The following is a 55,551-nucleotide window of genomic DNA, read 5'->3' as shown; positions in this document are numbered from 1 at the left end:
AAGCAGGCAGGAAAATGGTCATATATTCGCGCACCGCCGCCTTTAACTAAGGGTGGAGCGCAGCAAAGGATGGAACCATGAATATTGCAGCTCCACTCACCACCACCAATCCCGCTTCGGCCTATGCGCAGAAGGTCTTCGTCCTGCAGGGCGGCGGTGCGCTCGGCTCCTATCAGGCGGGCGCCTTCGAAGCATTGAGGGAAGCCAATATCGAGCCGGACTGGATCGCGGGGATCTCGATCGGTGCCATCAACGCCTCGATCATGGCGGGCAACGTGCCGGGCCAGCGGCTGGAAAAACTGCGCTCCTTCTGGAACAAGGTCAGCGTGCAATTGCCGGTCGACGTGCTGATGGAGCGCCAACGCGAGACCAGTCGTTTTTACCGCACGGTCAGCAGTTGGTGGGTATCGACCTTCGGCGTGCCCGGTTTCTTTTCGCCCTGGCAGATCCCATCCTGGTTCCAGCCGCGCGGCTCGGCGGGTGCGACCAGTATCTACGACACCGGACAATTGCGTCAGACCCTGCTCGACCATGTCGATTTCGACCGCATCAATCATGGCCCAGTGCGACTGAGCCTCGGCGCCGTCAATGTCAGAACCGGCAATTTCGCTTTCTTCGACAACAAGGACATCAAGATCAAGCCCGAGCACGTCATGGCGAGCGGCGCACTGCCACCCGGCTTTCCGGCGATCAAGATCGGCAATGAATATTACTGGGACGGCGGTCTGGTCTCGAACACGCCGCTGAGTTACGTGCTGAGGAACGCCGCCGAAGTCGACACGGTCGTCTTCCAGGTCGATCTCTTCAGCGCTACCGGCCTGTTGCCGCAGGACCTCGAAGAAGTGGAGGAGCGGCGCAAGGATATCAGCTATTCCAGCCGTACCCGGCTCAACACCGACCTCTTTCTCGAACGCCACCGTCTGCGCCGTACCATATCGGAGCTTTATGCGCGCCTGCCGGAAGAGGCAAAGGCTGATCCAGAGATCCAGAAGCTGAAGCAACATTGCTGCGATCACAGCGTCACGATCATCCACCTGATCTACCGCAACAAGCAGTTCCGCGCCCATTCGAAGGACTACGAATTTTCGGCGCTGTCGATGCACGAGCATTGGCAAGCCGGCCTGCACGACGCCCGCAAGGCCCTGATCTCGGAAGATTGGCGCGTGCCGCCCGGCGCCGAGGACGGGCTCAAGGTCTACGACCTGGATCAAAAGATGCGGACGCGCAAGCACGCCGTCTGAGCGACTGACCGGCATGCAAAAGCCCGGCCGAGACGACCGGGCTTTTGGCAATCGTTCGCTTGAGGCAGCTTAGTTCGTCGCCGCGGGAGCGTTCGCGTCAGGCAGCGGCTGAGGCGTGTCGGCCAGCGTGCGCAGATAGGCGATGACATTGGCACGATCTTCTTCCTTCGGCAGGCCGGCAAAGCCCATCGCCGTCCCGGCGATGAATTTCTTCGGCGCTTCGAGGAAGTGGTAGAGATGATCGTAGGTCCACTTTTCGCTGCTGCCCTTGGAAAAATCCTTCATGGCGGAGGAATAGGCAAAACCTTCATGCGAGGCGATCGGACGATCGACCACACCCCAGAGATCCGGACCGACCTTGTTCGGCCCGCCCTTGGTGCCGTCATGACAGGCCTGACACTTCTTGAAGATCGATTCACCGGCCTTCGCGTCGGCCTTTTGCAGCAATTGCGCGATCGGCGTTTCCTGCTTGGCGGCGGCTCCCTTGCCGCCGGCGCCGGCAGACGTTTCTTCAGCGGCGATAATTGCGAAGCCCGGCTTTTCTGGCGTTTCTGAATGGAAAATAAATCCCGACGCGAGCGACACGGACTTCAGCACAAAAAGTGTGGCCAGAAGTGCCCCGACACCCATGTTCACGTAGGATGAATTCATCTGCTATGCTCCCCTCGCCTCCGGCAGCGGCTGCCGGCCCATCTTGAATTCGCGCGAAACCTATGTCTTTTGGCAGTTTCTTGCAACTCTCTAAACGGTCTCCACCGTGAGACTTTTTGACACTTTTCCGGCAGGAATAGAAGGCCCAACAATGACAGATCCCAACTTAGACAAGACGCTGGTGCTCATTCCGGCCCGGATGGCCTCCACCCGCCTGCCGGGCAAGCCGCTCGCCGATATTTGCGGCCTGCCCATGATCGTACAGGTTGCCAAACGGGCGCGCGAGGCGGCGATCGGTCGCATCGTCGTCGCCGTCGACCACGAGGACACCTTTGCCGCCGTTGCGAATGCCGGCTTCGAAGTCGTCATGACGCGCAAGGATCACCAATCCGGCTCGGACCGGATCTATGAGGCCCTGCAGGCCGTGGATCCCGAGGGTCATGCCGAGATCATCGTCAACGTCCAGGGCGATCTGCCGACCGTCGATCCCGAAACCATCCGCGCGTCGCTGCGCCCGCTGGAAGACCCGGCCGTCGATATCGCCACGCTGACCGTCGAGATCAAAGACGAGGAAGAAAAGAAGCTGCCGAGTGTCGTCAAGGTTGTCGGCTCGCCCGTTTCGGACAGCCGTCTGCGCGCACTTTACTTCACTCGCGCCACCGCTCCCTACGGCAACGGGCCGCTTTATCATCACATTGGCCTCTACACCTATCGCCGCGCCGCGCTGGAAAAATTCGTCAGCCTCGGCCCTTCGACGCTGGAAAAGCGCGAATCACTGGAGCAATTGCGAGCGCTGGAAGCCGGCATGCGCATCGATGTCGAGATCGTTGACACAATACCGCTCGGTGTCGATACTCCCGCCGACCTCGAAAAGGCCCGCCGTATCCTTTCCGGCGCCTCTCTCTGACGGAATTTCCCCAAAGGCAGTCCAATGATCACCAAGACCAACAAGATCTCTTTCCAGGGCGACTACGGCGCCAATTCCGACATGGCCTCCCGTGACATGTTCCCGACGATGGAGCCGCTGCCTTGCCAGACCTTCGAGGACGCCTTCACCGCCGTCGACAATGGCGAAGCCGATCTCGGCATGATCCCGATCGAAAACACGATCGCCGGCCGGGTCGCCGATATCCATCATCTGCTGCCGGAATCGCGGCTGCATATCGTCGGCGAATATTTCATGCCGATCCACTTCCAGCTCATGGTGCTACCGGGTGTGAAGAAGGAAGAAATCCGGACGGTGCACAGCCACATCCATGCGCTTGGCCAGTGCCGCAAGATCGTGCGCGCCAATGGCTGGAAGCCGATCATCGCCGGCGATACGGCGGGGGCGGCCAAGCTCGTGCAGGAAACCGGCGACCGCACCATGGCCGCCCTTGCACCGCGACTGGCGGCCGACCTCTATGGGCTGGAAATCGTTGCGGAAAATGTCGAGGATACCGAGAGCAACGTCACGCGCTTCGTCATCCTGTCGCGTGACGAAAACTGGGCGCAGCGCAGCTCGACCGAGGAAAAGATCGTCACCACCTTCGTCTTCAACGTGCGCAACATTCCGGCTGCGCTCTACAAGGCCTTGGGCGGCTTTGCCACCAACGGCATCAACATGACCAAGCTCGAAAGCTATCAGCTCGGCGGCCGTTTTGTAGCGACGCAGTTCTATGCCGATATCGAGGGCCATCCGTCCGATGCCCATGTGCGCCGCGCGCTGGAGGAATTGCGGTTCTTCTCCGAGAAGGTCCGTATTCTGGGCGTTTACAAGGGGCATCCGATGCGGGGCGATCTCTAAGTCTGATCCTTTAAGTTTAATGGCGTCGGAGGCCGCCTCGTCCTTCGAGGCTTCGCTCTTCGAGCTCCGCACCTCAGGATGAGGCGGGGGAGAATTTCGCTATTGACCCAAAGGGTTAGCCCTCATGGTGAGGTGCGAAGGCCGCCGGGCTGCAGCCTCGAACCGCGAGGGCGGGTGATGGTATCGTATAACTTCCAACCGCTAGCTACTCCGCAGCCTTGGTAACGACCTCAATGCGATGCCCGTCCGGATCGACGACAAAGGCGGCGAAATAATTCGGCCCGTAATGAGGTCGAAGACCAGGCGCGCCATTGTCCGTGCCGCCATGAGCCAATGCGGCCTTATGGAAGAGGACGACAGCCTCGCGGCCCGGTGCGGCAAAGGCAAGATGGAAGCCTGGGCCTGGCGCATGAGCCGCCGCGCCGCGCAGTTTGATGGCGAACTTATCGCCCCCACCCGGCGGGCCGTATCCGATCGCCTGGTTGGGATCGCCGGGGTTCAAGTCTTCCCAAACCCTGACATAGCCGAGCGGTGCGAAGGCGGCGTCGTAAAAGGTGGCGGCTCTCTCGATATCTGAGACGCCGAATGAAATATGATGCAGCAATTGTTCCTCGCATTGCTCTGAATTTATCGATCAGTCTCTTCTGCGAATGCACCTCACCATGACGTGGACCATGTTCCGTGGCGGAGCATACAGGATCAGCCCTCATGGTGAGGTGCGAAAGCCCAAAGGGCTGCAGCCTCGAACCACGAGGGCGGGTGACCTGGTCACAATTCACTTATCCGGCTCACAAACCCTGAGACGATGACCGTCGGGATCGAGCACGACGAAGGTCGGGCCGAAATCCATGGTCGTCAGTTCCTGCGCAATCGGCAGGCCGCGGGCTTTCCAGTCCTGGTAATGTTCCGCGACCGCGCCTTCGCCTTCGACCATGAAGGCGAGTTCACCGCGATTGCCGATGGCCGAGGGCTGCGGCTCGACGTTGCTGCGGCGCCAGAGGCCGAGGGTGAAACCATTGTCGAGCGGGAAGGCAGCGAAATTCGGCGCGGCAACGGCGGGCTCGCGGCCGAGCAGGTCGCGATAGAAAGGCACGCTTTCGGCCGGGTCCTTAACGTAGAAGATGATGAGATTCGGGCTTGTCATTTGGATATTCCTCTCAATTTAGGGGGATATAAGGGCATGAAAGATGCAGTCCGGCAGGCGAGGCGGAGCCTGCCGGGTGATGGATTTGTCAGCGGATTGGATGTTTATGGGGATGCGCTTTTAGAGCGTATCGCGATCTGCCAGAGTCGCTTTCTCGGGCTTTAAACTCTTGATTTTACGAATGTCTTTATCGCCGAAATCGCTTCGGCCTTAGTGCATCCGTTCTTCCTCACGGTATGGCGCGTGGCCGTCCAGAAAGCCCAGATCGCGCTTGACCAAATCAGACGCTCCCTCGAGATCGAGGTGATTTCGGCTGCCGGCAAAATAGCCCAGTGCAACCCGCAAGAAGCGGGCGGGCCATGTCGGCACAGAGAAATCTTTGCCTTTGCGCGCCTTGATGACGCCGCGATGCGTTTGTTTCGTGACGATGAAAGCGTGGCTTGCCATGATCGGTCCTCCTTCCTGCTTGGGATGGTGCCCATCATAGTCGTACCTACTGACAGTTTCTGGCAGTAGCGTTGCTCTTGAGGATCAATCGTGGAGCATGCCCTCCCGGGCATTCCATTCCCTCGCCAGCGTAACACGGCGTCGCGGGTAGCGTGCGTCTAGCACTGCGAAATCGACGATGCGGTCGGCGCGGAAATGGCGAAAATCCTGGCGCAGCTCGCACCAGGCCATGATGATGCGCGCATTATCGAAATAGCCGAGCGCGAAGGGCCAGATGCGCCGGGTCGAGATAGCGCCGTTGACGTCGCCATAGGTCAATTGCACCATGCGTTCGCCGCGGATAGCCTTGCGCATCAGGGAAAGATCAGCCTTATCCTCCGTTATGCGGCGCGTTGCGACGACCACCGCCGCCTGATCGACCGCCTCGCGCATTTCAGCGGGCAGCACCGCAGCGATCTTGGCAAGAGCATCGGCGCCCGCGGCTGCCAATCGCGAATCGGTTGCGCGTGCGACCCATCTCGATCCCAGCACCAGTGCCTCGATCTCATCCTGCGAAAACATCATCGGCGGCAGCATGAAGCCGGGCTTCAGAACATAGCCGATGCCAGGCTCGCCTTCGATCATGGCACCCTGCGTCTGCAGGCTGGCGATATCGCGATAGAGCGTGCGCAGGCTGACGCCAGTCTCCTCGGCGAGGGTCGCGCCGCTGACCGGACGTCGGTAGCGCCTGAGCGTCTGCAATAGGGTCAGCAGCCGTTCCGAGCGCGCCATGACGAGCGCCTATCGCTTCCATTCCACCCAGTCGCGCATCAGGCGATGGGCGATGGCGCCCTTGGGTGGCGAGGTGTTACCGGAGGCCGAGACGCGATCGAGCATGGCAAGCGTCTCTTCCGGTGTGAACCAGCGGCAGTCATCGAGCTCGGCGGTGTCCATATGGATCTCCCTCGACTTCGCCTCGGCATAGCAGCCGATCATCAGGGAGTGCGGCATCGGCCAGGGTTGCGAGGCATGGTAGCGCACACGGCCAATGCGGATGCCGGACTCCTCATGCGTCTCGCGACGCACGGCATTTTCGATGGTTTCGCCCGGTTCGACAAAACCGGCGAGACAGGAATACATGCCGGGTGCGAAATGATGGCTGCGGCCGAGCAGGCAGAGATTTTTCTCCTCGTCGATCGTCAGCATGATGACGACCGGATCGGTGCGCGGAAAGATCATGTGTTCGCAGGCCGTGCAGACGCGCTTGTAGCCGCCGATTCGGCTTTCCATGACCGAGCCGCATCGGCCGCAGAACCGATTGTCGTGGTTCCAGCGGATAAGGCTCATGCCCTGCGCCGCTTCGCCGAGAATTTCACCTTCGAGCAGGAGATCGCGCCAAAGCGAGCGCATGTCGGCGGGCTTGTAGTGGCTGGCGAGATCGTCGGCATTGATGCGCACCGGCACGGCCAGTCGCGGTTCGCCGGTCTTGCGGTAACCGAGCAGCACCGCCGCTTCCCAGTCGGGATCGAGTTCCTGCAGTTCGTAGCGCGCAAACAGCGGATCGAGCACCTGGCCGTCATGTTTCAGGACCAGCCTGTCCCTGGCGAAAGCGAGGATATGCGTGCCGTCCTTGGAAAGAGCTCGCTCGACCGATTCCTCGTCGCGGTGCTCGGCGTCCCGGTTAAGCTGGTTTTCCGCAAAGGCGGTGAGGCTGCTGGCTTCCGGGTGGGGGGCATCCGTAGAGAAGATGGAATGGTTCATTGTGAAAGCGTTTCCCGCAACTTGGCTATGAAGCTGTTCATATCTTCGTCCGCATAGGGTTCCGCTTTGCCGTAGCCCCAGATCGGGCCTGGCCAGTTCGTGTCCCCTTCGAACCGCGCAATGACATGAACATGAAGCTGACGGACGATATTTCCAAGGGCCCCGATGTTGATTTTTGTCGCTCCGGTCACCGCCTTCAAGGCGGCTGCGACCTTATTCGTCTCGAAGGTCAACAGCACCTGGTCGAGCGGTGTCAGCTCGAATATTTCCGACATGCCGGGCCGACGGGGCACCAGCAACAGCCATGGCCAGCGGCGATCCTTCATCAGCCGCACGTCGCAAAGGCCGGTAATGGCGACGGAAACGCTGTCATTCGCCAGACGATCGTCGAGCGCAAAATCCTGCAATGGGTTGTCCTCCAGTGTTTTATCAAATGTTTAGCAGTTTTTTTTGACCTTGGCTTGCTTTTGATGCCGATATTGCCGATATGTGCATCTGGGAGGTTGGTGGTGGACGAGCCACTCGCCAACCGGGTCAGGTCCGGAAGGAAGCAGCCCTAACGAGCCCGGCACGGGTCATCGTGCCAGCCTCCCACCCTTTCCGAAAGCAAGGCCCGGCTTTCTGCGGGCGACAAGCAGGGCGATGAGCGACACCGAGCGACAAGCAAAAGATGCCGCTTCGACCGGCACCGGTTACCGGGTTCTGGCTCGCAAATACCGGCCCAAGGACTTTACGGACCTTATGGTCGGCCAGGAGCCGATGGTTCGCACGCTGACCAATGCGTTCGAGACCGGCCGCATTGCCCAGGCCTATATGCTGACCGGCGTACGCGGCGTCGGCAAGACGACGACGGCCCGCATCCTGGCACGCGCCCTCAACTACAAGACCGCCGAGATCGACCGCCCGACCATCGACCTGCGCGAGCCCGGCCTGCATTGCCAGGCGATCATGGAAGGCCGGCATGTCGATGTCATCGAGATGGACGCCGCCTCGCATACCGGCATCGACGATATCCGCGAGATCATCGAGCAGGTGCGCTATCGCCCCGTTTCGGCGCGCTACAAGGTCTATATCATCGACGAAGTGCACATGCTGTCCACGGCCGCCTTCAACGGGCTGCTGAAGACCCTGGAAGAGCCGCCGGAGCATGTGAAGTTCATCTTCGCCACCACCGAAATCCGCAAGGTGCCGATCACGGTGCTGTCGCGCTGCCAGCGCTTCGATCTGCGCCGCATCAGCGCTTCCGACCTCGTCGGTCTGTTCACCACCATCGCCGCGAAAGAAGGCATCGAGGCGGAGCCGGAAGCGCTCGCCATGATCGCCCGTGCCGCCGAAGGCTCGGCCCGCGATGGGCTGTCGCTGCTCGATCAGGCGATCGCCCATGGCAGCGGCGTGGTTGCAGCGGATGCAGTTCGCTCGATGCTGGGGCTCGCCGACCGCGCCCGCATCGTCGATCTCTTCCACCATGTCATCAAGGGCGATGTCGCCGCCGCATTGGCGGAATTCAACAGCCAGTACGAAGCCGGCGCCAATCCTGTCGTCGTGCTGACCGATCTTGCCGATTTCACCCATCTCGTCACCCGCCTGAAATATGTGCCCGATGCCGCCGACGATCCGTCGTTGAGCGAGGTCGAGCGCACCAAGGCGGCTGATTTCGCCCAGGGCGTGGCGGTTACCACGCTCTCTCGCTTCTGGCAGATGCTGCTGAAGGGCATACCGGAGACCGAAAGCGCAGCCCGCACGGCCGGTGCCGCCGAAATGGTGCTGATCCGCCTTGCGCATGCCGCCCATCTGCCGGCGCCGGAAGACGCAGCGCGGCGGCTTGCCGAATTTTCGGATGGCAATGGCGGTGGAACGCGTCCATCGCCCGTGCCATCTGCCGGCAACGGCATGGGAACGCCTGTCTCCTATCAGGGCAATGTCATGGCGCGCGCGGTGGAAACCGCACCATCACGGCCCGCGCTGGTGCCGCCTGCACCGGTCGCCATGCTGCGGTCGGTTCCGAATACGCAGCCACAGGCAAGTCCCGTGATCGGCCGTATCGAGCCAAAACCCGCCGAAGCGCCGAAGCCACTGGTTCCCGTCAATTCGATGGCCGATATCGCCGAGCTCGCCGGCCAGAAGCGCGATCCGAAAGTAAAGGCGCTGGTGCGCAGCTTCGTTCGCCCGGTGCGGCTGGAGCCCGGTCGGCTCGATGTCAGCCTGGCGCCGGGTGCGCCGGGGACGCTGCTGAACGAGCTTGCCGTCAAGCTGAAGGAATGGACCGGCATCCATTGGATCGTCAGCCTCAGCCGCGACGAAGGCGAACCGACCCTGGTGGAGGCCGAGGCGAACGAGCAGCGGCAACGGGTCGCCGATGCCCGCCAGGACCCCGATGTGGCGGCGATCCTATCGCAATTTCCGGGCGCCAGGATCATCGACGTTCGCGTGCGCGCGCCCGACCCTGAGGAAGAAGAACAAACTGCCGCCCCGGCGACTGCCGAATCCGTCGACGGCGACATCCTGCCGGGCGATGATATCGAATTCTAAGGGTATGATACCAAATCGAAGAGCCGTAGGATAAAAGCGTAAAGCGGTTTTCGACATAGATTGTAGCCAAAAATAACAAGACAAAGAGACGGAAGAGAAGGACCAGCAACGATGCGCGACATCATGGGCATGATGGGCAAAGTGAAGGAAATGCAGGCCAAGATGGAGAAGATGCAGGCGGAAATCGCCGACATCCGGGCCGAAGGCAAAGCCGGCGGCGGCCTCATCACCGTCACTGTGAACGGCAAGAGCCAGATGCTGGGCATCAAGATCGATCCGTCGCTCTTCAAGGAAGAAGACGTTGAAATCCTCGAGGACCTGATCGTCGCTGCAAACAAGGACGCCCAGGAAAAGGCCGAGGCGCTGGCCGCTGAAAAGACCCGCGAACTGACCGCCGGTCTGCCGATCCCGCCCGGGTTCAAGCTGCCTTTCTGAGAAGCGCTTGCTTCAACGCGTGGTCAACGCGCAATCGTCTTGCGGATGAGCTCGCGACCGATCGGTTTCGCCGGCTCGTTCCGCAATACCAGCGACGTGGTCACCGCGCCGTGGCGAGCAATGGAATCGACGATGGTTTCAAGGTCTGAGGGTGTCGGCACCAGGACCTTGAGCAGGAAACAATCCTCGCCGGTCAGCCGCAGGACCTCGATGATCTGCGGCATCTCCGAAAATTGCTTCAGGCAGGGGCGTATGTGCTCATGGGTCGTACGCAGCCGGACAACCGCCATCATGCCGAGGCCGACGGCAGCGGGATCGATGACGGCACGATAGCCGGCAATGACGCCACGCTCCTCAAGCCTTTTCAGGCGTTCCGACGCGGCGGGCTGTGAAAGCCCTACCCGGCGGCCAAGTTCCGATACGGAAATTCGCCCATCCTCCTGCAGGATCTCGATCATCGACAAATCGGTCGGATCCAGGTCTTTCTCGAAACTTTCCATTCTCGCACCTTGAATTCATCGGCCAGAGCAGGATTTGCCCGATAGACTCTAATGTCAATTGCCGATGCGGCGTGCGACCCTCCCTCCGTCAACACAGTACGAGAGGAAGATATGAGTGATATCATCATCCTGCCCGGCCTTGGCGGTTCGGGGGAAGGCCACTGGCAGACCCTGTGGGAACGGCGGGATCCGGAGATGCGCCACTTTCAGCCGGCGAGCTGGGACAGGCCGGAATTGGCCGATTGGCTCGCCGCGCTCGACCGGGAGATCAGTCGTTCCAAGACGCTACCAATCCTCGTCGCCCATAGCCTCGCCTGCCAGTTGGTCGCGCACTGGGCGGCGTCCTCACCTGCGAGAATTCTCGGCGCCTTCCTCGTCTCCGCGCCCGATCCCACGGGCGACGTCTATCTGACGGAAGCCCCGAGCTTCGCCAATCCGCCGCGCCAGCGACTGCCGTTTCCGTCGCTCCTCGTCGCAAGCACCGACGATCCCTTCGCTTCGTTCGACTATGCGAGAGAAAGCGCCGCCGCCTGGGGCAGCGCGTTGATCGATGCCGGTGCGCTCGGCCATATCAACGCAAATTCCGGAATTGGCGATTGGCCGGAAGGTCGGGCACTGTTCGAGCGTTTTCGCACCGGGCTCGTCTAAAGAGCATCGCGATCTCTAGGATTCGCTCCTCGCGCTTTAGGTCTTTGATTTTGCGCATGTCGTTATCGCAAAACCGCTACGCACTTTTGCGCCACATGCTTTAGGAATCATCGTCGAGAAGCGCTCTGAGCTTGTAGTGAATGGGCGCGGAGAGATAACGCGCCCGGTCCTCCGGCGACAATCGTCTACCGAAGGTAGCCATCATTTCCGGCATGGTGACCTTGGCGCCGGCATAGGGGACATAGGTCACCGGCGTCCCGGCGGTGGCCGTGCCGTTTTTGATGACGCGGCAATAGATGCCGGGACGGCCCGCTTGCATATAGCGCTTGGCGAATTTCGGATCACCCATCTTCGCCGCGAACGTCGCGCAGGGAATGCGGGCCGAGGTAACCTCCAGAACTAGATCGCCGGCTATGAATCTGTCGCCGACCGCGACCTCGCGGTTATCGAGCCCTTCGATGACGATATTTTCGCCGAACGCACCGGGTTCCAGCCTGCGACCCAACTCGCTCGACCACCAATCCAGCGTCAGCGAACCTTCGATATACACGGCCTGATCGCGTCCGCCGTGATGTTCGCCATTGCAGACGGCATCACCGATGATACCCTCGGCGTCGACCATGACCGTGCCGCCGACCGCATGCTTATTGATTCCGGTCTTGTAGCTCTTGCCGGGCAATGTTTCGGCGGCGCCGATGCAGACGGCCAGAATTTTCATAGGGCGTTCATCCCTTCCGCGATTCCGTTCCTTCAGCATATGAGCTAAAAGCCTCCCATGGCAAAGCGAGTCACCGGCCCCGAAATTGAAAAACTCATCCAGCTTCTGGCAAAAGTGCCGGGCCTCGGCCCACGCTCGGCACGGCGCGCCGCATTGCACCTGATCAAGAAGAAGGACCAGTTGCTCGGCCCGCTCTCCCATGCCATGGGCGATGCCTATGACAAGGTGAAGATTTGCTCGCGCTGCGGCAATATCGATACTGTCGACCCCTGCACCGTCTGCACCGACGACCGGCGCGATCAGTCCGTTATCATCGTCGTCGAAGATGTCGCCGACCTCTGGGCACTGGAGCGCGCCGGCGCGATGAATGCCGCCTATCACGTTCTTGGCGGCGTGCTGTCGCCGCTCGATGGCGTCGGACCCGACGATCTCAACATTCGCGGGCTGATAGAGCGCGTCAACGAGGGCGGTGTCCGGGAGATCATCATCGCCGTCAACGCCACAGTCGAGGGGCAAACCACAGCACACTATATAACTGACCAGCTCGCCGGCCTGGAGGTGAAAATCACCCGCCTCGCCCATGGCGTACCGGTCGGCGGCGAGCTCGATTATCTGGACGAAGGCACGCTGACGGCGGCGCTGCGGGCGCGGACGACGATTTGAAGGAGAGACAGAGTATGAGGAGAGTGCACACGGCGCGGTATATTTTGCGCATGCTTATCATCCTCTTTGGCCTCCTCCCCCTCCCCGCCCTCGCCGCTTCCCGGGCCGATGTCGAAGCGCAATTCGAGAGCTGGGTGCAAAAGGACCTCTGGCCGGAAGCGAAGAAGGACGGCATTTCTGAAAAGACCTTCAAGGCGGCTTTTTCCGGCGTGACACTGAATTGGAATCTGCCGGATCTTGCCCCACCAGGCTTTCCAAAGCCCAAGGAACAGCCGCAGACGCAGGCGGAATTCTCCTCGCCCGCTCCCTATTTCAACGAGGCACGGCTACAGAAACTGGCGGCGACCGGACGCAGCTTCGCTTCGCAATATGGTCCGACGCTGAAGAGGATCGAAAAGGTCTATGGCGTGCCCGGTCCGATCGTGCTGGCGATCTGGGGCCGCGAGACCGGCTTCGGAGCGGCGAAACTGCCGAATTCGGCGATCCAGGTGCTGGCGACCAAGGCCTTTATGTCGACGCGCAAGGAAATGTTCCGTACCGAGCTTATCGCAGCACTCGGCATTCTCGAGCATGGCGATGTCACGCCGGATCAGTTCATGGGCTCCTGGGCCGGCGCGCTCGGCCAACCGCAGTTCATGCCGACCAGCTACCTGAAATACGCTGTTGATTTCGACGGCGACGGCCATCGCAACATCTGGACGTCCGTGCCGGATACGCTCGCATCCATAGCCAACTATCTTGTGCAGAAGGGCTGGCAGCGCGGCCGCGGCTGGGGCTATGAAGTGACGATCCCGGAAAACGTGTCCTGCGCGCAGGAAGGGCCGGATCTTGCCAAGCCGATTTCACAATGGAACGCGCTCGGGATCACCAGGATCGCCGGCAAGGCTTTTCCGTCCGATGAGCTGCGCGCCAGCGGCATGATGCTGGTGCCGGCCGGCCGCGACGGACCGGAATTCATCGTCACGCCGAATTTCTACGTCATCAAGGAATACAATAATTCCGACCTCTACGGCCTCTATATCGGCAATCTCGCCGACCGCATCGCCTATGGCTCCGGCGCTTTCCAGGGCCAATGGGGTGATGTCGGCAAGATGCTGCGCTCCGACGTCGCCGGCATGCAGATGACCCTGGAGCACAAGGGTTACGACGTCGGCGGCACCGACGGACTGCCGGGCTACAAGACCCGGCGGTCGATCGGCCAATGGCAGGAAAAAAGCGGCCGCAAGCCCACCTGCTATCCCGACAGCTCGATGCTCGGCGTGCTGAAATAAGCGGAATTTGGCGGCAGGTGCGACCTGCGGCAGCTTTTGAGTGCTTTCCGCAAGTGGTGTGGCTTTTCCGCTCTCGTCCCTCGCCGACAGGATTGTAAGAACTTACCTGACCCAGACGCAAGGTCCGCTTTGTCCGCGCTCTCAAGAAATCGCCAGAAGCGCGAGCGGCCAGATATTCCTCAAGCGCGAGAGTCTCTTCGGTGATATGCTGACACGCCAGACGTCCCAGCGTGAAAATACAAAAGCGGGAGGATGAGATGACGACGCTGTTTGTAAGGCACGACGTTTCGGACTACGCGGCCTGGCGTAAAGTATACGATGAATTTCGGCCCGTACAGAAGGCAAACGGGGTTACAGCAGAGGCGGTCTTTCAAGCCTCCGACAATCCCAACGACGTTACCGTCATCCATGAGTTTGCCACGATTGAAGCCGCTCAAGCCTTCGGTAAGCTGGAAGAACTAAGGGCCGCGATGCGCCGGGGAGGCGTGTTGGGCGCACCGACGGTTTGGTTCACCAACAAGGCCTGAAAACCGGTTGAGGTGACTTTCGCAGGGCATGGAGAGGCTTGGCTGCGGATCGTTTGAGGCGCCAGCGATGCGGTCGGCCGTGCAGCACTGCACCGTTGCGGGCGAAATGACGACTAAAGTCAACCTTACCGGCGCGATCGCCAGCTTGGAAATCAAGTGCTGCCGCCCTTTCCGCAGCGCGCTAGTGCTATGCGCGTTTACGGTCCACGACGGTTGTGCATCTCGCCTTACTACTGACGGCGCGCACTTGCGGATCATTGCGCCAAAGAATCAAGCCATGGCGTTATGCGCTGAGTTCGGAAGGCTTCGCGGTATTTACCGCAGAATTCCGCAAATAACCGCCAAAGCCGGGTTTCGGCGCGAAGACCTTGCAATTTGACGGGAACGGGCTTATATCGGCATCAAATTCTTGATCGTGTGATGAAGAGTGGGCCGCAAGGACCCGCTCTTTTTTATTAGCTCGATCTCCCAATGCATGGACAATGCAGGAGTGAACGCTTGTCGGAAGAGACAAACGCAGACAACGCCAATGAACCGCGGCTGATCGTCGAAACCGGCCTCGACCAGCGCATCGCCGCCATCATCGAGCCCGTGCTCGTCGGCATGGGCTTCCGCCTGGTGCGCGCGCGCCTCCTCAATCAGAACGGCCTGACATTGCAGATCATGACCGAGCGCAACGACGGCACCATGACCGTCGAGGATTGCGAAGAGGTCTCGACGGCGATTTCGCCGGTGCTGGATGTGGAAGATCCGATCGATAAAGCGTATCATCTGGAAGTGTCTTCGCCCGGCATCGACCGCCCGATGGTGCGCAAGTCGGATTTCAGCCGCTGGATCGGCCATCTCATCAAGTGCGAGACCTCGATCCTGGTGGATAACCGCAAGCGGTTCCGTGGCAAGATCGCCGATGTCAGCGCCGATGGTTTTACGATCGAGCGCGACCAGGTTGCTTACGGCGAAGAGCCGAAGGTGACCATTCCGTTCGGCACGCTGGCCGACGCCAAGCTGATCCTGACGGACGATCTCATCCGCGATGCGCTGCGCGCCGACAAGCTGGCGAAAGCCGAGGCTGCGAACCAGAACGAAGCGGACGAAGAAGAATAACCGATCAACGAACCGCTCACGGGACGGGAACCCCAGGGCAGGAAGACGGAGACTAAAGACAATGGCAGTCAGTGCGAACCGGCTAGAACTTCTGCAGATCGCAGATGCAGTGGCGCGCGAAAAGGTCATCGACCGCGAGATCGTGCTTGCCGCAATGGCGGACGCGATTCAGAAGGCCGCGCGTTCGCGTTATGGCACGGAGTCGAACATCCGCGCCGACATCAACCCGAAGACCGGCGAAATCCGCCTGCAGCGCCTGCTCGAAGTCGTCGAAAAGGCCGAGGACTATTCCACGCAGATCCCGCTGGAACTGGCCCGCGACCGCAACCCCGACGCCGCCCTCGGCGACTTCATCGCCGATCCGCTGCCGCCGATGGATTTCGGCCGCATTGCCGCGCAGTCGGCCAAGCAGGTCATCGTGCAGAAGGTGCGCGAAGCCGAGCGTGACCGCCAGTTCGACGAATTCAAGGATCGCGTCGGCGAAATCGTCAACGGCACCGTCAAGCGCGTCGAATACGGCAACGTCATCGTCGACCTCGGCCGCGGCGAAGGCATCATCCGCCGCGACGAAATGATCCCGCGCGAAAACTTCCGCTATGGCGACCGCGTTCGCGCCTATGTCTACGACGTCCGCCGCGAACAGCGCGGCCCGCAGATCTTCCTGTCGCGCACGCATCCGCAGTTCATGGTCAAGCTCTTCACCATGGAAGTGCCGGAAATCTACGACGGCATCATCCAGGTGAAGTCGGTTGCCCGCGATCCGGGCTCGCGCGCCAAGATCGCCGTCATTTCGAACGACTCGTCGATCGATCCGGTCGGCGCCTGCGTTGGTATGCGTGGTTCGCGCGTCCAGGCCGTGGTTGGCGAACTGCAGGGCGAAAAGATCGACATCATTCCCTGGTCCAATGAGCCGGCGAACTTCGTCGTCAACGCGCTGCAGCCGGCTGAGGTCGCAAAGGTCGTTCTCGATGAGGACGCCGAGCGCATCGAAGTCGTGGTTCCGGACGAGCAGCTTTCGCTCGCCATCGGCCGCCGCGGCCAGAACGTCCGCCTCGCTTCGCAGCTCACCGGCTGGGACATCGACATCATGACGGAAGCCGAGGAATCGGAACGCCGTCAGAAGGAATTCAACGAGCGCACCAACCTGTTCATGGATGCACTCGACGTTGACGAAATGGTCGGCCAGGTTCTGGCTTCGGAAGGCTTTGCCGCCGTCGAGGAACTGGCTTATGTCGATCTCGACGAAATTTCGTCCATCGACGGTTTCGACGAAGAGACCGCCCAGGAAATCCAGGATCGCGCCCGCGAATATCTGGAGCGCCTGGAAGCCGAAATGGACGAGAAGCGCAAGGCGCTCGGCGTTTCCGACGAGCTGCGCCAGATCAACGGCATGACCGCACAGATGATGGTCGCCCTCGGTGAGGACGGCATCAAGACGATCGAGGACTTCGCCGGCTGCGCCGCTGACGATCTCGTCGGCTGGACCGAGCGCAAGAACGGCGAAACGAAGAAGTTCGAAGGCCTGTTCTCCAAGCTCGAAGTGTCGCGCGTCGAAGCCGAGCAGATGGTCGTGCAGGCCCGCCTGCTGGCCGGTTGGATCACGGAAGCCGATCTCGCTGCCGAGGCCGAAGAGGCATCGGAGGACGAGGCCGAGCAGGAAGCATGATAAACGCAGATGGGCCGAAGGCTCCGCCCGAAGACGACGATCTCTCGGGCGACGGCACAAATGGCCGTATGTGCATCGTAACACGCGAAAGCGGATCGCCGGACGAGCTGATCCGCTTCGTGGCCGCTCCGGATGGGACCGTGGTTCCCGATCTGAAGCGGCAACTGCCGGGACGCGGATGCTGGGTCAAACTCGACCGGGCGCTGGTGGACAAGGCAGTGGCGAAGAAAATGTTCTCCCGCGCCCTGAAGGCGGAGGTGACGGCACCGAGCGATCTCGGCGCCACCGTCGACCGCCTTCTTGCGGCGCAACTTGCCGGGATGATGCACATGGCGCGCAAGGCGGGCCAGTTCGTCAGCGGCTCGTCGAAGGTTGATGGCGCCGTTCGCAACGGCTCGGCACGTGCCGTGTTCCATGCGATGGATGCCGCTGCCGACGGCGTTCGCAAGATCGACCAGGCACGCAAGGCCTGGCATCTTGGCATGGAGACTGAAGAAGAAATACCGTCATTCCGTGTCTTCACGGAGGCGGAAATGGAAGAACTGATGGGCCAGAACGCTTTTATCCATGCCGCAGCGCTTGCAGGGCAGGCAGGTGAGGGTGTAGTGAAGCGCGCAAACCTGCTCGAACGGTACCGCAACGGCGGTCAGTCCCGGGCAACGGGCGGCGCTGGCCGGCGAAAACAATGACGCGGTCACCGGCCGATGCCGGACGCCTCATTAAGGTACATGCATTGAACGACAGGGTGTGACGGACGATTCCGTACCCTGTCCGAAGGAACGGGAACGGAATGACCGACAATAAAGACGACAAGACGCTGAGTGTTTCGGGTAAGAAGACCCTCACCCTGAAGCCTTCAGGCGTGAACCAGGGGACCGTGCGCCAGGACATGGGCCGCGGTCGCACCAAGGCGGTCGTGGTCGAGACTCGCAAGCGTCGCCCGCTACGCCCTGAAGATGAAAAGCCAATGATCACCCCGACGACGACAACGGCCGCCGCAACGGCATCCGTGACGCGCGTCGCGGAACCGACACCGCAGCCGCCACGCCCGCCGCAGCCGGCTCCGCGCATTCATCAGCCGGGTGGCCAGCAGCAGCGGCCGCAGCAATCCAACCAGAACAACCAGCAGCGCCCGCAGCAGGATCGTTCGTCGCGTCCGGTGGTTCTGAACCATCTGTCGGCCGGCGAAATGGATGCGCGGCGCCGCGCACTGGCCGAAGCCCAGGCTCGCGATGCCGCCGATGCGGTCCGCCGTGCTGAGGAAGAGGCTCGCCGCCAGCAGGAAGAAGAAGCACGTCGCATCGCCGAACAGGCCGAAGCTGCCCGCCGCGCCGCCGAAGAGGCTGCCCGCGCCGCCGAAGCCAAGGTCGAGGCGCCCGCGCCGGTCGAAGCTAAGGTGGAAGCACCGAAGCCGGCGGCACAGCCGGCCGCGGCCCCTGTCGTTGCCCGTCGCCCGGATGCGGCTCCCCAGGCTGCACGCCCCGGCGCTGCTGCCGTGGAAACACCGGTCAACCGCCGCCGGGTCAATGAAGAGGAAGACGATCGCGGCCCGTCGCGTGGCGGCCCGGTACGCGGGAAGCTCGTGCGCCCTGAACCGGCAAAGCCTGTCACCACGCGTCCGAAGACCGACGATGACCGCCGCCGCGGCAAGCTGACGGTGACGACGGCCGATGTCGACGAAGACGGCAACGCCCGCGGTCGCTCGCTTTCGGCCATGCGCCGCCGCCAGGAAAAGTTCCGCCGCAGCCAGATGCAGGAAACGCGCGAGAAGATCTCGCGTGAAGTCGTGCTGCCGGAGACCATCACCATTCAGGAACTGTCGCAGCGCATGTCCGAACGCGCCGTCGACGTCATCAAGTTCCTGATGAAGGAAGGCCAGATGATGAAGCCGGGCGACGTTATCGACGCCGACCTGGCCGAGCTCATCGCCGGCGAATTCGGCCATACGGTCAAGCGCGTCTCGGAATCCGATATCGAACAGGGCATCTTCAATGTTGCCGACGAGGATGGCGAACTGATTTCCCGTCCTCCCGTCGTCACCATCATGGGCCACGTCGACCACGGCAAGACCTCGCTGCTCGACGCCATCCGCCACGCCAACGTGGTGGCCGGCGAAGCCGGTGGCATCACCCAGCATATCGGCGCCTATCAGGTCGAGCAGAACGGTCAGAAGATCACCTTCATCGACACCCCCGGCCACGCCGCCTTCACGGCAATGCGTGCCCGCGGTGCCCAGGCGACCGACATCGCCATCCTGGTGGTGGCAGCCGACGACAGCGTGATGCCGCAGACGATCGAATCGATCAACCACGCCAAAGCGGCGGGTGTTCCGATCATCGTGGCGATCAACAAGATCGACAAGCACGAAGCCAATCCGCAGAAGGTCCGCACGGAACTGCTGCAGCACGAAGTCTTCGTCGAATCCATGGGCGGTGAAGTGCTCGACGTGGAAGTTTCCGCGAAGAACCGCACCAACCTCGACAAGCTGCTGGAAGCCATCCTGCTGCAGGCAGAAATCCTTGATCTCAAGGCCAATCCGAACCGCACGGCGGAAGGCACCGTCATCGAAGCCCAGCTCGATCGCGGCCGCGGCTCCGTCGCCACCGTCCTCGTGCAGAAGGGCACGCTGCGTCCGGGCCAGATCGTCGTTGCCGGCGATCAGTGGGGCCGCGTACGCGCTCTGGTCAACGACAAGGGCGAGCATGTGAAGGAAGCAACGCCGGCAACCCCGGTCGAGGTTCTCGGTCTGTCGGGCACACCGGCGGCAGGCGACAAGTTCGCGGTCGTCGAAAGCGAAAGCCGCGCTCGCGAGATTTCCGAATACCGCCAGCGTCTGGCGCGCGACAAGGCGGCTGCCCGCCAGTCCGGTCAGCGCGGCTCGCTCGAACAGATGATGACCCAGCTCCAGGCTGTCGGCGTGAAGGAATTCCCGCTGGTCATCAAAGGCGACGTGCAGGGCTCGATCGAAGCCATTGCCGGCGCGCTTGACAAGCTTGGCACCGACGAAGTTCGTGCCCGGATCGTCCATTCGGGCGCAGGCGGGATCACAGAGTCGGATGTGTCGTTGGCCGAAGCCTCCAATGCGGCGATCATCGGCTTTAACGTCCGCGCCAATGCGCAGGCACGTCAGTTCGCCGAGCGTCAGGGTATCGAAATCCGCTACTACAACATCATCTACGATCTCGTCGATGACGTGAAGGCGGCGATGTCGGGCCTCCTGTCTCCGGAACGTCGCGAAACCTTCCTCGGCAATGCCGAGATCCTCGAGGTGTTCAACATCACGAAGGTCGGCAAGGTCGCGGGTTGCCGCGTCACCGAAGGCAAGGTCGAACGTGGCGTCGGTGTCCGTCTGGTGCGCGACAACGTCGTCATCCACGAAGGCAAGCTCAAGACGCTCAAGCGCTTCAAGGACGAAGTCACCGAAGTCAATGTCGGCCAGGAATGCGGTATGGCGTTCGAAAACTACGAAGACATTCGCGTCGGCGATACGATCGAATGCTTCCGCGTCGAGCATATTACCCGTACGCTCTAAGCAATCTTCGATTTGCCAGATATCAAAACCGCCGGCCGAAACCGGCGGTTTTTCTTTGAGGGCTAAGTCTTTTGTTTTAAACAACCTCGCAAGTAAAGCCGCTGTGCACCGTGCCTGGAACGAACCAAAGAACAGGAAGAAGCGTTGAGATGACGGCAATGCCTGAAGGCGATGACCGGATCGCTATATCCTTCGTCCGCCAGCCAAGCGAACATATCGCCGTCATGCAGGAAACTGGACGCCGCTTTACCGCTCGCCGCGCTGTGAGCCGCTACGGCAAATTGGGCTGGACCCTCTTGTTGGCGATCGGCTGCGGCGCTGGCGTGCCGGCGCTCTTCTATTTCCTGCGCAACGATCTTTTCATTCCTATTTTCGAGCTACCAGCGTCAATCGATACGGGCGACATCGCGTTTATCTGGTTGGTGCCGACCCTTATTCTCTATGTCGTCCTGGTCCCTTATTTCCGCTGGCTGGCAGCGCGACGCCTGGCAGCGATGCAATCGCGCATTCGCCCAAACATCACGATCACCGTAGTCATCACCCCTGAAGGCGCATCATGGAACACGCAGGCCTCATCGATGTGGCTTGCCTGGTCGGAGGTCCAAGATATCGGGCGCCGAAACGACCGTATCGAATTCGACCTCGAATCCTTCGTCACCTATATCCCGGTATCCGCTTTTGCCGATCAGGCCGAACAGGACGCCGCTTTCGCAAGGATTCTCGGCTTCTGGCGGGCCGCAAACCCTGTCCAGCCTTGACCTTTGCGCCGGATCGAGTCATTTGACCCGCTTTATCGCGTCCAAGGGACGCTGCTAACGGAACAACCATGACCAGACCAACTTCTTCCGCGCCTTCGCAGCGCATGCTTCGCGTCGGCGAGCAGGTGCGCTCAGCGATCACGCAGGTTCTGCAGCGCGGCGAAGTGCGCGACGACCTGATCGAGCGCACCGTGATCTCCATTTCCGAAGTGCGGATGTCGCCGGATCTGAAGATCGCCACCGCCTTCGTGACCCCGCTCGGCGTCTCCGACCACGGCGCCGTCATCGAGGCGCTGAACCGCCACGCGAAATATATCCGCGGCCGTCTCGGCCCGCAGCTTCGCCAGATGAAGTACATGCCCGAAGTCCGTTTCCGCGACGATACCAGCTTCGACAACTACCAGAAAATCGATGCGCTGTTGCGTTCGCCGGAGGTCCAACGCGATCTCGAAGACGGCGATACCGACACCGACAAAGACTGATAACAGAGACAGAGAATGTCCAAACCACGCAAACCCAAAGGCCGTCCGATTTCCGGCTGGCTCATCCTCGACAAGCCGGTGGACTTCGGCTCGACAGAGGCCGTTTCGAAGATCAAGTGGCTGTTCAAGGCGCAGAAGGCGGGCCATGCCGGCACGCTCGATCCGCTCGCCTCCGGCATGCTGCCGATCGCGCTTGGCGACGCCACCAAGACCGTTCCTTACGTCATGGACGGCCGCAAGATCTATGAATTCACCGTCACCTGGGGCGAGGAACGCGCCACCGACGACCTCGAAGGCGAAGTGACCGCGACTTCGGACAAGCGTCCGAGCGAAGAGGATATTCGCGCGCTGCTGCCGAAATATACGGGCGTCATCCACCAGATCCCGCCGCAGTTTTCGGCGATCAAGATCGCCGGCGAGCGCGCCTATGATCTGGCCCGCGATGGCGAAACGGTCGAAATTCCGTCGCGCGAAGTCGAGATTTTCCGTCTGACGCTGCTCGCCTGCCCCGATGCCAACACGGCGCATTTCGAAGTGGAATGCGGCAAGGGCACCTATGTTCGGGCCCTCGCCCGCGATTTCGGCCGCGATCTAGGCTGCTGCGGCCATATTTCCGGCCTGCGCCGCAGCTTCGTCGCGCCCTTCGCCGAGGAGACGATGGTGCCGCTCGCCGATCTCGTCGCGCTCGAAGCAATCGAGGATGCGGACGAACGGCTCGCCGCTCTCGATGCTCTGCTGATCGATACGGCGGAAGCGCTGTCGGCACTGCCGCATCTCGTCATCAACGACGACCAGGCGCATCGCCTGAAGATGGGCAATCCCATTCTCGTGCGCGGGCGCGACGCGCCGGTGGCCGAGAGCGAGGCCTATGCCACGGCGCGCGGCAAGCTGATCGCCATCGGCGAGATCGGTCAGGGCGAATTCCGGCCGAAGCGCGTGTTCGGCTGACCTTCGGCCAGCCGAAAGATACAGCTATTGCGGGTAATGACGATGCGATATGCTCCCCGACGGGCCATGACGGCCCTCAAGGGAGAGAACATGCGCAGAATTACCATCGGAATACTGGCAGTCCTTTCGTTGTTCCTCACAGCAGCGAGCGCGAATTCCGCCGAGCGCTGGGCCGGGCTGCCGGCTTTTCCACCGATGCCGCAACCGAAGACGAGCGGCATGGCCGATGTCAACGACATCAAGATGTATTATGCCGAATACGGTGCGGGCGATCCAATCCTCTTCATCCATGGCGGACTTGGGAACGCCGACGTCTGGGGCCATCAGGTTGCCGATTTCGCGAGGGATCATCTGGTCATCGTTGCCGATAGCCGCGGGCACGGCCGCTCAACGCGCAGCCAGCAGCCCTTCGGCTACGACCTGATGACCTCGGACTACGCCGCGCTGCTCGACTATCTGAAGATCGGCAAGGTGACGCTGGTCGGATGGTCGGATGGCGGCATCATCGGCATCGACATGGCGATGAAATATCCCAACAAGCTAACGCGCGTGATCGCTCAGGCGGCAAATGTCACCACCGACGGCGTAAAGCCTGACGTCATGAGCAACAAGACCTTCAACGAATACATCAATGTCGCCGGCGAGTATTACAAGAAACTGTCACCGACGCCGAACGAATACGATGCCTTTGTCAAGCAACTCTCGCAGATGTGGGCCACGCAACCGACATGGACGGCCGCCGACCTTGGAAAGATCACGGTGCCGGTCACGCTTGCCATCGGCGACCATGACGAGGCGGTCAAACTCGACCATACGCAGATGATGGCGAAGGAGATTCCGGGAGCGAAGCTCGTCATCCTGAAAGACGTCAGCCATTTCGCCATGCTGCAGGATCCCAAGGGTTACGATGCGCTGATCCGGAATGCCATGGCGGGGCGCTGAAAAGCGCCTCAGGGAGAACCCTCTTTCCATTGCCGCTCATTTGGTTTATAGGCAGCGCCAGCATCGGGCCTGCCCGATTGCATTCGCGGCCAATGCTGGACGACATCCCGGCGTTTGGCGACATTATTTCCTCTCATAGAAAGGACCATCCGATGTCGATTACTGCTGAGCGCAAGGCTGCGCTGATCAAGGAATACGCTACCGCCGAAGGCGACACCGGTTCTCCGGAAGTCCAGGTTGCGATCCTGACCGAGCGCATCAACAACCTCACCAACCACTTCAAGGACCACAAGAAGGACAATCACTCCCGCCGTGGCCTCCTGACGATGGTTTCCAGCCGGCGCTCGCTTCTTGACTACCTCAAGAAGAAGGACGAAGGCCGTTATACCAAGCTGATCTCCAGCCTCGGTATCCGTCGCTAATCGAATTTTCCGGCGGGCGTTCGCGTGAACGTCCGCCGGATGCTTATGAAGGGTTTGAAACCCATCAAACGTGTTCCGTCGCGCTTCCGTTTGCGCGATGTGAGACAGCCGGCAGGCCGGATGGGCCGGTTCTGCCAACACCAACCGTTGACCTGTCATGGGGCAGGATTGCCGGATGCTTTCAGCCGAAGCTTCATGCTTCGGCCGATCTTCGAAAGCCTCTCGTTGTCTTGCCCGTGATGCGTCACATTTCGTGCGGTTGAAGATGCGCCTTGCCAATCGATGGACGACGGCGCCTTTTCCCGCACCACGCAAGGACAAGATATGTTCGATATCCATACCGTCGAAATCGAGTGGGCCGGCCGCCCGCTGAAGCTCGAGACCGGCAAGATCGCCCGCCAGGCCGATGGCGCCGTCATCGCCACCTACGGCGAGACCGTCGTTCTCGCCACCGTCGTTTCCGCCAAGTCGCCGAAGCCGGGCCAGGATTTCTTCCCGCTCACCGTCAACTACCAGGAAAAGACCTATGCAGCCGGCAAGATCCCCGGCGGCTATTTCAAGCGCGAAGGACGCCCGAGCGAAAACGAAACCCTCGTTTCCCGCCTGATCGACCGTCCGATCCGCCCGCTCTTCCCGGAAGGCTACAAGAACGATACGCAGGTTATCGTCACCGTCATCCAGCATGATCTCGAAAACAACCCAGATATCCTGTCGATGGTTGCCACCTCGGCAGCGCTGACGCTCTCCGGCGTTCCGTTCATGGGCCCGATCGGCGGCGCCCGCGTCGGCTACATCAACGGCGAATACGTGCTCAACCCGCATCTCGACGAGATGGAGGAATCGAGCCTCGATCTCGTCGTCGCCGGCACGCAGGAAGCCGTTCTGATGGTCGAGTCCGAAGCCAAGGAACTGCCGGAAGACGTCATGCTCGGCGCCGTCATGTTCGGTCATCGCGGCTTCCAGCCGGTGATCGACGCGATCATCAAGCTCGCCGAAGTTGCCGCCAAGGAACCCCGCGATTTCACGCCGGACGATTTCTCCGCGCTCGAAACCGAAATGCTGGGCCTTGCCGAAGCCGAACTGCGCGAAGCCTACAAGATCACTCAGAAGGCCGATCGTTACGCCGCCGTCGACGCCGTCAAGGCCAAGGTGAAGGCACACTTCCTTCCCGAGGAAGGCGAAGCCAAGTACACGGCTGAAGAAGTCGGCGCCATCTTCAAGCATCTGCAGGCGAAGATCGTTCGTTGGAACATCCTCGACACGTCCAGCCGCATCGACGGCCGCGACTTGCAGACGGTCCGCCCGATCCTCGCTGAAGTCGGCCTGCTGCCGCGCACGCACGGCTCGGCCCTCTTCACCCGCGGTGAAACGCAGGCGATCGTCGTTGCCACGCTCGGCACCGGCGAAGACGAGCAGTATGTCGACAGCCTGACCGGCATGTACAAAGAAAACTTCATGCTGCACTACAACTTCCCGCCCTACTCGGTCGGCGAAACCGGCCGCATGGGTTCTCCGGGCCGCCGCGAAATCGGCCATGGCAAGCTCGCCTGGCGCGCTGTCCATCCGATGCTGCCGACGGCAGAGCAGTTCCCCTACACGCTGCGCGTCGTTTCCGAAATCACCGAATCCAACGGTTCCTCCTCGATGGCGACCGTTTGCGGCACCTCGCTGGCGCTGATGGATGCCGGCGTACCGCTGGCAAAGCCGGTCGCCGGTATTGCCATGGGCTTGATCAAGGAAGAAGAGCGTTTCGCCGTCCTTTCCGACATCCTCGGTGACGAAGATCATCTCGGCGACATGGACTTCAAGGTCGCCGGCACGGAAGCCGGCATCACCGCGCTGCAAATGGACATCAAGATCGAAGGCATCACCGAAGAGATCATGAATGTCGCCCTGAACCAGGCGAAGAGCGGCCGTTTGCACATCCTCGGCGAAATGTCCAAGGCCATCTCCGAAAGCCGCGGCCAGCTCGGCGAATTCGCACCGCGCATCGAAGTCATGAACATCCCGGTCGACAAGATCCGCGAAGTCATCGGCTCCGGCGGCAAGGTCATCCGCGAAATCGTCGAAAAGACCGGCGCGAAGATCAACATCGAAGACGACGGCACCGTCAAGATCGCCTCGTCCTCCGGCAAGGAAATCGAAGCGGCCCGCAAGTGGATCCACTCGATCGTCGCTGAACCGGAAGTCGGCCAGATCTACGAAGGTACTGTTGTCAAGACCGCCGACTTCGGCGCTTTCGTCAACTTCTTCGGCGCCCGCGACGGCCTCGTCCACATCTCGCAGCTCGCTTCCGAGCGCGTTGCCAAGACGACCGATGTCGTCAAGGAAGGCGACAAGGTCTGGGTCAAGCTGCTCGGCTTCGACGAGCGCGGCAAGGTCCGCCTGTCCATGAAGGTTGTCGACCAGGCGACCGGCCAGGAAATCGCTGCTGAAAAGAAGAAGGACGACGCGGCCGAATAAGCCCCGCCTTCACTCATGTTCCGGGGCGCGGGATTTTTTCCGCGCCCTTTTTATATTATCGGTGCCGGCCATTTTGTAGAAACTGAGTGCCCGGCCCCTTACCCTAGCCCTCTCCCCGCATGCGGGAAGAGGGGATAGCGACTGTGCTCGACGACTACCCTCCCACCAAACCGAGGCATCTAGTCTTGCGCTGTCGTCTCCTCTCCCCGTCCCAACGGGGAGAGGGCTAGGGTGAGGGGCAAGCATGAGGTCGAGAACTGCGCGCATATCCGACAGACGAAACCCACTCCCATGACGAGACCATGCCCATGAGCCGCGATGCCCTGAAGACCCTGTTCCATCCCTTTGCCTCCGGCACTGTCGACGCGCCCGGCGAGGGTAAGCGGATTCTGTTTCTCGGCGCCGAGGCCGGCTTTTCGCTGCCCGACGGCTTTGCCGCCGAGCTTTCCGCCGTGCAAGGTTTCCGTCCCTTTTATCGCCAGCTTCAGGCGCAGCGCGTCAATGTGACGCCGCAGATCGAGGACGAGGATTATGATGGCGCGCTGGTGCTCTGCACCAAGCACAAGGGCGAGAACGAAGCCCATATCGCCGAAGCGCTGAAACGCGTGAAGGCGGGCGGGCTGATCGTCGTCGCCGGTGGCAAGGAAGACGGCATTCAGCCGCTGCGCAAGCGCATCGAAGGTTTTGGCCTGGATGTCGAGCACATGCCGAAATATCATGGCGTGGCGTTCTGGTTTACGCGGCCGGCCGACACCGCTGCTCTGACAGCGCAACTGGCAAAGCCCGCCACACGCATCGAAGGCCGGTTTACCACCGCTGCCGGCATGTTCTCGCATGATCGCATCGACGCCGGCTCCGAACTGCTGGCATCGCGCCTGCCGACCGATTTTTCCGGCGACGCCGCCGATTTCGGCGCCGGCTGGGGCTATCTCTCGGTGGAACTGGCGACCAAATCGCCGCGGATCGCGCGCCTGGACCTCTACGAGGCCCACTACGCAGCGCTGGAGGCCGCCCGCGCCAATCTCCTGGAAAACTGCCCGAAGGTCGCCCAGCGCTTCTTCTGGCACGATCTGGCAAGCGAGCCGGTCAAGGACAAATACGATCTGGTGATCATGAACCCGCCCTTTCACGAGGGCCATGCTGCCGAGCCTTCGCTCGGCCAGGCGATGATCAAGGCGGCATCCTCGGCACTGCGCGGCGGCGGCCGCCTGATGCTGGTCGCCAATCGCGGCCTGCCCTACGAGCCGGTGCTGGCGGAGAATTTCCGCGAGCATGGCGAGACCTGCCGCAATGCTCGCTTCAAGGTGCTGTGGGCGAAGAAGTAAACGACAAAGGCGGCCAATCGGCCGCCTTTTTATATGCGAAGGATTTAGCCGGTTCGGCTCGAGCGGGGCATCAGGTGATCGCGCAGGGTCAGGAAGTTTCTTTCGACGAGAAACCAGAGCGTCGCCGCCACGATGAAACAGGTGGCGAAATAGATGACGAAGCCCGAGAGCCCCTGAAGATTGTCCTTGCCGAACGCCATCTGGTCGAGATGATAGACGCCCTTATGGGTCAGATAGAGGCTGTAGGAGAGCGTGGCGATACCCGATATGGCCGGAAGATGCCAGCGCGCGATCCTGGGCTGCAGGTCCAGCAGTGCGCCGAGAATGAACGCCACTCCCGCCGAGAAAAGCGGAAAGCCGACGACCGCGCCTGGAAGAGGCTGAAGTACAAGCGGCAAATTGGTTTCAGCAAACGGCCCGCGGACGGAAAAGATCACGAGAGCCACTATCACGAACAGGCTGCCTATACTGAGCGCGATGTATGGCGGCATATACCTTTCCCAAAGCAGCGGCTTGAACAGCCGGATTGCTGCGAGAACGACGCCAAAGGTCAGTCCGTCCAATCGATTGTAAGTCGGATAATAGACATCCCTGAGATAGACGGCCAGCGCCGCCCTGTAGGCCTGCATTTCAGCAGCCGGTCCGACCTCACTCAGCCAAAGCGCAAACCTCAGAGCCATGCCGGCCATCACGATCGTCGCGACCAGAAAAGCACCGAAAACCACTGTTACGCGCCGCTTCAACAAAATGATGAGAACCGGCAGGGCGAGATAGAAATGCTCCTCGACGCTCAGCGACCAAGCCTCGGTGAACGCCCCACCATATCGGGGATCAAGCCCGAAATTGACGGTAAAGGTCGCAAAGCGCCAGGCCGATTGCATGGTCGGCGCGTCGCGCAGAATGGGGAAGACGGTGTAGATGGCCAGCACCACGAAGAATGCCGGCAGGATCCGGAAAGCGCGACGCAGATAAAAGGATTTCAGATGCACGCGACCATGGCGCACCACTTCGGTCAGTAGCTGAGTGCCGATGAGATAGCCGCTGAGCACGAAGAATATGTCGACGCCAATCCAGCCATAGGGCCTGATCCCGGCGAGCGGCAGCGGGGTCGCTTCCGCCGGCAGATGCACGAGCATGACAAGCAGGATGGCAAGCGCACGCAATATATCCGGCCCCAATGCCCTTGCGGCGGCGGCGGCTTCAAGCGATACCGTCTCGTCCGATGGATCGAGCGGCTTGGAACTGGCAACAGTTATGGTGTTCACGGCTGGGGTTCCCGTAAATGGCTAGTGAATACCGATGGACATGCAGGAAATACTGTTGAATGCCTGTCTTGTATCGGAATTCCGGCCAGCCGTAACGGGCCATCCCCGGCAAGATAGAATTAACCTAAAATTTTCGTAAAATCTTATCGAATGGAGATTAACGCGCCTGATTCGGCGCTCTTAAGGCCCATTCGCGGCGGAGAACCGCATAAATATATTCGTCACCCCAGGCGCCGTTGAAGCGATCGTTTTCGATCAGATGCGCCTCGCGCCGCAGGCCGAGCCGTTCGACAACGCCGACGGAGCCGGTATTTTTCGTGTCCAGCCGCGCAAAAATCCGATGGAAGCCAAACCTATCGAAGCCGAGCGTAATGATGGCCCGCACCGCCTCGGTCGCATATCCTTTGCCGGCATAGGCCGGATTGAAGATATAGCCGACCTCGGCCTGAAGGGCGGCGTTGCTGGCAAGCTTAAGGCTGACCTGGCCCAGTAGGGCGTCATCCTCGCTTCTCACGACGGCACAGCGCAGGATATCGCCATCTTCCGACAGGCGCGTGTTCAAGCTGGCGTCGAAACGCTCCCGCATCTCCTGCGCAGATGGCGGGTCGCTGTAGAGGAAGCGGTAAATGGCTGGCTGGGAACGATAGGCGCTGTAAGCTTCGAAATCCTCCGGCACGAAGCTGCGGAGAATGAGACGTTCGGTGGATGCGAGGGGTTCAGCCTTGTTGAACGTCATCGCGGATCCCGGTGACAATATTCCCGAGAAACCTATCCCCCACAGCCGATGGCGGCGGGGGACAATTCCGAGCGGAAATTATTCGGCGTCCGCGCTCGACAGCGTTTCCAGCGTCGGCATCGAGGTGATGTTGTAGCCGGCATCGACAAAATGAATTTCGCCGGTGACGCCTGCCGACAGATCCGACAGGAGATAGAGCGACGATGAGCCGACATTGTCGATGGTGACCGACTTGCGCAGCGGCGCGTTGCGCTGGTTCCACGAGAGAATGGCGCGGGCGTCGGAAATGCCGGCGCCGGCGAGCGTGCGGATCGGGCCGGCCGAGATGGCATTGACGCGGATGCCGCGCGGGCCGTAGTCGGCGGCGAGATAGCGCACGGAGGCTTCCAGAGCCGCCTTGGCGACGCCCATGACGTTATAGTTCGGGATAACCCGCGTCGAGCCGTTATAGGTCAAAGTCAGCATGCTGCCGCCTTCGACCATCAGGTCGGCGGCGCGCTTGGCGATCTCGGTGAAGGAGAAGCAGGAGATCACCATAGTGCGCGTGAAATTATCGCGCGTGGTGTTGGCATAGAGCCCCTTCAGCTCGTTCTTGTCGGAAAAGCCGATGGCGTGGACGATGAAATCCAGCCTGCCCCAGCGCTCCTTGATCTCCTCGAAAACGGAATCGACGGAGGCGATATCCTCGACATCGCAAGGCAGAAGGAAATCGGAGCCGAGTTCGGCGGCGAGCGGCTTGACGCGCTTACCGAGAGCTTCGCCCTGGAACGTAAAGGCAAGGCTCGCGCCTTCGGCCGCAAGAGCCTTCGAAATACCCCAAGCAATGGAATGATTGTTTGCGACGCCCATGATGAGGCCGCGCTTACCCTGCATGATTCCCGTCATTGCTTTATCCGTTATAGCGCTGGAATACGAGCGTGGCGTTGGTGCCACCGAAGCCGAAGGAATTGGAAAGAGCCGTGTCGATCTTGGCATTGTCTATGCGCTTGCGCACGATCGGCACACCTTCGAATTCCGGGTCGAGTTCGGTGATATGGGCGCTTTCGCCGATGAAGCGCTCCTGCATCATCAGGATCGAATAGATCGATTCCTGCACGCCGGCTGCACCGAGCGAATGGCCCGTCAGCGATTTGGTCGACTGAATCGGCGGGATGTTGCTGCCGAAAACCTCGCGGATGGCGCCGATTTCCTTGCTGTCGCCGACTGGCGTCGAGGTGCCGTGGGTGTTGATGTAATCGATGTCGCCCTTTACGGTCGCAAGTGCCTGACGCATGCAGCGCACAGCCCCCTCGCCCGATGGAGCGACCATGTCGTAACCATCAGAGGTGGCGCCATAGCCGACGATTTCGGCGTAGATCTTCGCACCGCGCGCCTTGGCATGCTCAAGCTCTTCCAGGACCAGCACGCCGGCACCGCCGGCGATGACGAAGCCGTCACGCTTGGCATCATAGGCGCGCGAGGCGGTTTCCGGATTGTTCTCGTTGAAGTCAGAGGACATGGCGCCCATGGCGTCGAAGAGGTTCGACATGGTCCAGTCGAGATCCTCGTGGCCGCCGGCGAACATGACGTCCTGCTTGCCCCATTGGATCATCTCGGCGGCATTGCCGATGCAGTGCGCCGAGGTCGAGCAGGCAGACGAGATGGAATAGTTGACACCGTGGATCTTGAACCAGGTCGCAAGCGTTGCCGAGGCGGTCGACGACATCGACTTCGGAACGGCGAAGGGGCCGATGCGCTTCGGGCTGTTGTTCTTGCGGGTGATATCGGCGGCTTCGATCAGCGTGCGGGTGGACGGGCCGCCCGAGCCCATGATGATGCCGGTGCGCTCATTGCTGATGTCGCTTTCTTCGAGGCCGCTGTCGGCAATCGCCTGCTTCATCGCGACATGATTCCACGCGCCGCCCTGCGACAGGAAGCGCATGGCGCGGCGGTCGACCAGATCCGTCGTGTCGATCTTCGGCGAACCCCAGACCTGGCACTTGAAACCGTGTTCGGCGAAATCGGAGGAAAAAGAAATGCCCGACTTGGCTTCGCGCAGCGAGGCGGTGACTTCCTGCGCATCGTTTCCAATCGAAGAGACAATACCCAGACCCGTAACTACTACCCGTCTCATGTCGATGACCTTTTCTAAAAGCTCTGTCTTTGTGGGGCGGCGGTGCCGCAGCTCAGGCAGTCTTGTCTTTTGACAGGCCTACACGCAGGTCTGTCGCCTGATAAATGACTTCGCCATCCGCTTTCAGCCAGCCGTCGGCGGTGCCGAGAACGAGGCGGCCGCGCATGACGCGCTTGAAGTCGATGCCGTATTCGAGAAGCTTGGTATCCGGACGAACCATGCCCTTGAACTTCACTTCGCCGGTGGAAAGCGCCATGCCGCGGCCGGGCTCGCCGAGCCAGCCGAGGAAGAAGCCGGTGAGCTGCCACATGCCGTCCAGGCCGAGGCAGCCCGGCATGATCGGATTGCCGGCAAAATGGCAAGGGAAGTACCAGTCGTCGGGACGCACGTCGTATTCGGCGCGGATATAGCCCTTGTCGAAGGCGCCACCGGTTTCGGAAATATCTGTAATGCGATGGACCATCAGCATCGGCGGCAGGGGAAGCTGCGCATTGCCCGGGCCGAACAGTTCGCCGCGGCCGCAGGCCAGGATTTCCTCATAGTTGAAGCTGGATTGTCTTGTCGTCATAAAGTTCCGTTTCCCCCGGTGAATGCCGATTGATGTGAAGCTTTAGTGTAAGATCGACAGAAAATGAAGCGCAAGCATGACGCTCGCATTCCACCGTTCGATCGAACACACTTCACTGTTATGTGGTGGTCGCATACAGGAAGGCCAGGGCTGCGGCCAGAGGCAAATGCGTCAAAAACCCTATTTTTACGGCTTTTGACCGCCTTCCCACCCTATTGAAACTATTGAAAGCAATTCGTGCAAAAGTTATATGGCTTAGTAAAGATTTATAGAGATCAGGAATCCGGAGTTCCCTGAATGGCGGAAGAGGCCGAAATCGCGATCGAAACCAGGCTGCGCAGCGCAGGCCTGAGACCGACCCGGCAACGCGTCGCCCTTGGCGACCTTCTCTTCGCCAAGGGCGACCGTCACTTAACCGTCGAGGAACTGCACGAAGAGGCGGTCACCGCCGGTGTGCCGGTTTCGCTCGCCACCGTCTATAACACGCTGCATCAATTCACAGAGGCCGGCCTGATCCGCGTTCTCGCGGTCGAAAGCACCAAGACCTATTTCGACACCAACGTGTCCGACCATCACCACTTCTTCATCGAAGGCCAGAACGAAGTTCTGGATATTCCGATCAGCAATCTGACGATCGGCAACCTGCCGGAACCGCCAAGGGGCATGGAAATCGCCCATGTTGACGTCGTCATCCGCCTGCGCCGCAAGCAGCGGTAAGGCTAGGCAATAGGCAATAGGCAATAGGCAATAGGCAATAGGCAATAGAATTGTCTTCGAGCCATTCACTATTGCCTACTGCCTCCCACTACATCACATCGTCGGGATGCCGGCCGGGCTTATGATGGTAGGTCGGGAAGGTCCAGCCAAACCAGAGCGCACCACCGCGCACCGCGAAGGCTGCGGCGATGCCGAGTGCCGCCGAGGCATAGAGCGGCATCGTGGTGGCATTGGCAGCCGTGAAGGCGCCCGCCCCAACCAGCGCCGCGGTCACATAGATTTCCGGCCTCAGCAGCACCGAGGGTTCGTTCGCCAAGAGATCGCGCAGGATGCCGCCGAAGGTCGCCGTCAGCGCGCCGGTGACGATGGCAACCGTCGGCGAGCCGGTCGCCGCCATGCCCTTGGCCGCGCCCATGACGCAATAGGCGGACAGGCCGACCGCATCGAGCCAGATCAGCAGCCGATAACGCGATTCGAACAGATGCGCCGTGAAGAAGACCAGCACGCCGACGATGGCGCAAATGATGATATAGGTCGGGTTCGACACCCAGAAGACCGGCACCCGGCCGAGGACGATATCCCTGAGGGTGCCGCCGCCGATACCGGTGACCGCCGCAAAAAACAGGAAACCGATCGGATCGAGCTGCTTGCGCGAGGCAGCGAGCGCGCCGGTCGCGGCAAAGAGGGCGACGCCGGCATAGTCGAGAAACGAAAGAAGCGACATTTAAGGCTCCAGAAGAGTGCCGGCGCGATTTTCGGCGAAGTGAATCACGGCGGCAAGGGCCACGCAAGCAGGCAGGCGTAAAGATATCCGAGCGGCCACGGCCCCCCCCTGCGGCCGGCCCTGCGCATTCAAGAGGAAATCCCGGTGAAATCCCTGCTGATCGTGATCCTGAATCTCATCGCGCTCGTGATCATGCCCGTCGTGGCGCAAGCGCAGCAATCGCTGGTGCAAGATCCGGTGGCCTTCGAGAAGGAACATTTCACCAAGCGCTGCGAGGGACAGGCAAGCTTCGGTGACGGCTTCGCCACGGAGCGGGATATCAACAACGACTCGCTGACCGACCTTGTCGTCAACGAGGGCGAGATCACCTGCAAAGGGGAAAAGGGGCCCGACTGCACCGACGAGGGCTGCCCCTACAACTTCTATATCCATGTCGCCGAAGGCGGCTATATTCTCGTCGCCACGGCACGGATCTACGGCTACGATTTCATCCAGCGCTTCGGCAACATGGTGCTGGTCATGAAGATGCACCCGCACTTCTGCGACCGCACCGAGGGCGATCCTTGTGAAATCACCGTCCGCGTTCGCGGCGTCAAATTTGTCACCGTCGCAAAAAAGTAGCTGTCAGCCGAGCATCTCAGGGCCAGTGCCGTGTGGTTACAGGCCGGGCCACCTGGTTAGGGGCCGGGATAAAGCGCTGAGGTGCGGCCGGCGGCGTAATAGCCGACGAGGCCAATCCATTCGCGGATGCCGGTCGCCAGCAATTGCGCGTTCAACGACGGCTGGGTGAAATCGAGCTCAAGCGTTTCCTTGCCGGTGCTGCGATAATCGACCGGCCAGGGCACGACATCGATGCCCTGCTTGCGGAAAATGCCCATGGAACGTGGCATATGGAAGCCGGAGGTGATCAGCAGGCAGCCGGACAGCCCGTTCTGCGCCAGCAGCTCCTTCGTGTTGACGGCATTTTCATAGGTGGTGCGCGACGTCGTATCCTCGACCAGGCGGTCCTTCGGAAGGCCGAGCGCAACAAAGAAACGCTCGGAAATGACGGCATCCCCCTCATACTTGCCGCTGATCGATCCGTCTCCACCGGAGACGACGACGCGCGCCTGCGGAAACTTCTGCGCCAGCCGCAACGTCTCGACAAGACGATCGCCGGCCGAATCAAGCTCATAACCGCCCCTCGCCGTCGTCACCTCATTCTGCGTGGCACCGCCGAGAACGATCAAGCATTTGAGATCGGCGGGATCGGAGGTCGGACGCGGAAAACGTTCTTCCAGCCCCTGGACGATATAGGCGCCAGCGGTCGTGTAAAGCGCGACGAACAGGATCAGGGTCGACAACAGCGTCGAGATGACCACGACAACGCGCCGGCCAACCAGGCTGCCGATCAGGGCCAATACGCCGAAGAAAAAAGCCAAAGACAGCGGCTGACCAAAAATCCAGACAAGTTTCGAAAAAACGAACAAGATACATCCTCGGGCGTGTCGAGCCGGAGCTCCGGAGAGCAGCGACAGAAAACGATTCGTTTTTTCCTAGCAGATATTTGTGCGCTGCAATGTGGCGATTTTGGTTGGTGTGGGAGGCTACAGTCTTTTCTTTGCGAAGGCGCGCCCTGAGCCAGATTTCAGATACTTCTCGAATGCGAATGCCTGGGAATCATCTGGGAAAGCGACGTAGGTCTTGAGCGACCACGGAGCATATTTCGAGGTATGCGGCACTTCCCTGGCATTGTGCTTTGCCAAGCGGGCTTTCAGATCGCCGGTGACGCCGACATAGTGATGATCCGGGAAATCGTGGCTCGTGAGAATGTAAACGTATTCCATGCGGAGGCATGATAGAGCGCCGGAACGAGTACGCAACCAGAGCGTTTAACGGCGTTGAAAACGATAAGAACAGTTCAGGTCGAGTGAAAAGAAATCCGCTTACGCTGCTGTGCAGCTTCAGCGCGACAGCCTTCGTCCGCTGGCCTGCCACGCGAAGCTCGGAGAGCGAAGGTTGGTGGAGCTAAGCGGGATCGAACCGCTGACCTCTTGCATGCCATGCAAGCGCTCTCCCAGCTGAGCTATAGCCCCATCAAGGTGGTGCCGTTTGACCGGCCCTGGGTCCCTTCCGAGCGCTTCGCCCGTCGGGGTGGCGGCTTATTACTTCCGGTTTTTGCAGATAGCAAGCCGAAATTTTCGGCCCGGAAAACTTTTCTTGTTTACCGGGCCGATCGTTCAGAGATCAAACGTCGTCGTCGTCGCCGGTAACGCCGATGATGTCGCTCATATCGTCATCATCTTCGTCTTCATCGGCTTCGAGGAAGGTATCGTCGTCATCGTCACCGATTTCGACATCGTCATCGCCCATATCCGGAATATCGTCGCCGGTTGCCGCTTCGTCGGCGTCTTCGAGCGACACCAGTTCGACTTCCGTGTTTTCGGTATCGACTTCAGCCACTTCGTCCTCTTCCGGCACTTCCTTCGAAGCGGAGGTTTCCTCGAAGAAGGACAAGGGCCAGGACTTGCCGGTATAGGGCGAGACGACCGGGTCCCGGTTCAAGTCATAGAACTTCTTGCCGGTATCTGGATCGGTACGTTTTGTTCCAAGTTCCGCTTTCGCCACTGTCAAAGCCTCATGAATGGCCGAATAAAGATTCGGCAATGCCGGGAAAGCCGGCGTTTTAAGGGAAATTATCAGCCGGTCCCCTTAATCGTTGCGGCTCTCTCTGTCAAAGCTAAACTTTATATACGCCGAGACGGGTTTTCCCGGCATTCCGGGATGACCGGGCAACGGGTCTATGGTAACGAGCCGGCGTGAACCGCAGGTCAGTTGGCGCAACAGGAGCTAAGCCAGCGATAATGCGGCGTAAATAACGGCATCGCAAAGGAATTGCCCATGCCGCACGACATTCATCCGCGGCCCGCGACAGCGCGCCGCTCGACCAATCTTTCCGGCACCATCCGCGTTCCCGGTGATAAATCCATTTCGCATCGCGCCCTCATGTTCGGCGGCCTCGCCGCCGGCGAAACCCGCATTACCGGCCTGCTCGAAGGCGAGGATGTGCTCAACACAGGCAAGGCCATGCAGGCCATGGGCGCTGCGATCGAAAAGGTCGGGGCCGAATGGATCATCAGGGGCGTCGGCAACGGCGCACTGCTCGCCCCGCAAGCGCCGCTCGATTTCGGCAATGCCGGCACCGGCAGCCGCCTGACCATGGGCCTTGTCGGCGTCTATGACTTCGAGACCACCTTCATCGGCGACGCCTCGCTTTCCAAGCGGCCGATGGGGCGCATCCTCGATCCGCTGCGGCGGATGGGCGTGCAGGTCCAATCCAGCGAAGGCGACCGGCTGCCGGTGACGCTGCATGGGCCGGAGACGGCCAGCCCGATCACCTATCGCGTGCCGATGGCCTCGGCGCAGGTCAAATCCGCCGTGCTGCTCGCCGGCCTCAATGCGCCTGGCATCACCACCGTCATCGAGCCGGTCATGACCCGCGACCATACCGAAAAGATGCTGGCCGGCTTCGGCGCCGAGCTTTCGGTCGAGACCGATCGGGACGGCGTGCGCACCATCCGCCTTCAGGGCCAGGGCAAGCTTTTCGGCCAGATCATCGACGTTCCCGGCGACCCCTCCTCGACGGCCTTTCCGCTGGTCGCGACGCTGATCGTTCCCGGTTCTGATATCACCATCCGCAACGTGCTGATGAACCCGACCCGCACCGGGCTGATTCTGACGCTGCAGGAGATGGGCGCCAACATCGAAATTCTCGATAGCCGCCTTGCCGGCGGCGAGGATGTCGCCGATCTACACGTGCGCTCCTCCCCGCTCAAGGGCGTCACCGTGCCCGCCGAGCGTGCGCCGTCGATGATCGACGAATATCCGGTGCTCGCTGTCGCCGCCGCGTTCGCCGAGGGCACGACGGTCATGCTCGGGCTGGAAGAGCTGCGGGTCAAGGAATCCGACCGGCTTTCGGCCGTCGCTGAGGGGCTGATGCTGAACGGCGTCGATTGCACCGAAGGCGCGGATTCGCTGACGGTTCGGGGAAGGCCGGATGGAAAAGGTCTCGGCCGTGCGGACGGCGGCAAGGTCAGGACCCATCTCGACCATCGCATTGCTATGAGCTTTCTCGTGATGGGGCTTGCCTCGGACCATCCGGTCAAGGTCGATGATTCCACCATGATCGCCACCAGCTTCCCGGAGTTTTTTGACCTCATGACAAGATTGGGTGCGACGGTCGAGGTCGAGGGCTGATAAAATCGTGCTGGCCTGCGGGTGAAAGCGCCCGCAGGCGCAACGCAACCCCAAATCGGAAGCAGCCGATGGCCATTCGGGGCCGCCGGCATGATGCGCCCGACAATATCAGATGGCTCCAGACCATGTATCAGCCGCCCCATCACCGCGAAGACGATCTCGGCACGCAGCATGCGTTGATACGCGCACATCCGCTGGGATTGCTGATCACCGCCGGCAATGGTGGGCTGATCGCCAATCCTGTGCCGTTCCATCTTAGGGCCGGCCTTTCGTCCAAGGGCACGCTGCAGGCGCATCTCGCCAGAGCGAACGGCCAATGGCGGGAAATCCAGGCGGGAGCGCCGGTCCTCGTCGTCTTCCAGGGTGCCGAAAGCTACATTACGCCGTCCTGGTATGCGACCAAGCAGGAGACGGGCAAGGTTGTGCCGACCTGGAACTATGCGTTCGTGCAGGTTCGCGGCAATGCGCGCGTCATCGAAGATCCCGCCTGGCTGCGCGAGCAGATCGGCATGCTGACCGGTGATAATGAGAGCGGCCGTGCAGAGCCCTGGGCGGTCGACGATGCGCCGGCAGAGTTCATCAGTGCCCAGTTGAAAGGCATTATCGGTATCGAGATCGACATCGAGACGATTGACGGCAAGTGGAAGGTCAGCCAGAACCGTCCCGCCGCCGACCGCCAGGGCGTCGCCCACGGCCTCGACGCAATCGACCGTACCGACGCCGCCGAAATGGCCGATCTGGTGCGGCGATACGGCAAATAACAGCAGGACCGAAGGCAAGGATATAAAAAGAATGATCATCGCCATCGACGGACCCGCCGCGGCAGGCAAGGGAACCTTGTCGCGCCGGATCGCCGAGGAATATGGTTTTCACCATCTCGATACCGGCCTGACCTATCGGGCGACCGCCAAAGCGCTGCTGGATGCCGGATTGCCGCTCGACGACGAGGCGGTGGCAGAGACGATGGCGCGCGAGCTCGATCTTGCCGGGCTCGACCGCGCGGTCCTGTCGCAGCATGAGATCGGCGAGGCGGCATCGAAGATTGCCGTCATGCCGGCGGTGCGCCGCGCGCTGGTCGAGGCGCAGCGGGCTTTTTCAATGAGGGAGCCGGGCACGGTTCTGGATGGACGCGACATCGGCACCGTCGTCTGCCCCAATGCGCCGGTGAAAATCTATGTCACGGCTTCGGCCGAAGTCAGGGCGAAACGACGTTACGACGAAATCGTCAATGCCGGCGGCAGCGCCGATTATGCGGCGATTTTCGAGGACGTGAAACGGCGCGACGAGCGGGACATGGGCCGCGCCGACAGCCCTTTGCGGCCGGCGGAAGACGCGCACTTGCTTGATACCTCGGAAATGAGTATAGAAGCGGCGTTTCAGGCGGCAAAATCGATCATCGACGCCGGTCTGAGCCGAAATGCCTAAAAATGCGAGCGGCTTTCGCGTGCTTTGCGCACGAAATCGCTTATTTTAGAAAGCCTGACATTCCGTCCAAGCGCCGGATAGCCTTCCCCAAGGGAAGGCGGACGGATCCAGGCCTGTTCAACACGAACCACCGGCGCATCAGTGTCCCGAATGCACAATAAGGACACGCCAGGAGATTTTATGTCTGTAACTTCCCCCTCTCGCGAAGATTTCGCAGCCCTTCTCGAAGAGTCCTTTGCCAAGAACGATCTGGCTGAAGGCTATGTCACCAAGGGTATCATCACCGGCATCGAAAAGGATGTCGCCGTTGTCGACGTCGGCCTCAAGGTCGAAGGCCGCATCGCGCTGAAGGAATTCGGTGCACGCGCCAAGGACGGCACGCTCAAGGTTGGCGATGAAGTCGAAGTCTATGTCGAGCGCATCGAAAACGCGCTTGGCGAAGCTGTTCTGTCGCGCGAAAAGGCTCGCCGCGAAGAAAGCTGGATCAAGCTCGAAGCCAAGTTCGAAGCTGGCGAGCGCGTCGAAGGCGTCATCTTCAACCAGGTCAAGGGCGGCTTCACCGTCGACCTCGACGGCGCTATCGCCTTCCTGCCGCGTTCGCAGGTCGACATCCGTCCGATCCGCGACGTTACGCCCCTGATGCACAACCCGCAGCCCTTCGAAATCCTCAAGATGGACAAGCGCCGCGGCAACATCGTCGTTTCGCGTCGTACGGTTCTGGAAGAGTCCCGTGCCGAGCAGCGTTCTGAAATCGTTCAGAACCTCGAAGAAGGCCAGGTTGTTGACGGCGTCGTCAAGAACATCACCGATTACGGTGCGTTCGTTGACCTCGGCGGCATCGACGGCCTGCTGCACGTCACCGACATGGCATGGCGCCGTGTGAACCATCCGTCGGAAATCCTGTCCATCGGCCAGCAGGTCAAGGTACAGATCATCCGCATCAACCAGGAAACCCACCGCATCTCGCTCGGCATGAAGCAGCTCGAGAGCGATCCGTGGGATGGCATCCAGGCCAAGTATCCGGAAGGCAAGAAGATTTCCGGTACGGTTACGAACATCACCGACTACGGTGCGTTCGTCGAGCTGGAGCCGGGCATCGAAGGCCTGATCCACATCTCGGAAATGTCCTGGACCAAGAAGAACGTTCACCCCGGCAAGATCCTGTCCACGAGCCAGGAAGTCGAAGTCGTCGTTCTCGAAGTCGATCCGACCAAGCGTCGTATCTCGCTCGGCCTGAAGCAGACGCTGGAAAATCCGTGGGCAGCATTCGCCCGCAACCATCCGGCTGGCACCGAAGTCGAAGGCGAAGTCAAGAACAAGACCGAATTCGGCCTGTTCATCGGCCTCGACGGCGATGTGGACGGCATGGTGCACCTCTCCGACCTCGACTGGAACCGTCCGGGCGAGCAGGTCATCGAGGAGTACAACAAGGGTGATGTCGTCAAGGCCGTCGTTCTCGACGTCGATGTCGACAAGGAACGCATCTCGCTCGGCATCAAGCAGCTCGGCAAGGACAGCGTTGGCGAAGCCGCCGCTTCCGGCGAACTGCGCAAGAATGCAGTCGTTTCGGCTGAAGTCATCGCGATCAACGATGGCGGCATCGAAGTGAAGCTCGTCAACCACGACGACATCACCTCATTCATCCGCCGCGCCGATCTGTCGCGTGACCGCGACGAGCAGCGTCCGGAGCGTTTCTCGGTCGGTCAGACCGTCGACGCCCGCGTCACCAACTTCTCCAAGAAGGACCGCAAGATCATGCTGTCCATCAAGGCTCTGGAAATCGCAGAAGAGAAGGAAGCAGTCGCTCAGTTCGGTTCGTCCGACTCGGGTGCTTCGCTCGGCGACATCCTGGGTGCGGCTCTGAAGAACCGCAACGCCGAATAATCTTCGGTCGAAGCCTCAGAGATAGAAACCCGCCGGAGCGATCCGGCGGGTTTTTTATTTGCTCACGATTCAAGAATTGGAGCGGCGCTCTGATGCCGTCCGCTTATTCCCATTCCACCATGCGTTGATAGAAATCGAAGGCATGATCATGCAGGGAATCCCTCAGTCCGGGTGCGGGCAGTGCGAGCGGTTTGGTCGCAACGACGCTATCTTGTGAGGACGCTGCTTCGGCATCGGTCTCCTCGGATGCTTCCGAAGCCGGCTGATGCATTTCCTCGGGCTCGGATTCGTCTTCACCTTCGTCCTGTGGCGCTTCTCCGCCCTGCCCCTGTTCGGCCTCCTCGTCATCGGCGGGATCAACGCGATTGACCTTCTCCAGATCCTCGTCGTCAATGGGGAGATCCACCGGCAAATATTGTGCGATGGCAAAGGGAATGCCTTGCGGCAGCGGGGCCGGTGTTCCCATCTGCGCCGCAGCATCGGACATGACCGGGGCGGGCCCCACCAGCGGGCCGCTCAAGGATTTACCGAGAAGTGCGGCTGGCGCATTCGGCATCTCATCGAGAGAGGTCGCGTTCTGGCTTGCCATGGCGGCGGCAAGATTCCGGGTGCCCTCATTGCCGGCCGTCTGCGGCAGCGACGGCACGTCCTTCTGATCGTCGGCATTGGCGGCAAGCGCCTGGGCGATGACACTTTCTGCCGAGGTCGAATCATCCTGGATGATCTGCAGCAGTTCCGGGCCGGCGACGTCGATGGCGCGGCCTATGACCACCTGCAGCCCTTCCTTGATATCGGCCCTGATCTGCTGGATATCCCGGGGCACAGGCGGCGGCGTGATCGGCGATCTGATCAGGGCGATTTCCGTTGGGAGATGTTCCTCGGCCGATGCGGCCAGCAATGCCACTGCGGCGGACGATATGTTGGCCTCGGCGGGGATGGCATTTTGCGGATGAACGATCTCGCCGAGGCCAGCATCAACGACGAGCGCACTTGCGGCTGGCGGAATCGGGGCGGATTGCTGGTTCGGAATGGCCTGCGGAGACGAGACAGTTTCGAGGTCAGGCGATATTTCCGGGCCCAAAATCGCCGCAGCAAAGAGAACTGCCTGGCTCCGCACAGCCGCAGCCGGCATTTCCTCAGGAACCTGCGCGGCAGTTGCGGAGAGGGCAGCCGTCGCGGCCGCGGATGCAGGCGCTGCGGCCTTGTCCGACGAAGCCGGCGAGGCTGCCGATGTCGCCATAGAAGCGGCGTCTGTAGTCTTCAGCACCGTCTGTGCCGGGACCGGGGTCTGCGGCTTGGCCGTCTCCGTTTCACCCGCGTTCTGACCATAGGAATTGACGACGGCCTTGAGGACCGCGTCGGGCTCCTGTGTCAGCGCCGCTTCCAGGCTAATGGCGATTTGCACCGCTTCCGGCCCATCCGGATTGGTCAAGGCCTCGGCAAGGACAGGCAGGGAGATCGGCATTTCTGTCTGCGTGTCCAGGAGTTGCTGGGCAACGGCAAGCTGTTGGGGCGGCAGGCTGCGGATCGTATCCGCCAGCCGCTGCGCCAAAGCGGCATTGTTCTCATCCGGCTCGCGCGAAACATTCAGCGCAACGCTGGCAGCATCGATGGCGGAGAGCAGGCTGTCGAACATCCGCTCGCGCGCCGCCACCAGCAGCATGTTCAGCTTGCCCTCGACGCTGGCGTTCACCGTGCTCGACAGTACGGCAAGCGGCGTCGCGGCGGTCTGGACGCCAGACGTTTCCGGGGTGGCAACCACTGGTTTTTCAAGGGCTGTACCCAAAGCAGACACGGCACTCACGGGGGACAACATGTGATGCTCCTTTGTCTGGCAAGACGACGACGGAAGCAGAAGGCAGGTTCAATCAGGGTCCGCTCATGCGGCCGCTAGCGATTCGAAGGCCGGTTGACCGGCTGATTGACGCGGGAAAACGTCGGTCGAATGCCTGAAATCAGGGATAGAATAGCAGGACGTCTCTTAACAGATTGCTAACCATAACGATAAAAGCCGATGCAACGTCAGCGGCACCGGCTTTCCCGTTTCATCACTTTTAGCGCAGCCGGTCAGCTATGCGCGAAGATATCGGTCTCTTCCCAGCCGAGGAGGTCCAGCTTCGCCCGGGTCGGCAGGAAGGTGAAGCAGGCATTGGCATGCTCGATGCGACCGTCGCGCACAAGGCGTTCCTTCAACTTGTCGCGCAGCGCATGCAGGTAAAGCACATCAGAGGCGGCATATTCGAGCTGCGCCGGCGAGAGCGTCTCAGCCGCCCAGTCGGAAGACTGCTGCGCCTTGGAAATATCGACCTCCAGCATCTCCTTGAGATTGTCCTTGAGGCCATGGCGGTCCGTATAGGTGCGGCAGAGGCGCGAGGCGATCTTGGTGCAGAAAACCGGCGTGGTGGTGACACCGAACGTGTGGAACAGCACGGCGATATCGAAGCGGCCGTAGTGAAAGATCTTCTCGCGCGCGGGATCGGCCAGCATGGCGACGAGGTTCGGCGCCTCTTTCTGGCCGGAGGCGATGCGGATCACATCAGCGGTGCCGTCACCCGGGGAAAGCTGCACCACGCAGAGCCGGTCGCGGCGCGGAATAAGGCCGAGCGTTTCGGTATCGATCGCTATGGCGCCGGTGTAGCGGGCGGCATCGGCCGCGGAAATATCGCCTTCGTGATAACGGATGGTGGCGGCCATGAAGCTCTCCTGGCTCTTATCGTCTCAATTCTTTTTTCGTCCTGTTCTATAGAACAGACAAGGAGATAACGATACTGCGCAGGCTTAAAATGTCGGCGGCGTGGTGGCTTCTGAAAGAAAGCATCAAGTCGACGTGATGTGGATGCGGCCTTGCCACAAACGAGCCGCCGTCAGCTTTCCGGAACGAAAGGCGCCGGTGTCGATATTGAGCCGAAGCCCATGCGCTTCGGCTTGTCTCACCGGCGTATGGCCATGAATGATCAGTTTCGGCAGCGGCTGCGCGCTGTCGTAAAAGCGCGAGCGGATGAAAACGAGATCATCATCCTCCTGCGCCGAAATCGGCCGTTCCGGATCGATACCGGCATGAACGAACAGCACCTGCGGCGTATCCAGCAGGATCGGCAGCCCGCGGAGAAAGTTGAGATGATCATCCGGCAGCCAGGTTCGGATGAAGGTGTCGAGTTTTTTCTGCTGGGGATATTGCCTCCGTAAAGCCTGGATATCCAAACCGTAGGAATTCAGCGTTGCCTCGCCGCCGAGCCCCACCCAGTTGTCCAGGGATATTTCACCGTCGGCATAGGCAAGCATGGCCAATTCATGATTGCCGGTAAGGCAGATCCGGTCGAAACCATTCGGCAGCGGCGCCATCAGCCGGCTGACAACCTGTGCCGAGGCCGGACCACGATCGATGAAATCACCGAGCATAATGATCAGTTTGGGGCCGGGCAGCGTGGCGGCATCGGCGAAAATCTTGCGTTCGAGCGCGCTCAGGAGGTGGTAGCAGCCATGGACGTCGCCGATCACATAGGTCGGCCTGTCAAGCCTATCGAGGCTTTCCCGACGCCGGCGCGGGCTGAAGCCGCGAGTCACTTTCTCGCGTATGATATTTGCCGCCATGGAACTCCCTCATCGAAATGTCGTCATCCCGAGCGCTCTAACCCTCCTAAGCAAAAATAATCGAAAAGCGACAATTCTTTGCCGAGTACGGGAATAAACGCTCCGGGCCGATGTCTATGTCGACGGAAGCCATCAATAAAGAATTACCTTGCGGCAAAGCGTCCCGAACATGGCCATTCCGCATGGTGAAAATTGACATAGCATGTCCACAACTCTATCGCGCTCGGTGACCCCAGAGCGTATTGATAGTCCCGTTTCCGAAACGCTGAGCGCCGTAAAACCTTGATCGATCCCAACACAGCGCTCGAGGCGTGCCGCTTCTTCCACGACGTATCCCTGATGCTTCTGTGGGGCGCCTCGGTCTTTCTCTGCCTTCTGGTGCCGAAAGCGCTGGCGGAGAAGGTCTGGCGCATGTTCGGCGTCGCGCCCTTCCTTGCGGCGCTGATCGCCGGGCTCACGGCCATCGCCTGGCTGCCGCTTGCAAGCGCCACCATCGGCAATGGCTGGAGCGATGCCCTCAATGCCGGCACGATCCGCGACGTCCTGCTCGATACGACGGTCGGACAAGCCTGGCTGGCCCAGGCCGCCGCTGCACTCATCCTCGTTCTTGCCTTTCTGCCGCCAGGGCAATGGCGTCGTCCGGGCGTAGCGCTGGGTTCTGGCCTCGGCCTTGCCGCCCTCATGCTCACCGGTCACGCCTCGATGCATGAAGGCTGGCTGAAGCTGGCCCATCGCGCCAATGACATGCTTCATGTGCTTGCCGGCGGCGGCTGGCTGGGCGCCTTGGTGCCGCTGGTTCCGATCCTCCGACTTTTGAAGACGCCCGAATGGCGGGCGGAGGCGCTGTCGGCGCTTCGGCGCTTCTCCACCGCCGGGCACGGCGCCGTGGCGCTGGTCATCGCCTCCGGCTTCGTCAATACGATGCTGGTCCTCCAACGCCTGCCGACCGACTGGTCATCTCCCTATCAGACGCTGCTTGCCGTCAAGATCGCGCTTGTCGCGTGCATGAGCCTTCTGGCGATCGTCAATCGCTACATTCTCGTGCCCAGGATACGACGCGATCGGGTTCGGTCTTTGAACGCCATCCGTCGCGGCAGCATTGCCGAGATCATCCTTGGTATCGCCGTCATCGCGCTGGTCGCCGTCTTCGGCGTATTGGAGCCCGTCTGAGCGTCAAGCCGACAGCGACCTCACCACCGCACGAACCGCCGCGGCATCCTCCGTCCTCGGCCTGTATTCGAGACCGATCCTGCCGCTATAGCCGTGGGCAAACAGCCAATTCAGGCGATTGAGCAGATCGATCCCGCCGGTGCCGGGATCGTTGCGGCCCGGATGATCGGCGACATGGACATGCACGATGCGATCGGCCCGCTCGCCGACGACCTCTTCCGTTCGCTCGCCCATGACAGCCGAATGGTAGATATCGTAGACGATACCGATTTCCGGCCGTCCCACCTCGTCGATAATATCCAGGCCCTCTGTGGTAGAGGACAAATAGTAGCCGACATGATCGATCCTGGTGTTCAGCGGTTCGAGGCCGAGGCGTACGCCAGAGCCGCTCAGGATATCGGCGCCGGCGCTCAAGGCGGAGATCAAGGCATCCCGTTGTTCGGCGCGTGTAAATTCCGGCAAATCATCCCCCGCCTGCGCGATCAAAACCGGGACACCCAGGCCCTGCGCGACGCTGACAGACATCTCCAATCCCTCCAGCCAGGCCTCCTTGTTCGCCGGATTCGTCAGCGCGATCATCGGCTCGGCGACCATGCCCGACACGGCAATTCCAGTCTCGGCGACCACGGATGCGATCGCGTCGAGGTCCTTGTCCGTCCAGCGCCAGAACTCGACCGCACTCAATCCCGCCCGATGCGCCAGCCGGATACGATCGGCAAAATCATCGCCCTCGCGGGCAAACAACCATTCGATACATGCCGAAAACTGCCGCATGAAAATCTTCCTCCAAAGACTATGCCGCAAGGAGTGCGCCCTATCGGCAGCGACGGCAAGAGGCCGGTGGCTAGAATTGCGAGGCGGACCGGCGCAGAGCAGGCTGGGCGCCTTCGACGCTCATTGCCGTAACCATGCGCATGTCCCTACGGAAATCCGAAGGGGACATGCCGGCAATGTGGCGGAAGGATTTGTTGAAGGCGCTGATCGAGCCGAAGCCGCTGTCCATCGCCACCTGCAGCACATTGGCGCCGTCGCGCATCAGCATCGCCTGGGCGCGCGACAGGCGCAGCAGGTTGACATATTTGCTGAGCGTCATGCCGGTGCATTTCTTGAAAAGGTTCATCGCATATTTCGGATGCAGATCCGCCGCCTTGGCGATATCCACAGTATCGATATCGTGCAGGAAATTGCCGGCAATGAAATCGCACATCCGTGCCAGGCTGCGCGACGATTGCGGGTGGACCTGTTCGTTCGACTGATGCTCGCGCTTTTCCGGCAGCATGCGATAGGGTTCGAAGGCGATGCGCTCCAGGCGCAGCAGAAGTTCGGCGACCGCGTGCTCGGCCTTGGCCGGATCGCCGGAGCGGACATAGCGATACCAGCGGGCAAAATTCTCGTTATCGGCGGCATCCGTCGCGGAGGTGACCAGCGTCTCTCCTCGCATCAACCGGCCGGAAATATCGAGCGGCAGGCGCATGCGGAAGAAATGCACCAGCGGCAAATGCGCGCCGGCATAGATCGAATCTTCCGAGGAATCATCCATCTGATGCGGCTGCCCGCCCCAGAACAGACAGATATCGCCAGCGCGGAGCTGAATTTCATGGTCGTTCATACGGTAGTGAACCGTGCCGCGTATAAGGTAATTCACCTCGACCTGCGCATGCCAATGCGGCATCGCCATCAGGGGCGGATGGGTATGAAACATTTGCAGAGTCGTCGGCAGCCCCTCGATGCTGCTTGCACCCGGCTGATAAACCGCTCGATGACCCACCTTACTTTCCGCCAAGTCCATGTTCCTTTTTTAGGAGACAGAAGCGTACCGGGAGCTAGTTTAAGCGTGTTCGCTAGAGGACGGCAATTGAAAAGGGAGGATTTTCAATGCGTTTTAAACTCGCGGGAGCGACGGCACTTGCTGCCTTGCTCGCTTCCGGTTCTGCCTATGCAGCACAAACCACCATTACTGTCTGGAGCTGGAACATCGCCGCGTCGGCGCTGAAATCCACGGTCGAGGGGTTCAATAAGAAATATCCCGACATCAAGGTCGAAGTTCAGGACATCGGCAACCCGCAGGTCTTCGACAAGATGCTGGCCGCTTGTGCCGCCGGCGGCGACGGTCTGCCGGACGTCATGTCGATCGAAAATCACAAGGCTTCGATCTTCTGGAACCGCTTTCCGGACTGCCTGACCGATCTGACGAAGCTCGGCTACACGGGCGCGCTCAAGAAGCAGTTCCCGGACTTTAAGCGTGCCGAACTGGAAGTCGGCGATGCCGCCTACGCCATGCCGTGGGATTCCGGCCCGGTCACCATGTTCTACCGCCGCGATTTCTATGAAAAGGCTGGCGTCGATCCGGCAACGATCAAGACCTGGGACGATTTCATTGCCGCCGGCAAGAAGATCTCCGCCGCCAATCCGGGCGTCATCATGACGCAGGCCGATCTCAACGGCGATACTGAATGGTTCCGCATGCTCGCCAACGAACAGGGCTGCGGCTATTTCTCGTATGACAGCCAGAGCATCACCGTCAACCAGCCGGCCTGTGTGAAAGCCCTGGACAAGGTGAAGGAGATCAAGGACGCGGGCTTGATGAGCGCCGCAAACTGGAACGAGAAAATTCAGGCGAACACTGCCGGCAAAGTGGCATCGCAGCTCTATGGCGGCTGGTATGAAGGCACCGTCCGCTCCACCTCGCCGGATCTCGCCGGCAAATGGGGCGTCTATCCGATGCCGAGCATGACGGCCGACGGCCAGCATGCGGCCAATCTCGGTGGCTCCTCGCTCGCAATTGCCAGCGGTTCCAAGAACAAGGAAGCCGCCTGGAAATTCCTCGAATACACGCTTGGCACCAATGAGGGCCAGGTTACCATGCTGAAGTCCTTCGGGCTCGTACCGTCGCTTCTGACGGCGGTTCAGGATCCCTTCGTCAACCAGCCGCAGCCCTATTGGGGTGGGCAGAAAGTCTGGGCCGATATCCTCGCCACCCTGCCGAAGATCCGCCCGAGCCCCGGCACCCAGTATTTCAGCGACGCGGATGAGGTCATAAAGGCCGTCCAGACGAAATACCTCGCTGGCGGCTATCCAAACGGCAAGGCCGCGCTTGACGATGCGGCCCAGCAGATCGCCTCGGCGACAGGTCTGCCGCTTGCGAAGTGAGTGACACTGCCGGGCGCGCATCCCAAGCCGCGCTCGGCATCCCCGCCGCCCTCAGGGCGGCGGGGATGCGACGTCACGCATCATTTCACTGCGCATAAAGGAGAAGGCTTCCATGCGGTTGCGAAACCGGAGCGCCTATGCGTTCCTTGCACCCTATCTTCTGGTGTTCGCCGCTTTCTGGGTCTGGCCGATCATCGATTCGTTCCTGATCTCGTTCCAGAACACCCGAGTTAATCCGTGGGCCTACAATCTGTCGTTCAACTGGGGGCGACTGTTCGGCGACCCGGCCTTCTACAACGCGCTTGAAAACACGCTGATCATCCTGATCGTCCAGGTACCTGTCATGATCACGCTCGCCACGGTCATGGCGGTGCTGCTGAATTCACCGCTGTTGAAGGCGCGTGGCATTTTTCGCTTTGCTTTCTTCGCACCCGTCGTCGTTGGAGAGGTGGCCTATGCCGCTGTCTTCCGCCTGATGTTCAACGTCGATTTCGGCATCGTCAACAAGCTGCTCGGCACGGTCGGCTTCGCACCGGTGTCGTGGTTTGCCGAATCGCATGCCGCAATGGTGCTCATCATCATCGCCGTCACCTGGCGCTGGGCGGGTTACAACGCCATTATCATCCTGTCCGGGCTACAATCGATCCCTGAGGATGTTTACGAGGCTGCGACCCTCGACCGCGTCAACCGCTTCCAGCAGTTCATCCACATCACCCTGCCCCTGCTGAAACCGATCATCCTGTTCTGCGTGGTCCTCTCCGTCATCGGCACCATGCAGCTCTTCACCGAACCATATCTGATCACCAACAGGGGTGGTCCCGGCGGCGGGACGGAGACGCTCGGCCTCCTGCTCTATCGCCAGGCCTTCCAGTCGACCAATTTCGGCTATGCCTCCGCGATCGCCTACACGATGGCAGCGCTTGCCGTGGTCATCTCTCTTCTCAATCTCTGGGTGGGGCGCGAACCGAAATGAAATCGAAGTCCAAATCCAATCTGATTAGGTCGATCGCGCTGCATGGCTTGCTGGTGCCGCTCGCTATCATCTGGCTGTTTCCGCTCTGGATGATGTTCGTCTTCTCGACCATGCCCGATTACGGCATCTTCAGCCCCGGCATCATCCTGACACCGTCGACGGGTTTCATGGACAACGTCCGGAACCTGCAGGCCGACACCAACTTCGTGGGCGCGATGACGATCTCCATCGTCGTTGCCGTCACCTATACCTTCCTGTCGGTGCTGCTGACCTCGATGGCCGGATGGGCGCTGGCCCGCTATCAGTTCGCCGGCCGCTCGGGCGTCATCGGCATCATCCTCGGCACGATCACGCTGCCCTATTCCGTCGTCGTCATCCCGCAATTCATCATGGTGGCGCGCGATTTCGGGCTGGCCAATTCATGGGTCGCGCTGATCGTACCGCCGCTCTTCAATTCGCTCGGCGTGCTGTTCATGCGCCAGGCCTTCTCGATGATGCCGGGCGAACTCTTTGACGCCGCCCGCGTCGAGGGCGTCAAGGAATGGCAGATCTTCCTGCGCATCGCCCTGCCGCTCGCAAGGCCGACCATGGCGGCGCTCGCCATCATCCTGTTCCTGGCCTCGTGGAACAACTATCTCTGGCCGCTGCTCATCAATTCCCGGCCGGGAATGATGACGGCCCCGGTGGCGTTGGGAACGCTGATCGGCCTCACCAGGGTATCCTGGGGCGGCATCATGGCGGGTGCCGTGATGCTGACGGCGCCGATCCTCATCGTCTTCGTTCTCCTGCAACGCCACTTCATCGCCGGCATCGCCGCCGGCGCAATCAAATAATTCCGGGAGATCCGTATGGCCGAACTGTCCCTTACCAATATCGTCAAACGCTACGGTACTCTTGAAATCATCCACGGCGCCAATCTCGACGTGAAGGACGGCGAATTCGTCGTCTTCGTCGGCCCGTCCGGCTGCGGCAAGTCCACGCTGTTGCGCATGATCGCCGGTCTGGAAGACATCACCGGCGGCCAACTGAAGATCGGCGGCCGTGTCGTCAACGACATGGAGCCGGCCGATCGCGGCATCGCCATGGTGTTCCAGTCCTACGCGCTTTATCCGCACCTCACCGTCGAGCAGAATCTCAGCTTCGGCCTGCGCATGAACGGCAACCCGAAGGCCGATACCGAACGCCGCATCAAACAGGCGGCCGAGATCCTGAAGATCACCGAGTTGATGCACCGCCGGCCGAAGCAGCTCTCCGGCGGCCAGCGCCAGCGCGTCGCCATCGGTCGCGCCATCGTGCGCGAACCGCAAATCTTCCTGTTCGACGAGCCGCTCTCCAATCTTGACGCGGAACTACGCGTGCAGATGCGTGTCGAAATCTCGCGCCTCCATAAGAAGCTCGGCACGACGATGATCTATGTGACGCACGACCAGACGGAGGCGATGACGCTGGCCGACAAGATCGTCGTGCTGCGCGGCGGCAATATCGAGCAGGTCGGCGCACCGCTCGACCTTTACGACGATCCCGCCAACCAGTTCGTCGCCGGCTTCGTCGGATCGCCGAAGATGAACTTCCTGCCAGCCGAGATCGTTGACAAGCAGGATGGCCGCGTGACCGTGGCCCTGCAGAACCAGCGCGAAGTCCGTCTGACGCTGCCAATCACCGCGGCTCAGGTTGAAACCGGCCAGGCGGTGACGCTCGGTGTGCGGCCCGAACATTTTCTCGAGGCCGGCCGCGGCGATATCGATGTGACTGTCGATGTCGACGTTGCCGAACATCTCGGCAATACCAGCTACATCTACGCCAATATTGCCGGCGGCGAGCAGATCGTCATCGAGCGGGAAGAATCCCGCAACGCCAACAACCGCGACACGCTGACCGTCGCGCTCTCCGCAGCCAAGACATTCTTGTTCGACGGCGCCGGCAATCGATTGCGATAGGCGCCCTTTTCCTACCACTCCCAAGACAGCCTGCAGATTTAGGAAAGGACCAATTCATGACTACTGAGACATCCATCCGCTGGGGCATCATCGGCCCCGGCAGGATCGCACAGACTTTTGCCGAAGGCGTCGCTCACTCCCGTAGCGGCAAACTGGTGGCCATCGCCAGCCGCAATCCCAACAAGCCGGGTCTCGGCGACAATTTTCCCGGTGCGCGCATCGTCAATGGCTACGAGGCGCTGCTGGCGGACCAGGAAATCGACGCCATCTATATCGCCACCCCCCATACCGGCCACGCCGAATGGGCCATCAAGGCGATCCGCGCCGGCAAGCACGTCCTCGTCGAAAAGCCGATCGCGCTGTCTGCCTATGATGCCGAGGCGATCTATTACGAAGCCAAGAAGGCTGGCGTCTTCGCCGGCGAAGCCTTCATGTACCGCGTGCATCCGCAAACGGCGAAGCTGATCGAACTGGTGAAAAGCGGCGTGATCGGCGAGCTCCGCATCATCCGCTCCTCGTTCGGCTTCAACATGGGCACGGTCAAGCCCGAGCATCGGCTTTTTGCCAACGACACCGCCGGCGGCGGCATTCTGGATGTCGGCGGCTATCCGGTATCGATGGCGCGGCTGGTTGCCGGTGCCGTTGACGGCAAGCCGTTCCTCGACCCGGAAAAGGTCTCAGGCGTTGCTCATCTCGGCCAGACCGGCGTCGACGAATGGGCCTCGGCGGTGCTGAAATTCCCGAACAACATCATCGCCGAAGTCTCCTGCTCGATCATGGCAAATCAGGACAATACGCTGCGTATCATCGGCTCGGACGGTCGCCTGGAAGTCAAGGATTTCTGGTTCGCCTCCGGGCATAAGGGTGGCATCGGCAAGATCGAGCTCATCAAGGGCGCGGAAACACAGATCGTCGAGGTCAAGGAAGATCGTTGGCTCTATTCCTTCGAAGTCGACGCCGCTGGCGACGCCATTCGCGCCGGTCAAACGGAATTCGGCTACCCGGGCATCAACTGGGCCGATTCGATCGGAAACCTACGTGTTCTCGACCAATGGCGTGCCTCCGTTGGCCTCGAATATGAGGTGGAGAAGGCGACGCGGCGGACGACGAACATCGTCGGCTCACCTGTCACCATGGGCAACAGCATTCCGAAACGCACCATCCCCGGCATTGCCAAGCCGGCTTCGATCGTCACGCTCGGCTTCGAATTCTTCCCGAATTTCGCAGCCGCCTCGCTGACGCTCGACGCCTTCTACGAAGCCGGCGGTAACGCCTTCGATACGGCCTATGTCTATGGCGCCGGCAAGACGGAAAGCATATTCGGCGACTGGCACACCAGCCGCAAGGTTCCGCGCGAGGAGATCGTGCTGATCGGCAAGGGGGCGCATTCGCCGCTCTGCTATCCGGACATGATCGCCAAGCAGCTCGACCAGTCGCTGAACCGCCTGAAGACCGATTATGTCGATATCTATTTCATGCACCGCGACAATCCGGCTATTCCGGTCGGCGAATTCGTCGATGCCATGGATGCCGAGGTCAAAGCTGGCCGCATCCGCGGCATCTTCGGCGGCTCCAACTGGACGCGTGCTCGTTTTGACGAGGCGATCGCCTATGCCGAAAGGAACGGCAAGGCGGCGCCAGCAGCTCTTTCCAACAATTTCTCGCTGGCGGAGATGCTGGATCCGATCTGGGCCGGGTGCATCGCCGCCTCCGACGACGAATGGAAGGCCTGGCTGAACGCCAAGCAAATCCCGAACTTCGCCTGGTCGAGCCAAGGCCGAGGCTTTTTCACCGATCGCGCCGGCCGTGACAAGCGCGACGACGAGGAGTTGGTACGCGTTTGGTATTCCGAGCGCAATTTCGGCCGCCGCGACCGGGCGGTCGAACTGGCGCAGAAGCTCGGCCGCAACCCGATCCATATCGCGCTTGCCTATGTCGTCGCCCAGCCCTTCCCGGTCATCCCGCTGATCGGCCCGCGCACGATCGCCGAGCTGGAAGACAGCCTGTCGGCGCTCGACATCAAGCTGACGCCGGAACAGGTGAAGTGGCTTGAGGGCTGATGCGAGCCTAAGGCTGGCTTGATAAAAATCGAACCGGCTGTTTCGCATAGTGGCTGATGCCGAAAACAAAAACAGCCCGCTTGTCCACCAAGCGGGCTGTTTTGTCATTGCTACAAGGGGATCTCTTCTCAGACGAGCGCGTGTAACCGTCAGGCGGCGAAATAGAACGCCTTGGTCTTTGCGCCTTCAAACTCCAGAAGGTAGGTCTTCCGCTCCAGACCACCGGCAAATCCCCTGAGGTCTCCCGCCGATCCGATGACCCGATGGCACGGCGCGATGATGGAGATCGGGTTCCTGCCATTGGCGGCGCCCACCGCGCGTATCGCCTGGCGAGCCCCGATCTGTTCGGCGATCTCGGCATAGGAGCGCGTTTCTCCAAAGGGGATGCTGAGCAGCGCCTGCCAGACCTTCTTCTGAAACTCGGTGCCCGAGAAATCCAGCGGTAGATCAAAAACATGCCGTTCGCCGGCAAAATATTCCCGCAACTGCCGCTCCGTTTCGATGAGAACGGGATGGTTCTCATCCTCTGCAACGATGTTCAGGCGGACGCGGTTCGGCCGGTCGATATCCCAAAGGATCGCCGCTAAGCCATCGCGATTGGCAACGAGCTTCAGCCTGCCGACAGGCGAATTGACGATTTTATAGACACAGTCTTTCTGCGCAACTCGCGCCGTCATAGCCATGGCAATATCCTCTCACTGCGGCTCGGGTCGGGATCGGCAGAACGATAACGCGCCGCCTCTATCCCTCCGATCGCGGCGAATCCTCTTCGCCGCTGACAAGGGATACATATGACCCCAATTATCGGCCGCAGCCCACCCGAAAAGCACTTTTGCAGGGCACAGGTACAATATTTCCGAAGTTGGATGGGTCTTCAGGTCCGGCGGCGCCACGATCGCGTAGTGCAGCTTGAGTTTTAGCGGTAGGGCTAGCGGAATGTTGTTTGGGAAGGCTTGGTTGCGGGGGCAGGATTTGAACCTGCGGCCTTCAGGTTATGAGCCTGACGAGCTACCGGGCTGCTCCACCCCGCGTTACCAGCGTAAACCGCTTTGCGGTTTAT

56 protein-coding genes, 2 tRNA genes and 1 other RNA gene are annotated in these 55,551 nt (G+C 60.8%); 33 read left to right on the top strand and 26 right to left on the bottom strand.

The window, feature by feature from the left end; genetic code table 11:
- Positions 1 to 77 precede the first annotated feature (77 nt).
- Positions 78 to 1,241 carry a patatin-like phospholipase family protein gene (locus ACXHXG_RS31420; protein WP_457901822.1) on the top strand — a complete coding sequence of 388 codons (1,164 nt, stop codon included), beginning with the start codon at positions 78 to 80 and terminating at the stop codon, positions 1,239 to 1,241.
- 69 nt (positions 1,242 to 1,310) lie between these two features.
- On the opposite strand, the gene ACXHXG_RS31415 is transcribed toward ACXHXG_RS31420, so the two are convergent.
- Positions 1,311 to 1,892 carry a c-type cytochrome gene (locus ACXHXG_RS31415; RefSeq protein ID WP_104821542.1) on the bottom strand — a complete coding sequence of 194 codons (582 nt, stop codon included), beginning with the start codon at positions 1,890 to 1,892 and terminating at the stop codon, positions 1,311 to 1,313.
- A 151-nt stretch (positions 1,893 to 2,043) separates the two neighbouring features.
- Between ACXHXG_RS31415 and ACXHXG_RS31410 the strand changes: the two genes are divergently transcribed.
- Together ACXHXG_RS31410 and ACXHXG_RS31405 are read left to right on the top strand one after the other, a co-directional pair.
- Positions 2,044 to 2,799: a 3-deoxy-manno-octulosonate cytidylyltransferase gene (locus ACXHXG_RS31410; RefSeq protein WP_104821541.1), complete on the top strand. Its 756-nt coding sequence runs from the start codon at positions 2,044 to 2,046 to the stop codon at positions 2,797 to 2,799.
- 24 nt (positions 2,800 to 2,823) lie between these two features.
- Positions 2,824 to 3,678: a prephenate dehydratase gene (locus ACXHXG_RS31405; RefSeq protein ID WP_104821540.1), complete on the top strand. Its 855-nt coding sequence runs from the start codon at positions 2,824 to 2,826 to the stop codon at positions 3,676 to 3,678.
- A gap of 205 nt (positions 3,679 to 3,883) precedes the next feature.
- Here the strand turns inward: ACXHXG_RS31405 and ACXHXG_RS31400 are convergent, their stop codons facing one another.
- The 6 genes from ACXHXG_RS31400 to ACXHXG_RS31375 all read right to left on the bottom strand — a co-directional run bounded on the left by ACXHXG_RS31400 (position 3,884) and on the right by ACXHXG_RS31375 (position 7,416).
- Positions 3,884 to 4,282 (bottom strand): VOC family protein, encoded by a 399-nt coding sequence (locus ACXHXG_RS31400; RefSeq protein WP_283048355.1) that lies wholly within the window; start codon positions 4,280 to 4,282, stop codon positions 3,884 to 3,886.
- Positions 4,283 to 4,453: 171 nt separating this feature from the next.
- Positions 4,454 to 4,822 (bottom strand): VOC family protein, encoded by a 369-nt coding sequence (locus ACXHXG_RS31395; RefSeq protein WP_104821538.1) that lies wholly within the window; start codon positions 4,820 to 4,822, stop codon positions 4,454 to 4,456.
- Positions 4,823 to 5,032: 210 nt separating this feature from the next.
- Positions 5,033 to 5,269, bottom strand: coding sequence for a hypothetical protein (locus ACXHXG_RS31390; protein ID WP_457901821.1), 237 nt, complete (start codon positions 5,267 to 5,269; stop codon positions 5,033 to 5,035).
- A gap of 84 nt (positions 5,270 to 5,353) precedes the next feature.
- Positions 5,354 to 6,040 carry a helix-turn-helix transcriptional regulator gene (locus tag ACXHXG_RS31385; protein ID WP_457901820.1) on the bottom strand — a complete coding sequence of 229 codons (687 nt, stop codon included), beginning with the start codon at positions 6,038 to 6,040 and terminating at the stop codon, positions 5,354 to 5,356.
- A 9-nt stretch (positions 6,041 to 6,049) separates the two neighbouring features.
- Positions 6,050 to 7,009 carry an NAD(+) diphosphatase gene (gene nudC, locus ACXHXG_RS31380; RefSeq protein ID WP_104821535.1) on the bottom strand — a complete coding sequence of 320 codons (960 nt, stop codon included), beginning with the start codon at positions 7,007 to 7,009 and terminating at the stop codon, positions 6,050 to 6,052.
- Positions 7,006 to 7,416 (bottom strand): HIT family protein, encoded by a 411-nt coding sequence (locus ACXHXG_RS31375; RefSeq protein WP_283048348.1) that lies wholly within the window; start codon positions 7,414 to 7,416, stop codon positions 7,006 to 7,008. The genes nudC and ACXHXG_RS31375 overlap by 4 nt, the downstream gene beginning before the upstream one ends.
- Positions 7,417 to 7,507: 91 nt before the next feature.
- On the opposite strand from ACXHXG_RS31375, the gene ffs reads away from it, so the two are divergent.
- From ffs to ACXHXG_RS31360, 3 genes are all read left to right on the top strand, one after another.
- Positions 7,508 to 7,604: signal recognition particle sRNA small type (ffs, locus tag ACXHXG_RS31370), an RNA gene on the top strand.
- Positions 7,605 to 7,651: 47 nt separating this feature from the next.
- Complete coding sequence (locus ACXHXG_RS31365; protein ID WP_457901819.1) at positions 7,652 to 9,538, top strand: DNA polymerase III subunit gamma/tau; 1,887 nt, start codon at positions 7,652 to 7,654, stop codon at positions 9,536 to 9,538.
- Positions 9,539 to 9,649: 111 nt separating this feature from the next.
- Positions 9,650 to 9,973 (top strand): YbaB/EbfC family nucleoid-associated protein, encoded by a 324-nt coding sequence (locus tag ACXHXG_RS31360; protein WP_104821532.1) that lies wholly within the window; start codon positions 9,650 to 9,652, stop codon positions 9,971 to 9,973.
- A 23-nt stretch (positions 9,974 to 9,996) separates the two neighbouring features.
- On the opposite strand, the gene ACXHXG_RS31355 is transcribed toward ACXHXG_RS31360, so the two are convergent.
- The gene (locus ACXHXG_RS31355) at positions 9,997 to 10,473 is read right to left on the bottom strand and encodes an Lrp/AsnC family transcriptional regulator (RefSeq protein ID WP_457901818.1); all 477 of its coding nucleotides are present in this window, start codon (positions 10,471 to 10,473) and stop codon (positions 9,997 to 9,999) included.
- 111 nt (positions 10,474 to 10,584) lie between these two features.
- Here ACXHXG_RS31355 and ACXHXG_RS31350 point away from each other — a divergent pair, with 111 nt between their 5' ends.
- Positions 10,585 to 11,121 (top strand): RBBP9/YdeN family alpha/beta hydrolase, encoded by a 537-nt coding sequence (locus tag ACXHXG_RS31350; RefSeq protein WP_457901817.1) that lies wholly within the window; start codon positions 10,585 to 10,587, stop codon positions 11,119 to 11,121.
- A 100-nt stretch (positions 11,122 to 11,221) separates the two neighbouring features.
- On the opposite strand, the gene ACXHXG_RS31345 is transcribed toward ACXHXG_RS31350, so the two are convergent.
- Complete coding sequence (locus ACXHXG_RS31345) at positions 11,222 to 11,839, bottom strand: MOSC domain-containing protein (protein ID WP_457901816.1); 618 nt, start codon at positions 11,837 to 11,839, stop codon at positions 11,222 to 11,224.
- Positions 11,840 to 11,896: 57 nt separating this feature from the next.
- Here ACXHXG_RS31345 and recR point away from each other — a divergent pair, with 57 nt between their 5' ends.
- From recR to ACXHXG_RS31275, 14 genes are all read left to right on the top strand, one after another.
- Positions 11,897 to 12,502 (top strand): recombination mediator RecR, encoded by a 606-nt coding sequence (gene recR / locus ACXHXG_RS31340; protein WP_457901815.1) that lies wholly within the window; start codon positions 11,897 to 11,899, stop codon positions 12,500 to 12,502.
- Positions 12,503 to 12,516: 14 nt separating this feature from the next.
- Positions 12,517 to 13,773, top strand: a complete 1,257-nt coding sequence (locus tag ACXHXG_RS31335; protein ID WP_457901814.1) for a lytic murein transglycosylase — start codon at positions 12,517 to 12,519, stop codon at positions 13,771 to 13,773.
- A 257-nt stretch (positions 13,774 to 14,030) separates the two neighbouring features.
- Positions 14,031 to 14,300 carry a cyclase gene (locus ACXHXG_RS31330; RefSeq protein ID WP_457901813.1) on the top strand — a complete coding sequence of 90 codons (270 nt, stop codon included), beginning with the start codon at positions 14,031 to 14,033 and terminating at the stop codon, positions 14,298 to 14,300.
- Positions 14,301 to 14,798: 498 nt separating this feature from the next.
- Positions 14,799 to 15,404, top strand: a complete 606-nt coding sequence (rimP, locus tag ACXHXG_RS31325) for a ribosome maturation factor RimP (RefSeq protein ID WP_457901812.1) — start codon at positions 14,799 to 14,801, stop codon at positions 15,402 to 15,404.
- A gap of 61 nt (positions 15,405 to 15,465) precedes the next feature.
- Positions 15,466 to 17,070, top strand: a complete 1,605-nt coding sequence (gene nusA, locus ACXHXG_RS31320) for a transcription termination factor NusA (protein WP_104821523.1) — start codon at positions 15,466 to 15,468, stop codon at positions 17,068 to 17,070.
- Positions 17,067 to 17,759: an RNA-binding protein gene (locus ACXHXG_RS31315; protein ID WP_104821522.1), complete on the top strand. Its 693-nt coding sequence runs from the start codon at positions 17,067 to 17,069 to the stop codon at positions 17,757 to 17,759. The genes nusA and ACXHXG_RS31315 overlap by 4 nt, the downstream gene beginning before the upstream one ends.
- Positions 17,760 to 17,860: 101 nt before the next feature.
- The gene (gene infB, locus ACXHXG_RS31310) at positions 17,861 to 20,602 is read left to right on the top strand and encodes a translation initiation factor IF-2 (RefSeq protein ID WP_457901811.1); all 2,742 of its coding nucleotides are present in this window, start codon (positions 17,861 to 17,863) and stop codon (positions 20,600 to 20,602) included.
- A gap of 149 nt (positions 20,603 to 20,751) precedes the next feature.
- Complete coding sequence (locus ACXHXG_RS31305; RefSeq protein WP_457901810.1) at positions 20,752 to 21,360, top strand: hypothetical protein; 609 nt, start codon at positions 20,752 to 20,754, stop codon at positions 21,358 to 21,360.
- 68 nt (positions 21,361 to 21,428) lie between these two features.
- Positions 21,429 to 21,842, top strand: coding sequence for a 30S ribosome-binding factor RbfA (gene rbfA / locus ACXHXG_RS31300; RefSeq protein WP_283048326.1), 414 nt, complete (start codon positions 21,429 to 21,431; stop codon positions 21,840 to 21,842).
- A gap of 15 nt (positions 21,843 to 21,857) precedes the next feature.
- A complete protein-coding gene (truB, locus tag ACXHXG_RS31295) occupies positions 21,858 to 22,790 on the top strand; it encodes a tRNA pseudouridine(55) synthase TruB (RefSeq protein ID WP_457901809.1) in 933 nt (310 codons plus the stop codon).
- Positions 22,791 to 22,880: 90 nt separating this feature from the next.
- Entirely contained in the window at positions 22,881 to 23,732 is an 852-nt protein-coding gene (locus tag ACXHXG_RS31290) for an alpha/beta fold hydrolase (RefSeq protein ID WP_457901808.1), read from the top strand.
- A gap of 152 nt (positions 23,733 to 23,884) precedes the next feature.
- Entirely contained in the window at positions 23,885 to 24,154 is a 270-nt protein-coding gene (gene rpsO / locus ACXHXG_RS31285; RefSeq protein WP_104821516.1) for a 30S ribosomal protein S15, read from the top strand.
- A gap of 324 nt (positions 24,155 to 24,478) precedes the next feature.
- The gene (gene pnp / locus ACXHXG_RS31280) at positions 24,479 to 26,617 is read left to right on the top strand and encodes a polyribonucleotide nucleotidyltransferase (protein WP_457901807.1); all 2,139 of its coding nucleotides are present in this window, start codon (positions 24,479 to 24,481) and stop codon (positions 26,615 to 26,617) included.
- Between the two features lie 308 nt (positions 26,618 to 26,925).
- Entirely contained in the window at positions 26,926 to 27,942 is a 1,017-nt protein-coding gene (locus tag ACXHXG_RS31275) for a class I SAM-dependent methyltransferase (RefSeq protein WP_457901806.1), read from the top strand.
- A gap of 44 nt (positions 27,943 to 27,986) precedes the next feature.
- Here ACXHXG_RS31275 and ACXHXG_RS31270 read toward each other — a convergent pair whose 3' ends face one another.
- The 5 genes from ACXHXG_RS31270 to fabA all read right to left on the bottom strand — a co-directional run bounded on the left by ACXHXG_RS31270 (position 27,987) and on the right by fabA (position 32,624).
- Complete coding sequence (locus ACXHXG_RS31270; protein ID WP_457901805.1) at positions 27,987 to 29,207, bottom strand: acyltransferase family protein; 1,221 nt, start codon at positions 29,205 to 29,207, stop codon at positions 27,987 to 27,989.
- Between the two features lie 157 nt (positions 29,208 to 29,364).
- Complete coding sequence (locus ACXHXG_RS31265; protein ID WP_457901804.1) at positions 29,365 to 29,943, bottom strand: GNAT family N-acetyltransferase; 579 nt, start codon at positions 29,941 to 29,943, stop codon at positions 29,365 to 29,367.
- A 78-nt stretch (positions 29,944 to 30,021) separates the two neighbouring features.
- A complete protein-coding gene (fabI, locus tag ACXHXG_RS31260) occupies positions 30,022 to 30,828 on the bottom strand; it encodes an enoyl-ACP reductase FabI (RefSeq protein WP_457901803.1) in 807 nt (268 codons plus the stop codon).
- A gap of 4 nt (positions 30,829 to 30,832) precedes the next feature.
- Positions 30,833 to 32,056, bottom strand: a complete 1,224-nt coding sequence (gene fabB / locus ACXHXG_RS31255; RefSeq protein ID WP_283048313.1) for a beta-ketoacyl-ACP synthase I — start codon at positions 32,054 to 32,056, stop codon at positions 30,833 to 30,835.
- A gap of 52 nt (positions 32,057 to 32,108) precedes the next feature.
- Positions 32,109 to 32,624: a 3-hydroxyacyl-[acyl-carrier-protein] dehydratase FabA gene (gene fabA / locus ACXHXG_RS31250; RefSeq protein ID WP_028754668.1), complete on the bottom strand. Its 516-nt coding sequence runs from the start codon at positions 32,622 to 32,624 to the stop codon at positions 32,109 to 32,111.
- A 297-nt stretch (positions 32,625 to 32,921) separates the two neighbouring features.
- On the opposite strand from fabA, the gene irrA reads away from it, so the two are divergent.
- Positions 32,922 to 33,341 (top strand): iron response transcriptional regulator IrrA, encoded by a 420-nt coding sequence (gene irrA / locus ACXHXG_RS31245; RefSeq protein ID WP_104821509.1) that lies wholly within the window; start codon positions 32,922 to 32,924, stop codon positions 33,339 to 33,341.
- Positions 33,342 to 33,429: 88 nt separating this feature from the next.
- Here the strand turns inward: irrA and ACXHXG_RS31240 are convergent, their stop codons facing one another.
- Complete coding sequence (locus ACXHXG_RS31240; RefSeq protein ID WP_104821508.1) at positions 33,430 to 34,065, bottom strand: trimeric intracellular cation channel family protein; 636 nt, start codon at positions 34,063 to 34,065, stop codon at positions 33,430 to 33,432.
- A 144-nt stretch (positions 34,066 to 34,209) separates the two neighbouring features.
- Here ACXHXG_RS31240 and ACXHXG_RS31235 point away from each other — a divergent pair, with 144 nt between their 5' ends.
- Entirely contained in the window at positions 34,210 to 34,686 is a 477-nt protein-coding gene (locus ACXHXG_RS31235; RefSeq protein ID WP_457901802.1) for a hypothetical protein, read from the top strand.
- Positions 34,687 to 34,742: 56 nt separating this feature from the next.
- Here ACXHXG_RS31235 and ACXHXG_RS31230 read toward each other — a convergent pair whose 3' ends face one another.
- From ACXHXG_RS31230 to ACXHXG_RS31215, 4 genes are all read right to left on the bottom strand, one after another.
- On the bottom strand, positions 34,743 to 35,534 hold the full coding sequence (locus ACXHXG_RS31230; RefSeq protein ID WP_457901801.1) for a YdcF family protein: 792 nt from the start codon (positions 35,532 to 35,534) through the stop codon (positions 34,743 to 34,745).
- 117 nt (positions 35,535 to 35,651) lie between these two features.
- Positions 35,652 to 35,891 (bottom strand): GIY-YIG nuclease family protein, encoded by a 240-nt coding sequence (locus ACXHXG_RS31225; protein WP_457901800.1) that lies wholly within the window; start codon positions 35,889 to 35,891, stop codon positions 35,652 to 35,654.
- Between the two features lie 173 nt (positions 35,892 to 36,064).
- Positions 36,065 to 36,140, bottom strand: a tRNA-Ala gene (locus tag ACXHXG_RS31220).
- Between the two features lie 151 nt (positions 36,141 to 36,291).
- Positions 36,292 to 36,672 carry a TIGR02300 family protein gene (locus ACXHXG_RS31215; RefSeq protein ID WP_283048303.1) on the bottom strand — a complete coding sequence of 127 codons (381 nt, stop codon included), beginning with the start codon at positions 36,670 to 36,672 and terminating at the stop codon, positions 36,292 to 36,294.
- Between the two features lie 273 nt (positions 36,673 to 36,945).
- On the opposite strand from ACXHXG_RS31215, the gene aroA reads away from it, so the two are divergent.
- From aroA to rpsA, 4 genes are all read left to right on the top strand, one after another.
- Positions 36,946 to 38,301, top strand: a complete 1,356-nt coding sequence (gene aroA, locus ACXHXG_RS31210) for a 3-phosphoshikimate 1-carboxyvinyltransferase (RefSeq protein ID WP_457901799.1) — start codon at positions 36,946 to 36,948, stop codon at positions 38,299 to 38,301.
- A gap of 125 nt (positions 38,302 to 38,426) precedes the next feature.
- Positions 38,427 to 39,062, top strand: a complete 636-nt coding sequence (locus tag ACXHXG_RS31205) for an FMN-binding negative transcriptional regulator (protein ID WP_457901832.1) — start codon at positions 38,427 to 38,429, stop codon at positions 39,060 to 39,062.
- Between the two features lie 31 nt (positions 39,063 to 39,093).
- Positions 39,094 to 39,726 carry a (d)CMP kinase gene (gene cmk, locus ACXHXG_RS31200; RefSeq protein WP_457901798.1) on the top strand — a complete coding sequence of 211 codons (633 nt, stop codon included), beginning with the start codon at positions 39,094 to 39,096 and terminating at the stop codon, positions 39,724 to 39,726.
- Between the two features lie 180 nt (positions 39,727 to 39,906).
- A complete protein-coding gene (gene rpsA / locus ACXHXG_RS31195; protein WP_104821501.1) occupies positions 39,907 to 41,610 on the top strand; it encodes a 30S ribosomal protein S1 in 1,704 nt (567 codons plus the stop codon).
- Positions 41,611 to 41,713: 103 nt separating this feature from the next.
- Here the strand turns inward: rpsA and ACXHXG_RS31190 are convergent, their stop codons facing one another.
- From ACXHXG_RS31190 to ACXHXG_RS31180, 3 genes are all read right to left on the bottom strand, one after another.
- Positions 41,714 to 43,426, bottom strand: coding sequence for a hypothetical protein (locus ACXHXG_RS31190; protein ID WP_457901797.1), 1,713 nt, complete (start codon positions 43,424 to 43,426; stop codon positions 41,714 to 41,716).
- Between the two features lie 251 nt (positions 43,427 to 43,677).
- Positions 43,678 to 44,304 (bottom strand): ribonuclease D, encoded by a 627-nt coding sequence (locus ACXHXG_RS31185; protein ID WP_104821499.1) that lies wholly within the window; start codon positions 44,302 to 44,304, stop codon positions 43,678 to 43,680.
- Between the two features lie 123 nt (positions 44,305 to 44,427).
- Positions 44,428 to 45,201: a metallophosphoesterase family protein gene (locus ACXHXG_RS31180; protein WP_457901796.1), complete on the bottom strand. Its 774-nt coding sequence runs from the start codon at positions 45,199 to 45,201 to the stop codon at positions 44,428 to 44,430.
- A 282-nt stretch (positions 45,202 to 45,483) separates the two neighbouring features.
- Between ACXHXG_RS31180 and copD the strand changes: the two genes are divergently transcribed.
- A complete protein-coding gene (gene copD / locus ACXHXG_RS31175; RefSeq protein WP_457901795.1) occupies positions 45,484 to 46,371 on the top strand; it encodes a copper homeostasis membrane protein CopD in 888 nt (295 codons plus the stop codon).
- Between the two features lie 3 nt (positions 46,372 to 46,374).
- On the opposite strand, the gene ACXHXG_RS31170 is transcribed toward copD, so the two are convergent.
- Positions 46,375 to 47,145, bottom strand: coding sequence for a TIM barrel protein (locus ACXHXG_RS31170; protein ID WP_104821496.1), 771 nt, complete (start codon positions 47,143 to 47,145; stop codon positions 46,375 to 46,377).
- Between the two features lie 70 nt (positions 47,146 to 47,215).
- Positions 47,216 to 48,160, bottom strand: coding sequence for a helix-turn-helix domain-containing protein (locus ACXHXG_RS31165; protein ID WP_104821495.1), 945 nt, complete (start codon positions 48,158 to 48,160; stop codon positions 47,216 to 47,218).
- An 86-nt stretch (positions 48,161 to 48,246) separates the two neighbouring features.
- Here ACXHXG_RS31165 and ACXHXG_RS31160 point away from each other — a divergent pair, with 86 nt between their 5' ends.
- The 5 genes from ACXHXG_RS31160 (at position 48,247) to ACXHXG_RS31140 (ending at position 54,491) form a co-directional block, all read left to right on the top strand.
- The gene (locus ACXHXG_RS31160; RefSeq protein WP_457901794.1) at positions 48,247 to 49,521 is read left to right on the top strand and encodes an ABC transporter substrate-binding protein; all 1,275 of its coding nucleotides are present in this window, start codon (positions 48,247 to 48,249) and stop codon (positions 49,519 to 49,521) included.
- Between the two features lie 112 nt (positions 49,522 to 49,633).
- Positions 49,634 to 50,494: a carbohydrate ABC transporter permease gene (locus ACXHXG_RS31155; protein WP_104821493.1), complete on the top strand. Its 861-nt coding sequence runs from the start codon at positions 49,634 to 49,636 to the stop codon at positions 50,492 to 50,494.
- Entirely contained in the window at positions 50,491 to 51,327 is an 837-nt protein-coding gene (locus ACXHXG_RS31150; RefSeq protein ID WP_104821492.1) for a carbohydrate ABC transporter permease, read from the top strand. Before ACXHXG_RS31155 ends, ACXHXG_RS31150 begins: the two co-directional genes overlap by 4 nt.
- A 15-nt stretch (positions 51,328 to 51,342) precedes the next feature.
- Entirely contained in the window at positions 51,343 to 52,431 is a 1,089-nt protein-coding gene (locus tag ACXHXG_RS31145) for an ABC transporter ATP-binding protein (RefSeq protein WP_457901793.1), read from the top strand.
- A gap of 56 nt (positions 52,432 to 52,487) precedes the next feature.
- On the top strand, positions 52,488 to 54,491 hold the full coding sequence (locus ACXHXG_RS31140) for an aldo/keto reductase (RefSeq protein WP_457901792.1): 2,004 nt from the start codon (positions 52,488 to 52,490) through the stop codon (positions 54,489 to 54,491).
- A 149-nt stretch (positions 54,492 to 54,640) separates the two neighbouring features.
- Here ACXHXG_RS31140 and ACXHXG_RS31135 read toward each other — a convergent pair whose 3' ends face one another.
- Positions 54,641 to 55,174: a methylated-DNA--[protein]-cysteine S-methyltransferase gene (locus ACXHXG_RS31135; protein ID WP_457901791.1), complete on the bottom strand. Its 534-nt coding sequence runs from the start codon at positions 55,172 to 55,174 to the stop codon at positions 54,641 to 54,643.
- A gap of 271 nt (positions 55,175 to 55,445) precedes the next feature.
- Positions 55,446 to 55,522 (bottom strand) — tRNA-Met (locus ACXHXG_RS31130).
- Positions 55,523 to 55,551 lie beyond the last annotated feature (29 nt).

This window comes from Rhizobium sp. LEGMi-198b, assembly GCF_054114205.1.
Note: the sequence above shows the minus strand (reverse complement) of the source record. Positions and strands in the feature narration are given on the sequence as shown.

Coding starts and splice junctions, on each gene's coding strand:
- ACXHXG_RS31315 (WP_104821522.1), top strand. CDS start 17,067: ATGATAAACGCAGATGGGCCGAAGGCTCCGCCCGAAGACGACGATCTC.
- ACXHXG_RS31420 (WP_457901822.1), top strand. CDS start 78: ATGAATATTGCAGCTCCACTCACCACCACCAATCCCGCTTCGGCCTAT.
- ACXHXG_RS31405 (WP_104821540.1), top strand. CDS start 2,824: ATGATCACCAAGACCAACAAGATCTCTTTCCAGGGCGACTACGGCGCC.
- ACXHXG_RS31155 (WP_104821493.1), top strand. CDS start 49,634: ATGCGGTTGCGAAACCGGAGCGCCTATGCGTTCCTTGCACCCTATCTT.
- ACXHXG_RS31225 (WP_457901800.1), bottom strand. CDS start 35,891: ATGGAATACGTTTACATTCTCACGAGCCACGATTTCCCGGATCATCAC.
- rpsO (WP_104821516.1), top strand. CDS start 23,885: ATGTCGATTACTGCTGAGCGCAAGGCTGCGCTGATCAAGGAATACGCT.
- fabA (WP_028754668.1), bottom strand. CDS start 32,624: ATGACGACAAGACAATCCAGCTTCAACTATGAGGAAATCCTGGCCTGC.
- ACXHXG_RS31390 (WP_457901821.1), bottom strand. CDS start 5,269: ATGGCAAGCCACGCTTTCATCGTCACGAAACAAACGCATCGCGGCGTC.
- ACXHXG_RS31355 (WP_457901818.1), bottom strand. CDS start 10,473: ATGGAAAGTTTCGAGAAAGACCTGGATCCGACCGATTTGTCGATGATC.
- ACXHXG_RS31290 (WP_457901808.1), top strand. CDS start 22,881: ATGCGCAGAATTACCATCGGAATACTGGCAGTCCTTTCGTTGTTCCTC.
- infB (WP_457901811.1), top strand. CDS start 17,861: ATGACCGACAATAAAGACGACAAGACGCTGAGTGTTTCGGGTAAGAAG.
- aroA (WP_457901799.1), top strand. CDS start 36,946: ATGCCGCACGACATTCATCCGCGGCCCGCGACAGCGCGCCGCTCGACC.
- ACXHXG_RS31410 (WP_104821541.1), top strand. CDS start 2,044: ATGACAGATCCCAACTTAGACAAGACGCTGGTGCTCATTCCGGCCCGG.
- ACXHXG_RS31190 (WP_457901797.1), bottom strand. CDS start 43,426: ATGTTGTCCCCCGTGAGTGCCGTGTCTGCTTTGGGTACAGCCCTTGAA.
- fabB (WP_283048313.1), bottom strand. CDS start 32,056: ATGAGACGGGTAGTAGTTACGGGTCTGGGTATTGTCTCTTCGATTGGA.
- ACXHXG_RS31335 (WP_457901814.1), top strand. CDS start 12,517: ATGAGGAGAGTGCACACGGCGCGGTATATTTTGCGCATGCTTATCATC.
- rbfA (WP_283048326.1), top strand. CDS start 21,429: ATGACCAGACCAACTTCTTCCGCGCCTTCGCAGCGCATGCTTCGCGTC.
- ACXHXG_RS31395 (WP_104821538.1), bottom strand. CDS start 4,822: ATGACAAGCCCGAATCTCATCATCTTCTACGTTAAGGACCCGGCCGAA.
- ACXHXG_RS31135 (WP_457901791.1), bottom strand. CDS start 55,174: ATGGCTATGACGGCGCGAGTTGCGCAGAAAGACTGTGTCTATAAAATC.
- ACXHXG_RS31265 (WP_457901804.1), bottom strand. CDS start 29,943: ATGACGTTCAACAAGGCTGAACCCCTCGCATCCACCGAACGTCTCATT.
- ACXHXG_RS31145 (WP_457901793.1), top strand. CDS start 51,343: ATGGCCGAACTGTCCCTTACCAATATCGTCAAACGCTACGGTACTCTT.
- ACXHXG_RS31140 (WP_457901792.1), top strand. CDS start 52,488: ATGACTACTGAGACATCCATCCGCTGGGGCATCATCGGCCCCGGCAGG.
- ACXHXG_RS31180 (WP_457901796.1), bottom strand. CDS start 45,201: ATGGCGGCAAATATCATACGCGAGAAAGTGACTCGCGGCTTCAGCCCG.
- ACXHXG_RS31305 (WP_457901810.1), top strand. CDS start 20,752: ATGACGGCAATGCCTGAAGGCGATGACCGGATCGCTATATCCTTCGTC.
- rpsA (WP_104821501.1), top strand. CDS start 39,907: ATGTCTGTAACTTCCCCCTCTCGCGAAGATTTCGCAGCCCTTCTCGAA.
- nudC (WP_104821535.1), bottom strand. CDS start 7,009: ATGAACCATTCCATCTTCTCTACGGATGCCCCCCACCCGGAAGCCAGC.
- ACXHXG_RS31345 (WP_457901816.1), bottom strand. CDS start 11,839: ATGAAAATTCTGGCCGTCTGCATCGGCGCCGCCGAAACATTGCCCGGC.
- ACXHXG_RS31150 (WP_104821492.1), top strand. CDS start 50,491: ATGAAATCGAAGTCCAAATCCAATCTGATTAGGTCGATCGCGCTGCAT.
- ACXHXG_RS31160 (WP_457901794.1), top strand. CDS start 48,247: ATGCGTTTTAAACTCGCGGGAGCGACGGCACTTGCTGCCTTGCTCGCT.
- fabI (WP_457901803.1), bottom strand. CDS start 30,828: ATGACGGGAATCATGCAGGGTAAGCGCGGCCTCATCATGGGCGTCGCA.
- ACXHXG_RS31185 (WP_104821499.1), bottom strand. CDS start 44,304: ATGGCCGCCACCATCCGTTATCACGAAGGCGATATTTCCGCGGCCGAT.
- pnp (WP_457901807.1), top strand. CDS start 24,479: ATGTTCGATATCCATACCGTCGAAATCGAGTGGGCCGGCCGCCCGCTG.
- ACXHXG_RS31415 (WP_104821542.1), bottom strand. CDS start 1,892: ATGAATTCATCCTACGTGAACATGGGTGTCGGGGCACTTCTGGCCACA.
- ACXHXG_RS31240 (WP_104821508.1), bottom strand. CDS start 34,065: ATGTCGCTTCTTTCGTTTCTCGACTATGCCGGCGTCGCCCTCTTTGCC.
- ACXHXG_RS31365 (WP_457901819.1), top strand. CDS start 7,652: ATGAGCGACACCGAGCGACAAGCAAAAGATGCCGCTTCGACCGGCACC.
- recR (WP_457901815.1), top strand. CDS start 11,897: ATGGCAAAGCGAGTCACCGGCCCCGAAATTGAAAAACTCATCCAGCTT.
- ACXHXG_RS31275 (WP_457901806.1), top strand. CDS start 26,926: ATGAGCCGCGATGCCCTGAAGACCCTGTTCCATCCCTTTGCCTCCGGC.
- ACXHXG_RS31330 (WP_457901813.1), top strand. CDS start 14,031: ATGACGACGCTGTTTGTAAGGCACGACGTTTCGGACTACGCGGCCTGG.
- ACXHXG_RS31350 (WP_457901817.1), top strand. CDS start 10,585: ATGAGTGATATCATCATCCTGCCCGGCCTTGGCGGTTCGGGGGAAGGC.
- ACXHXG_RS31205 (WP_457901832.1), top strand. CDS start 38,427: ATGTATCAGCCGCCCCATCACCGCGAAGACGATCTCGGCACGCAGCAT.
- ACXHXG_RS31360 (WP_104821532.1), top strand. CDS start 9,650: ATGCGCGACATCATGGGCATGATGGGCAAAGTGAAGGAAATGCAGGCC.
- truB (WP_457901809.1), top strand. CDS start 21,858: ATGTCCAAACCACGCAAACCCAAAGGCCGTCCGATTTCCGGCTGGCTC.
- nusA (WP_104821523.1), top strand. CDS start 15,466: ATGGCAGTCAGTGCGAACCGGCTAGAACTTCTGCAGATCGCAGATGCA.
- ACXHXG_RS31170 (WP_104821496.1), bottom strand. CDS start 47,145: ATGCGGCAGTTTTCGGCATGTATCGAATGGTTGTTTGCCCGCGAGGGC.
- ACXHXG_RS31165 (WP_104821495.1), bottom strand. CDS start 48,160: ATGGACTTGGCGGAAAGTAAGGTGGGTCATCGAGCGGTTTATCAGCCG.
- cmk (WP_457901798.1), top strand. CDS start 39,094: ATGATCATCGCCATCGACGGACCCGCCGCGGCAGGCAAGGGAACCTTG.
- ACXHXG_RS31385 (WP_457901820.1), bottom strand. CDS start 6,040: ATGGCGCGCTCGGAACGGCTGCTGACCCTATTGCAGACGCTCAGGCGC.
- irrA (WP_104821509.1), top strand. CDS start 32,922: ATGGCGGAAGAGGCCGAAATCGCGATCGAAACCAGGCTGCGCAGCGCA.